We start from the raw sequence: 57,671 nt of genomic DNA, 5'->3' as shown, positions 1-57,671 counted from the left end.
GTTACGCTGCCCGCGAAGGCGGAAAAAGCACTCCAATGGGTACCAAATTGATAGGCCATCACTATGCCTGAGACCACGCCCATGCCAAAGTTTATGGCAAAAATCTTCGACCAAAATTGATAGAGTTGTTGGTAAACCTCATTCGCTGTTTTCAGCCATAAGCCTTCTAATACTGCTAGATAGGTGGCGAGGCCTATAGTGATGGCAGGGAAAATAATGTGAAAAGAGATGGTAAAAGCAAATTGGATCCTAGCGAGTACTGTGGCATCAAAATCAAACATAATTTCCTCGAGCGATAGGCATTTCTCGTTACAAAGGCATTGATCTAGTCGCGTGCACTGAGCCCTAAATTGGCTCGACGGTGAAAGCTTGTGTGCTATTAGACCATGGGATATGCTAGCTATAACAGACACAGAATATCTTGGCTTGGCTATAACAGATGACGAAGTACGAGCAGTTAGCGCAGGAATTAAAGACACGAATAGCCCAAGGTGTCTGGCAGGCGGGGGACAAGTTGCCGTCGCTGCGTCAAACTGTGGCCGATTCGGGCTTGAGTCTGATGACAGTACTCAATGCCTATCAGTTATTGGAAAGCCAAGGCGTGATCTCGGCGCAGGCTAAGTCTGGCTATTTAGTGGCGCCAAAGCCGGAATTAATCGCGCGGCAGGGAGAAGCCTTTCGTTATCCCGAGCGACAAAAGCCGATTTATCTTTCCGATAGCGTGGATATTAATGAGTTTGTATTCAATGTTCTGCAGGCTTCAAAGCAGGCGGATATAGTGCCCTTTGGCTCAGGATTTCCCGATCCTAGTTTATTCCCGCAACAAGCACTGGCGCGATCTTTGGTTAAGGTGACTCGGCACATGTCACCTTCTTTTGCCGCCGATAATTTACCGCCAGGCAATGCGGGATTGCGTAAGGCTATCTCCCAACGTTATGCCAAATTGGGCATGAGCATTTCGCCCGACGAAATCATCATTACCTCGGGTGCCATGGAGGCGCTCAACTTGAGCTTAGCGACGCTGACTCAAGCGGGTGATTGGGTTGTCATTGAATCACCGACCTTTTATGGCGCGATGCAAGCCATTGAACGGCTTAAACTCAGGGCGATTGCGGTCGCGACCGATCCACAACAGGGGATTGATCTCGAGGCGCTGGCAGAAGTGTTAAATACCTATCCAGTGAAAGCCTGCTGGTTGATGAGCCAACATCAAAATCCCTTAGGTTGCAGCTTATCGGATGCTAAAAAACAGGCGCTTTATCAGCTACTAAATGAGCATAAAGTCAGTTTGATTGAGGATGATGTTTATCAAGAACTCTATGTCGACTCCAGCGCGCCAAGGCCAGTAAAAGCCTTCGATACCGAAGGACGGGTGTTGCACTGCGGCTCATTTTCTAAGTCTTTGATTGCTGGTTATCGTGTCGGCTGGGTGGCGGCGGGATGCCATGCACCGCAGTTACAACGTTTACAAGTCATGTCGACGTTATCGACCAGTGCGCCGATGCAGCTCGCCATCGCCGATTTTATTCAGTCGGCGCAATATGAACGGCATTTGAAACAGTTACGTAAAAAGTTAGCCAGCCGTAAATTGGCCATGTATCAATTATTGTGCGCGCATCTGCCCGAATCTGTGGGGGTCAACTTTGCGCAGGGCGGCTATTTTCTCTGGTTAGCGCTGCCAGCACATATGGATGCTACACAAATTTATTATCAGGCGATTGAGCGTGGGATCAGTATTGCACCCGGAAATCTCTTTAGTAATCAGGTCGAATTCCGCCATTTTATGCGTTTGAATACCTCATACGAGTGCTCTCCAGAGATAGTCTCAGCGGTCGTGGTGCTGGCCGAACTTATCCGCAACAATTTGCGCCGAAGTTAAAGGCTGTGGTTAAAAAGTTTTAGACTTCTAGATGTCTATCTGTTAGCTTGTTGAACATGCACAAATCTTGTGCAATTCTCAATGTCGATTGAATACTGGGCTGCTACGGATAAGGAAGGGAAAATGAAATTAGAGTCACTGGCATTACACCACGGTTATGAGTCAGAAGCGACCACGAAGGCGGCCGCAGTACCTATCTATCAAACGACCTCTTATACCTTCGATGATACCCAGCATGGTGCTGATTTATTTGACTTAAAAGTCGCTGGCAATATTTATACTCGGATAATGAATCCTACTACTAGCGTGCTAGAGCAACGTCTGGCGGCCATTGAAGGTGGCATAGGTGCGCTGGCCGTAGCATCGGGTATGGCGGCGATTACCTATGCGATTCAAGCCTTGACTCAAGTTGGCGATAACATCGTCAGCACCAGTCAGCTCTATGGTGGCACTTATAATCTGTTTGCCCATACATTGCCGCGCCAAGGCGTTGAAGTGCGCATGGCGGCCTTCGATGATTTTGAAGGCCTCGATGAGCTGATCGATGACAAAACTAAGGCCTTGTTCTGCGAATCGATTGGTAATCCTGCCGGCAATATTGTCGATTTACAACGTTTAGCCGAGATTGCCCATAAGCATGGCGTGCCTTTAATTGTCGATAATACGGTCGCGACTCCAGTGTTATGTCGCCCCTTTGAGCATGGCGCCGATATCGTTATTCATTCTTTAACTAAATACATTGGTGGCCATGGCACAACGATTGGCGGCGTGATTATCGATTCAGGCAAGTTCGATTGGGTGGCGAATAAGGAAAGATTTGCCTTACTCAATCAAGCTGATCCTTCCTACCACGGCGTGGTTTACACAGAAGCCTTTGGTCCTGCTGCATTTATTGGTCGTTGCCGTGTAGTACCGCTGCGAAATACCGGCGCTGCACTGTCACCGCACAGTGCATTTTTACTGTTGCAAGGCCTTGAAACCTTAAGCCTTAGAATGGAGCGCCATTGCTCGAATGCCTTGGCATTAGCGGAATATCTGGTGTTGCATCCGGCGGTCAGTTGGGTGAACTACGGCGCCTTGCCGAGCAGCCCTTATCAGGATAATTGCCACAAGATCACTGGCGGAAAAGCTTCTGGGATCATCAGCTTTGGGATTAAAGCGGCCACAGCAGAAGAAGGTAAGCTTGCTGGCGGACGTTTTATCGATGCACTGCAGATGATCCTGCGTTTAGTGAACATTGGGGATGCGAAATCCTTGGCCTGCCACCCTGCGAGCACTACGCACAGACAGCTCGATGCCGATGAACTGGCAAGGGCTGGCGTGTCTGAGGATCTTATCCGTATCTCGGTTGGGATTGAGCATATCGACGACATCATTAATGATGTGGCGCAGGCGCTCGATAAGGCACTGGCGAGCAAATAGCTCGTATCGAATAGTCCATATTACATAACCGATACCTCATCGCTTTATTAAATCGTTAACAGTAAAAAGCCGCCATCGATTCAATTTGATGGCGGCTTTTTTAGTGCTTTAAAAACGATGTTAATCTTGCTGTAGTCGATTTCTCGCCTTCTGATAGAAGTAAGAAACAGTCAGCAAAATGACCCCGATCAGCATAAAGGCAATCACCTTTTGCACTAGCTCGAAGGACGCCATATCCAGTAATAGCACTTTAAGCGTCGATAAGGTAAATAGCCCAGCAGCGAGGCGGATCATATCGGCATTTTGTGGTTTTAAGCTGATAAACATCAACACACTGCCATGGATAACCAATAAAATCGCGCTGAGTGGGGCGGCAATCATGTTATCGAAGCTATAACTCCACATGAAGTAACTCAAGGCGAGTAACAGATGCCAACCCCACTTAAGTCCTTGTAAAGGTAAGATGCGTCTATGCAAGCGTATTGCTGCACCGTGCTGCAAGATAAGCCTTGCTAGGAGCGCCAGTGATAAAAACTCGATTAACATAAACGAGGCATTATCACGATTAAGCCCGAGTGTTAGCTCAAAATGCAACATGATGGGCAACAGGGCTAAGCCTAAAGTGAGGCCATAGGCGAGATGATAGCTTTCCTTTATTGCGGCTTGGATTTCGGCTGCGAGGGGGAATTTTGCGCTATATGAGGTTTGGCCTACAGATGCCTGACTTACACCTCTCAGGCTTAAACCTCTTTGGATTAGCAATGCAAAATAACCACTTAAGGCTAATGCTGTCATGGCTATTCCTACTAGCTCAGAATGATTAAAGCCATAAACGATCACGGCCAATACCAGTGCAAAGTAATAAGGGCTCAATTGCCATTGTAGTTGCAGTAAGGGGCGCCAATGCTCGGGTAATTGGCGATAACGAAGCAGTGTGAAGCCCATAAAGAGGGCGCCAACGGCTAGCGCCGCGAGTCCTTGCCAAGCGTGAATAAGGCATAGCGAGGCTGTCATCAGAACCGCTAGCCAAGTGAGGATTTTGGCTTCTATATTCAAACTCTTATGTTTAACAAAGTAGGCTAAACCTAGGCTCATAAAGGTGCTCAGCCAGAGTGCAATAGCGGTATATTCCCAATGGTTGCGGATGACTTTGGGCAGCAGAATAAGCGGCAGCAGCAAATAGCAGAAGATTTGCATCGTATAAGCGGCTTTGGCAAATAAGGCATCTTTATAGTGGCGACGATACCAATAATGGGCCAAGAGTAGGACGATAAATAACTCAAACCGTGCCAGTTTTGCCATAAGCGGCTGGGCGCTAAAGCTAAAACTGCCTGTGAGCGTTATGCCTTCAACAACCTTAAACAGCAGCGGCAATAGTAAGAGCCAAGCAGCAAACTCGCTGATAACGAGTCTGTCCTTTGCGCTCAAATACAGCAGTAATAGGCTGACCAGTGGCAAGATAGCGAGATAGTAATCGCTGCTCAAAAGGTAAGCCGCGAGGATAATTATCGCCACATAAAAACCGCTTAATAGCTCTTTTAACACTCTGTTTAGCTGACTTTCTAGGGTCGAAAGTAACGTATGATGGAGTGTTAATAGCCGAATCACTAAGACTAAGGCGGCGCAACTTAAGGCCAGTGCTAACAGTGGAAAGCCAAAAGCTGACAAGGGAGAAATTGGCGCCCCATCGATAAAGCTTGATGCTAAAAGGCTCATGCCCGTCAGTACACTAGACGCATTGAGCCCTAATCCCATCAGCAGCAATACATAGGCTTCGGCGCGAACGGAAATCAGTTCTTCTTTGGTGCCAATCCACAAGAGTAATAAGGCTTCGAGCAGTAATACTAATCCAAGGAAATCGTGGCTGAGTAAATACAGTGCGGCAAATCCCGCAAAACTTCCTGCAAAGACTAACAATAAGCCGCTGCGGGCTTTTTCTAGATTGCCTGTGCGCTTCCAATAGAGGGCTGCGCAAATCAGTGCGTTGGCCGCAAAGATTTCCCCTGCGAACTCAGTAAATTGCGTCAACTCTAATAACACAAAGGCGAGCAATGCTATCGGTAGGGCGAGTATGCGATGGCTCAGTGCATTATGTTTTTCATCATGATGGGTAAACTGCTTGGTAAATAGTAGGCCTGTGATGCCGTAGAGGTAAAAGAACGCATTAATACTGATAAATGCGAGCAGACTGACGCCGCCAACGTCACTGAGTGGCAATTCAATGAAATGGCTAAAAGCTTCGATGCAGCCTATGTGCAACAGGGCGGTGATTTCCAGTAGCAGCGGCCACTTAAGTTTGCGACTCTGGGCAAGGGCGCCGGCACCAATAAGCAGTAAATAAGGCAGATACAATAGCGGCGCATAGCTTTGGGATAACAGCATCATAGGCGCGGTCGAGCCACCGACTAAGGCGATCACGGCGATCACTTTGGCATCTAAGCGCATCGACAGGCCATAACCTGCCAAAGTGATCAATAACAGTAAGATAAAACTCGCGCTATTGGGAATTAACTCAAAATACGGCCCAATAAAGTACGCGCAGAGATAATTAAGTATGAGTCCGAGTCCGACAATACCTGAGCCAAAATCCGCCATACCCGCGCGTTTTTGGCGAATAAAAATCCCGCCCACTATGATAGCGTTCGCGCTGGCAAACCCGAGTAGCGCTTTGCCAAGTTCTGAAAACCAATGGTTGATTGAATATTGCAGTAAATAACCAAAGCCTAAGGTCAGGGTGATGATCCCTGCGACAGTCATTAAAAAGACAGGTCCTAATCCCTTAGCCTGATAATGATGGTAGAAAGATTTGACTTGCTCGTTGACTGCCGCAAAGGGTGCCATGACGGCCGCGAGTCCTTGGGATAGCAACTCATCAAATTGACTCGCCGCTTGCACGCTTGCCTGCAATTTGACTTCATCACTCAGCTGTTGATTTTGCGCTTGAGAAAGGTGTTCGGTTTTAGCTGTTTGCTCTGTCGAGGTATTTTTCGTTTTTCTTTGCCAAGGGTCTTCTTGCCAAGGTTCATTTGGTATAGGGCCTTGCTGCCATGGGTTGGGTTCTGCTGGGGCTGGCTCTACGGAAGCTGGCTCAAGGGTTGGTGTTTGTGCCGCATAGGTTAATGTAGGCGCGTTATCGGCGGCGGTGAGCACAGATGCAATTGATGAAGCATTCGCTGCCATATTCAGAGTGGTTTCAGCTGCGTCTTCAGTCGCAATTTGCTGACTTAACGTCTCGAGCTTAGTGGAGAATTCTGCTAATTGACGACCGAGCGAAGATTGCTGCGATAAATGCAGCGATTGTAACTGTGCCAGCTCAGCTTTTAGTTGGGCAACGTCATCCTTTAACGGCATATCTCATTCCTAAGTGTTTAAGTGCTTAACTCATAAACCTTTGTCGGCAAGAAGTGTACTTGTATGTGTATTTTTCGGCTAGTTGTTGTTGATTTTTAGGAAATCTCCGACTGCTACTTTTCCAACATGTCATTGCTCAGCATAAAAAGAGCCCTGTATAAAAAAGAGCCAAACATTGCTGGCTCTCATTTAACGTGTCAATTTCGATGAGGTTATTTTTTCTGTGCCTGCAGGATCACAAATTTACCGTTGGAGGCGACTGTGGTGCAGTTCTTAAATAAGCGCTGTAATTTTACATGGTAAGCCAGATGACGGTTGCCGACGATATGTAAGATCCCCCCCTCTTTTAAGCGGCGGCGAGCGTCTAAAAACATCTGCCACGCGATATGATCGGTAATGGCTTCACCTTGATGGAAGGGCGGATTACACAGCACCAGATCCGGTTGAACATCATCGGGCAGATGCGTCATGCAGTCGTCCCAATAGAAGTGGCCTTTATCTGTCGGTAATTGATTACGAGCCCAGTTTGCCTTGGCTGATGCGACCGCCATTTCAGAATCGTCGATAAAGTGAATGTCAGCCTCTGGGAATAACTGGGCGGTGCGTAACCCCAGAACGCCATTGCCACAGCCGAGATCAACAATCGACTTAAAATCCCCTTTGGGCAGATTCTCTAGCATGATGCGTGCGCCAATATCGAGTTTGTTGGCGGCAAACACATTACTTAAATTGCTGATCTCAAGTTGATATTCGGGTACGGCCCAAGTCACTTCTTTGGCTAATAGTCTTGGTTTACCATCACTGACACAGGTGATCACTCGGGTGTTTTTCCACGCTAAACTGGCGCTTGCGGGGCCTAAATGCTTAGCAAAGATGTCGAGTAAGGCGCCATTAATCGATTTGGATTTGGCGGCCACTAATACACGAGTGCCTGCGGGTAACACTTGCGACAAGCGCGTTAGCTGGTGAGCAAAGTAGCTTAAGTTCTTAGGCAACTTCATCAATACTAAGGCTAAGTTTTCTGGCAAGGTATCGCGGCTGGTAAACCATTGCAGATTATCCATTGGCAACTGATTGCGGCCATGGTTTTGTTCGGTGCCTAAAAAGCTGGTTCTGGCATCGGTTTCAACACACAGTGGCCAACTTGGATTCAATTTAGATAAACCGCAGCTTAAAGCGCCGAAACTGTCGTTGATAATGGCGGTTGGCACGGCGGCTTGCTCTGACTCAATAAGGCTTTTGAGTAAGTGTTCATCGGCGGCATCCCAAGCTTGAAGATTAGATTCCTGCTGAGCTGGATACCGTAAGAGTTCGAGTTCAACACCCGCTACTGAAAATTGTGTTGTCATGTGCCACACTGCGCCAATAAATTTAAGGCGCAGATTATCGCAGATTTCATGGCGCAGTGCGACGGCTCACATGGAGGACGTCAATGCAGCAAGGTAAGTTAGGGTTTGATACAGAGGGTGAGGCTCAAATTAAACCGCCCATCACCTTAGTGCGGGGTTATCTTAATGCTGAGCAGCAAGCGGCGCTAATGAAAGAAGCGCTGACCTATCCCTTAAGCCGCCCCGAAATCCAAGTCTTTGGTCAGCTTCACGCGATTCCTCGCCAGCAAGTGTGGTTTGGCGATTTGGGCTGCGACTATTTATATTCAGGACTGTTTATCCGCGCCTTACCTTGGCCTAAATATGCTCACAAGTTGAGGGATAAGTTAGCGCGGGATTATGGCTTGGAGAGCAATGGGGTATTAGTGAATCGCTACGCCGATGGTAAGGATTGTATGGGCGCCCACAGTGATGATGAACCTGAAATTGCTCAGGGGAGTCATATTGCTTCTATTACCTTAGGCGCCACGCGGGATTTTGTGCTTAAGCATAAGCACAGTCAAACCAAGTACAGCATAAGTTTGCACAGTGGCGATCTACTGATCATGCACTGGCCTATGCAAAGTGACTGGTTACACAGTTTGCCTAAACGTTTGAAAGTAAAAGAGCCGCGCTGGAACTACACCTTTAGACAACTTATCGTTAATTTCCATGGTTAATTGCCTCCCGCTAACTGCCTATGGTGAAGCACTGCGAAATATGACTGGATATAAAGTGGTAGGGCATCAACAAATTGAAAGCGTGAATTTGATCTTTTCAATTTGAAGCAGTACTCTGCGGCAACTGGATTTCCCCATTCTGAGACTCGAATATGTCCAATACTCATGTGCAGGGCACTGTGGCTAACACTATTTCGCAGAAATTAACCGAATGCTTTTCGCCGACCCATTTAGAAGTGATTAACGAAAGTAATCGTCACCATGTACCACCGAATTCAGAAACCCACTTTAAAGTTGTGCTGGTGAGCGAGCAGTTTGATGGCTTACGTTTATTAGCCCGTCATCGATTGGTCAACACTCACTTAGCCCATGAGTTAGCCAATGGCGTGCATGCTTTGTCTATTCACACTTTCACTCAAAATGAGTGGGATGCGAATGCACAAGTACCTAATACGCCAAATTGTCGCGGTTAATTAATCGCTCAATAATACTGTTTAGCTTAGATTTCAAGGCCACTCTTCATAGAGTGGCTTTTTGTTTTAGGCCAACTTAAGACCGTTTTTGGATTTGCCGACCTTAGTTTCTAGTTTCCCTACCTTAGTTTCTGTGTTAACAATATGTTTTATTTTAAGAGGTTGGGCGATGTGATTGTCGATACCCATCCTGAGTGTATTTCCATGTCAGTTGGATCCATGCGCTCGTTTGACATCAGGGAGACTATTAAAAATGCGTAAGTTAGGGAGTTTGTTTATCTCAGTGCTGCTGATGGGACTGAGCGGTTGTAACCCCGTCTCCAGTGATGCGCAAAGCGTAGCCGCTTCCCATGCCGCAACTGATGTTCCCCACGCTTTACCTGCTATTGAATGGCGTCTTGCAACCTCTTGGCCGAAAAACTTCCCCGGTTTAGGCATGGCTCCTGAGCGTTTTGCGCATTTAGTCGATGAAATGTCTAACGGTCGGTTAAAGATTAGCGTTTATGGTGCGGGTGAGTTGATGCCCGCTTTTGCCGTATTTGATGGTGTGAGTCAGGGTAAAATTCAAATGGCCCACTCCGCTTCTTTCTACTGGAGAGGAAAAGCGCCCGCAGCGCAGTTTTTTTCATCGATCCCCTTTGGTATGACCGCGCAGGAAATAAATGGCTGGCTTCACTATGGCGGTGGTATGGAGCTGTGGACTGATGTGTATCAACCCTTTGGTATTATTCCCCTCGCGGGAGGCAATACTGGGATGCAAATGGGTGGCTGGTTTAATAAACCCATCAATACTATTGCTGATTTTAAGGGATTGAAGGTCCGCATGCCGGGCTTAGGTGGTGAAGTGTTGAAACGCGTTGGTGCTGTACCTGTAAATATGGCGGGGCGTGAACTTTATGGTGCATTGCAAACGGGGGCGATTGATGCCGCAGAGTGGGTAGGGCCAGTGAATGATCTTGCCTTCGGTTTACATAAAGTGGCTAAGTACTACTATTACCCTGGTTGGCATGAGCCAGGTTCAAATATGGAATTCTTGATTAATACCGCTGCATTCGAGAGTTTACCTGAGGATTTACAGGCCATAGTCAGAGTTGCTGCGAGAGCCATTAACCAAGATATGCTCGATGAATACACGACCCGTAACGTGACCGCCCTTGAAACGTTAGTGAAGGGCGAAGGTGTGGAACTTAAAGCGTTTCCACCGAACGTGTTGTTGGAGCTTGAGAAAATCTCCAAACAAGTGATTGAAGACCAAGCGAATCAAGATCCCTTAATGCGAAAGGTATACGATGCCTATCACACGTATGAGCAAGGTGTGCGCCAGTACCATAAAATATCTGAGGATGCTTACAGTCAACAGCGTCAACACTAAATGATGGTTTTTTACTGCAAACTGTCACATTAGCATCTGATTTATATGAGATGATTTCATCTTAGATTATCTTGTTATCGGCGTAATTCATTTGGTGTTATGCTTGCAAGCCATAAATAGACAGTTACAGTGGCGTTGATGTCGCCCTGAGAATTTGGAGATCCCTATGCCATTACTTGATAGCTTTACCGTCGACCATACTCGGATGAATGCCCCTGCGGTTCGTATCGCTAAGCATATGAGCACGCCAAAGGGCGATGCCATTACGGTATTTGATTTACGTTTTTGCGCACCGAATAAAGAGATCCTCAGTGAGCGTGGTATTCATACTCTAGAGCATTTGTTCGCGGGTTTTATGCGTGACCATTTAAATGGCAGCGATGTTGAGATCATTGATATTTCGCCAATGGGATGTCGTACCGGTTTTTATATGAGTTTGATTGGTGAACCCACAGAGCGCCAAGTGGCCGATGCGTGGTTAGCCGCGATGGAAGATGTGCTTAAAGTGGTTGAGCAGTCTGAAATCCCTGAGCTGAACGAATACCAATGTGGTACGTATGAGATGCATTCATTAGAGCAAGCACAAGATATCGCCCGTAATATTATTGCTGCAGGCGTAAGTGTTAATCGTAATGACGATCTAAAATTAAGCGATGAAATTCTAGGTAACCTGTAATTGTTCGCACTCTTATAGTATGAGAGTGCTTCTTTAGTAAATTCAGTTTCCTGAAGTAAATAAGAGAAAGCGACGAGAGTCGCTTTTTTTTTCAAGTAAACTCAGCTATTTTACAAGTTAACAACAAAAACACCGTACGCTAACAAAGTTTTTGGGAGCTTGGTATGCCTAGTCGTTACTTCACTGTATCACTTTGTGCAATTTCTGTATCTCTTGCCTGTTCTAGCACAACGTTCGCCGATGATCTTCACAGTCAAATGCTTGAATTGAACAAGCTCAATGACACATTTCATTCAACGTCTAATCGTTTAGCGTTAGGTCAATTGACGGCTTTGACGGTTTTGCCTGCGGATCTGAGTGGAAATCCCGCGAGCATCAGCATGCGTAGCGCGACTCAAGGTATTGCGGTATTACAAGATAGAGTGTATTTCTCACCTGCGCCTTATTCTGCACCGCAATTACAACTCTTACCTAATCTGCTGCAACAACAGAGTGTTACTGCCGCCCCGATGGCAAATATGGCTGTCGGTGGGCAAGGTGCGTTTGGGGTGGTGAGTTATCAAACCTTACCTGTTGCTGAGCAGACCGAGAATAGTAAGGCGACTCTCGAGGGCAATACCGATTCAGACTACAGTGTCGATATGAATTGGGGAGTGAAGCAAAAAGAGTATGGCATGATACTCGCGGTTAATTATGCAGATAATAGCGGCGCAGATCACTTGCTCAATGGTCAAGACACAGACCACCAAACGACAGACATCTTATTTAAAATCAACGCCGCGAGTTTACTCGGCGCCAGAAGTCCACAGGTGACTGAGTTTACTTACCAGTTTCTCGATGATGATAGTTATCGCTCTCAGCTTGGGTTAACACAGGCCGATTGGCAACAAGATCCTATGAGTTTGTATTCGGCCACTGCGGCGGATAAACATCAGGGGCGACATCATAAGTACCAACTGTCTCACCAAGTTACCCTCAATGGTGGGCATAAGGTCACCACAGACTTTTACTACCAGTCTTATTCGCAGCAATTAAACCAACTCAATCAATTTGATGGGCAAATGCTCGATGCCCAGAGTCTTGCTGCGTTGGCCGCATTTGAACGTCAGCCGACAGTCGATGGCGTCGAACTGGCTTCTTTACAGCAAGACAATGATTTCAGCTCCTTTGGGGCACAAACTGAATCAGTGAATCAGTATGGTGCCCATCAAATTATCTATAGCGCCCGTTATCATACGGATAAAGCCGAGATGCACCTTGGCGATCAACAGAGTCTATGGCAGCAGAACTTGAGTTTAGTGAGTGATGCACCGAATGCATTATTGGCCTATACCGACGATGCAACAGCATTTACTTCGGCAATCGATTCTTTGTTTAATTGGGACGAATTACAGATAAAGCTCGCGCTTGCCTATGAACAAGTGAGCGTCAATCGCAAGGTCGATTTAGCTTATGTAGGACTGGATGCGGCTGATTTCTCCGACAGCGATTGGATGCCACAACTCGGTGTTTTATATGATGCTGGAGATTGGCGCTTTAGTACGGATATTCGCCGCTCATGGACCGCCGCAAGTGCGGGGAATCTTGAGCAAGAGGCGCAAGTATCATTGCAATATCAAGTCAGTGCCCAATATGCCAGTGAGCGTTTTACTGGAGGCATCAAAACTTATGTCCAAGATTTTGATAATCTTCATGTGAATTGTGATGCGTATACCCAATGCGCCGACAGTCGTTTGTGGGTTCAAGGCAATGTTGTGGATGTACTGACCAAAGGAGTTGAGCTGAATCTTGGCTACCAGTGGGATATCGGTAGTGTACAGTTACCATTAGTCTTAAATTATCAATATTCGAATTCGGAATATCAAACCAATAGCTGTAACGAAATCCAAGGTTGCGTTGTGGCTGGTGATAGAGTGGCTTGGTTACCTGAGCAGCAATTGCATTTTAGTGCTGGAATGAAATATGCCGAATATGAATTGAATGCAAATGTCTTTTATCAATCCGAGCGGGAAATGGGCCAATTTGGCGCTGAATTACAGCCTATCGCAGTACAATGGCGGGTAGATTTAGCGGCGAATTATCATTTTGATCGCCACCATGAGATTTATTTTAGGGTAGAAAATCTCTTAGATGAGACATTAGTTACGACAGCATCAAATAGCGGAATTCGATCGGAAAATGGACGTATTAGCTATTTAGGTTATCAATGGCGCTTTTAAATTGAGTTTTATTTTGTTTGAATTTAAATCAATTGAAACAAATAAGATCGATTTCGGCTGCGTTTAGTGGACGTTTCGACTTTTTGCTAAATTAAATCTTTAATTATTAATGCTATAGTACCCAGTGGCCGTAATATTCTCTCTTTCTGATCAGTCACTAGGTCGGAAGGCGAACGCCGTAGCGCATGATTCTTTTCAATCCGTATTTTAGGTTTGAAATCACCTATAATTTTCGTGGCGATGCCAAGTCAATTGGGGTAAAATGCGCGCGACCAGCGTGATTGCGATCGCATTTCTGTGATAAATCTGCGCTAGCTCAATGCAGTAGGTTTTGTTTAAAACCTAAGTATTTAGCAGGAACGCGGCGCATTGTCTTTCCTTCAAACGTAGTGCTTGTGGATATGATTACAATTAAGAAAGGATTGGAACTGCCTATAGCAGGCGGACCAGAGCAAGTTATCCATAATGGCCCAGCCATTAAACATGTAGCTACTTTGGGTGAAGAGTATATTGGCTTACGTCCAACGATGAAGATCAAAGTGGGCGATAAAGTACAAAAAGGCCAAGTTCTTTTTGAAGATAAGAAGAATTTAGGCGTTAAATATACGGCTTTAGCCAGTGGTACTATATTAGACATTAACCGGGGCGCCCAGCGTGTTCTGCAGTCTGTTGTCATTGAAGTGGAAGGAAACGACAGCGTTGCCTTTGCTAAATATGATGCCACTGCACTCGATACGCTCGACTCGCAGTTAGTCCGTGACAATCTGATTGAATCAGGTTTATGGACTGCTTTGCGTACTCGTCCTTTTAGCAAAGTTCCTGCTGTAGACTCTTCTGCTGCTGGTATTTTTGTAACCGCAATAGATACTCAACCTCTTGCCGCTGATCCCGTTGTGGTGATCCGTGAGCATAAAGAAGATTTTGCTAATGGTCTTAAGGTCTTAGCAAGACTTACTGACGGTAAAGTTTACCTTTGTAAAGCGCCTGGCGCTGATATTCCTGCCGCAAATGCCCAAGTTGAAGAATTTGCCGGTGTGCACCCTGCAGGATTAGTCGGTACTCACATTCACTTCTTATTGTCTGCCTCTGCAAAACGTACCGTTTGGCATATTGGTTACCAAGATGTAATAGCAATTGGTCAGCTATTTACGACGGGTGAACTCAATACCGAACGTGTTATTGCGATCGCAGGCCCTAAAGCGGCTAAGCCAAGACTCGTACGCACTGTTGTGGGCGCGAGCATGACTGAATTAACCGCAGGTGAAGCCTTAGATGGCAATGTTCGTCTGATTTCAGGCTCTGTTCTGAATGGTCGTACAGCCGTTGGCCCACAAGGGTATTTAGGTCGTTACCATGTTCAAGTAAGTCTGTTAGAAGAAGGTACAGAGAAAGAATTTTTAGGCTGGGTATTACCAGGCTCAGACAAATATTCTATCACTCGTGCATTCTTAGGACATCTTGCTCCTTCTCGTCTGTTCAGCATGACGACCAGTACAGGTGGTTCAGACCGCGCTATGGTGCCAATTGGTAACTATGAGCGTGTAATGCCATTGGACATTCTTCCTACTATGTTGTTGCGTGACTTGATTTCAGGTGACTTTGACGGTGCTGCTACTTTAGGCGCGTTAGAGTTAGATGAAGAAGATCTCGCACTGTGTACGTTCGTATGTCCAGGCAAGTATGACTACGGTTCATATCTGCGTGACTGTCTAGATACGATCGAGAGGGAAGGCTAATGAGCTTGAAAGATTTTTTCGAACGTATTGAACCCGACTTTGAAAAAGGCGGTAAATACGAAAAGTTTTATGCCCTATTCGAAGCGGCATACACGATTTTTTATACCCCAGGTAAAGTGAACAAGGGCAAAACTCATGTTCGCGATAACCTCGACCTAAAACGTATGATGATTACGGTTTGGGCTTGTGCTTTCCCAGCGATGTTCGTGGGTATGTACAACGTAGGTTTACAAGCTCAATTAGCTTTAGTGGCTGGTTTTGCTACCCCTGACGTATGGCAAGTGAGCTTGTTCAGCATGTTCGGTACCGAACTGACGGCAAACTCTGGCTGGCCTGCGCTGATGTGGTATGGCGCCTGTTTCTTCCTACCTATCTACGCGGTGACCTTTGCCGTCGGTGGTATCTGGGAAGTGCTGTTCGCCTCTATCCGTGGTCATGAAGTCAACGAAGGTTTCTTCGTTACCTCTATCCTGTTCGCTTTAACGCTGCCAGCAACTATACCATTATGGATGGTGGCGCTGGGTATTACCTTCGGTGTGGTCGTGGCGAAAGAAGTGTTCGGTGGTACAGGGCGTAACTTCTTAAACCCAGCACTAGCGGGTCGTGCCTTCTTGTTCTTCGCTTATCCGTTGAATATGTCAGGTGATACCTCATGGGTTGTGGCTGACGGTTACTCAGGTGCAACTGCACTGAGCCAAGCGGCGTCTGGCACTTTAGATTACGCCATTAACCAAAACTGGTGGGATGCGTTCTTCGGTTTCATTCCAGGTTCAGTGGGTGAAGTGTCTACATTAGCGATTCTGTTAGGTGGTTTGGTCATCATCTACACGCGTATCGCTTCATGGCGCATCGTTGGCGGTGTAATGGTGGGCATGATTGCCATTTCTACGCTGCTTAACGTTGTCGGTAGCGACACTAATCCAATGTTTGCAATGCCTTGGTACTGGCACTTAGTGTTAGGTGGTTTTGCGTTTGGCATGATGTTCATGGCGACAGACCCAGTGTCAGCGTCATTTACTAATCAAGCTAAATGGGCATACGGTATCTTGATCGGTGCAATGGCTGTGTTTATCCGCGTGATTAACCCTGCATTCCCTGAAGGCATGATGTTAGCAATTTTGTTTGCTAACTTGTTCGCGCCATTGTTCGACCACTTCGTGGTTCAGGCAAATATCAAGCGGAGGATTGCCCGTGGCTAGTAATAAAGATTCGTTCGGCAGAACCTTATTTATCGTCGTTGGCCTGTGTCTAATTTGTGCGATATTTGTGTCTACTGCAGCAGTGTTACTGAGACCGACTCAAGCAGAAAATAAACTGCTTGATAAGCAAAAGTACATTCTGGAAGCCGCTGGTCTTATCGATACTAAAGCGGGCAAAGTGACCAAAGCGCAAATTCTGGATACATACGGCAAACACATCGAAGCTAAACTGGTCGATTTGAAAACGGGTGCTTGGGTTGAGGGTGTTGATGCTGACACTTATGATCAACGTAAAGCGTCTCGTGATGTGAAAACCTCATTTGTACCTGAGAATGACATCGCTTCAGTGAAACGTGTTGCTGATAAGGCTGTGGTTTATCTTGTTCGTGACGGCCAAGGTAAATTAACCAGTGTCATTCTGCCAATCCATGGTTATGGCCTATGGTCTACTATGTATGCCTTCCTTGCTATGGATGCTGACCTAAACACAGTGCAAAGCTTAGTCTACTACGAGCACGGCGAAACGCCGGGCTTAGGTGGCGAAGTGCAAAATGCTCAGTGGAAAGCGAAATGGCATGGCAAAAAGTTATTTGATGAGCAAGGTAAACTCGCTATCAGCGTAACGAAAAACCCAACTGTTGCTAGCACTGAGTACGGTGTAGATGCATTATCTGGCGCAACCTTAACGAGTAACGGTGTACAACATTCACTGACATTCTGGTTGGGTAAAGAAGGTTTTGCGAGTTTCATTGAAAAAGCACGCAATGGAGGTCTCAACTAATGTCTGACGCTAAAGAACTGAAACAGGTTCTGACCGGACCTATAGTCAACAACAACCCGATTGCTTTACAAGTACTTGGTGTATGTAGTGCATTAGCGGTAACGAGCAAGCTCGAAACTGCACTGGTAATGGCGTTGGCGTTAACTGCGGTAACTGCGTTCTCGAACCTGTTTATCTCAATGATCCGTAATCATATTCCAAGCAGTGTGCGTATTATCGTACAGATGACCATTATTGCCTCTTTGGTAATCGTGGTTGACCAATTGCTGCAGGCTTATGCTTATCAGATCTCTAAGCAGCTGTCGGTATTCGTCGGTCTGATTATTACGAACTGTATCGTAATGGGTCGTGCCGAAGCCTACGCGATGAAAACACCGCCAATGATGAGCTTTATGGATGGTATCGGTAACGGTTTAGGTTACGGTGCGATTCTGTTAGCTGTTGGCTTCGTACGTGAACTGTTTGGTAACGGTTCTCTGTTCGGTGTTGAAATCCTGCACAAGATCTCTGATGGCGGCTGGTACCAACCAAACGGTCTGCTACTACTGCCTCCGAGTGCGTTCTTCCTGATCGGTGTTTTGATTTGGATTATTCGTACCTATAAGCCAGAGCAAGTTGAAGCAAAAGGGTAAGTGCGATGGAACATTATATTAGCCTGTTAATTCGCTCTGTTTTCATTGAAAACATGGCACTGGCCTTCTTCCTAGGTATGTGTACTTTCTTGGCTGTGTCTAAGAAAGTCACTACCGCCATGGGCCTAGGGATTGCGGTAGTTGTAGTGTTAACTATCTCTGTCCCAGCAAACCAAGTTATCTATCAAGGGCTGCTAGCTCCTGGTGCACTTGCTTGGGCTGGCGCACCTGAAGCTGACTTAAGCTTCTTGAAATTCATTACCTTTATCGGTGTGATTGCGGCTTTGGTTCAAATTCTGGAAATGGCACTGGACAAGTACTTTCCACCTTTGTACAACGCATTAGGTATTTTCTTACCTTTGATCACAGTGAACTGCGCAATTTTCGGTGCGGTATCATTCATGGTTGAGCGTGATTACAAGCTGGGCGAGAGTGTGGTGTTTGGTTTCGGCTCAGGAGTGGGTTGGGCATTAGCTATCGTATTGATGGCCGGTATCCGTGAGAAGCTGAAGTATGCCGACGTGCCTAACGGCCTACGTGGTTTAGGGATTACCTTTATCACCGCTGGTTTGATGGCCTTAGGTTTCATGTCGTTTTCAGGTGTGTCTCTGTAAGAGACACATAACGGCTTCTTGAATTGGACCTTCTAAGGATAAGTTAATGGATATTCTTGGTATTTTTAAATCTACTCCGCTCGAGGTTTACCTCGGTGTGAGTATGTTTACTGCTATCGTCCTCATCTTGGTATTAGTGATTTTATTCGCTAAGTCTAAGTTAGTGGCTAGTGGTGACATCACGATCGGCATTAATGACGATCCTGAAAAAGCGATTACAACCGGTGCGGGCGGTAAGTTGTTAGGCGTTTTGGCTAATAGCGGTATCTTCGTATCGAGTGCGTGTGGTGGCGGTGGCTCATGTGGCCAATGTCGCGTGGTGATTAAGTCTGGCGGCGGCGATATTTTGCCAACGGAACTTGACCACATCAGCAAAGGTGATGCCCGTAAAGGTTGTCGTCTTTCTTGTCAGGTTAACGTTAAGAACGATATGGAAATCGAGCTTGACGAAGAAATCTTCGGTATCAAGAAATGGGAATGTGAAGTTATCTCTAACGATAACAAAGCCACTTTCATTAAAGAACTGAAGCTGCAAATTCCTGATGGCGAGTCTGTACCATTCCGTGCTGGCGGTTATATTCAAATCGAAGCACCAGCTCATCATATTAAATATGCAGATTTTGATGTACCTGCACAATACCGTGGCGACTGGGAACACTTCGGTTTCTTCAATCTTGAATCTAAGGTTGATGAAGAAACTATCCGTGCATACTCAATGGCTAACTACCCAGAAGAGTTCGGCATTATTATGCTGAACGTGCGTATTGCTACGCCTCCACCACGTAACTTGACACTGCCTTGCGGTAAGATGTCATCTTACATTTGGAGCTTAAAAGCTGGCGATAAAGTGACAATTTCTGGCCCATTCGGTGAATTCTTCGCGAAAGATACCGATGCAGAAATGGTGTTTATCGGCGGTGGTGCGGGTATGGCGCCAATGCGTTCACATATCTTCGACCAACTGAAGCGTCTTCAGTCTAAACGTAAGATGAGCTTCTGGTACGGTGCACGTTCTAAGCGTGAAATGTTCTACGTAGAAGATTTCGACGGCCTAGCGGCTGAGAATGATAACTTCGTATGGCATGTGGCACTTTCAGATCCTCAACCAGAGGACAACTGGGATGGTTACACAGGTTTTATTCATAACGTATTGTATGAAAACTATCTGAAAAACCATGATGCTCCAGAAGATTGTGAGTTCTACATGTGTGGACCTCCAATGATGAACGCTGCCGTCATTGGTATGTTGAAAAATCTTGGTGTCGAAGACGAAAACATCCTGTTGGATGACTTCGGCGGCTAATGTTCATTAGTCCTAGATAGAAAAGTTGCAGATGTTGAGGTTAACCTTTCATCTGCAACTTTTGCATTTAAGGGCCCAAATAAGAGTAGTAGGTCACTATGTTTCAGACCTTAAAGATCAATACCTCAGCACTAAAGCATTCATTTAACTGGCTAGTCCTCGTGGGACTGGCCTTTTTTGTTTCAGCCTGTTCAAAGCAAAACGAAGTCATTTCGTTGGCCGGCAGCACTATGGGCACGACTTATCACATTAAAGTCGTCCCGAATGAGCAGATGCCGACGGCGCAGTTACTTCAAGCGGAAATTGATTTAGCCCTTGAGCTGGTCAATGACCAGATGTCGACCTATCGGCCTAATTCAGAATTATCCCGTTTCAACCAATTGCCATTGGAGCAAAGCGTTGAAGTCTCACCGGATACCATAAAAGTGGTGCAAGAGGGAATACGTTTATATCAAGTGACGGATAAGGCACTTGATATTACCTTAGGTCCTTTAGTTAATCTGTGGGGGTTTGGACCTGATAAGCGTCCAACGAAAGTTCCGACACAGGCTGATATTGATGCGGCTAAAGCCAAAACAGGGATTAGTGAACTTTCCATTGAAGGTAACCGTCTAAGTAAGCACAACACCCATTTATATGTAGACTTATCATCAATCGCGAAGGGATTTGGGGTTGATAAGATCGCTTCCATTCTTGATAAATACCACGCGACAGGGTATTTAGTTGAAATCGGTGGCGAACTGAGTATCAAAGGTGCCAAAGGTGATGGAAGCTCTTGGCGTGTTGCTATAGAGCAACCGACCAATGATGGCTCTGAAGCCGTACAGCAGGTTATTGCACCTGGTACTATGGCGATGGCGACCTCTGGTGACTATCGTAATTATTATGAAGAAGACGGCCAACGTTTTACGCATATAATCGATCCGCGTACTGGTTTGCCGATAAATCATAAGTTAGCATCCGTGACTGTATTGCATCAAAATTGTATGACGGCCGACGGTTTTGCGACGGCCATGATGGTTTTGGGCACAGAAGCATCATTGGAGCTTGCCAAGAAGGAACACTTGGCGATAATGCTAATCGAAAAGCAAGGCGACGGATTTAAGGTCTATTACAGCGACGCCTTCAAGCCTTTCCTTATTTAGTTTTTGGAGTAAACCATGACCTCTTTTATCGCGGCATTTGTGATCTTGTTAGTCTTCTTTTTGCTCATGTCGATTGGTTATCTCATCAAGCGCAAAGCCGTTGAAGGAAGTTGTGGCGGTTTAGGTGTTCTAGGGATTGAAAAAGCGTGTGATTGTGATGACCCTTGTGACAAACGTAAACGTCGTATGGCCGCTGAAGAAGCGCGTCGTGAAAAGTTAACGAAAGACCGCATTATCTAAATAGTCTTGATTCGATCATAGCCTCCGATTTAGGGGGCTATTTTTTTGCCTCGTATTTTCTTACACGGGTTAATCATTTGAGATTTATCCTTGGGATTAGAGTGGGATAGCAAGTTAATCTAAGCTGGAATGAGAATGCTTTTCATCATTAAGTGAGTGAAATATAAAGATAATTTGAGTTGGTCGATAAATTGTACTAGGCTAGAAGCTTGATTTAGATCAATCTTTTCACGCTTACCAAGGATAGTAACTTATGAAAGGTCATCCTAAAGTGGTTGGGCAACTGAATCGGGTGCTTACCTGTGAGTTGACCGCCATCAATCAATATTTCCTCCATGCCCGCATGTTTAAACATTGGGGCTTAGAGAAGTTAAACCACGTCGAATACAAAAAATCCATCCAAGATATGAAGCATGCCGATAAGCTCATCGAGCGAGTGCTGTTTTTGGAAGGTCTGCCGAATCTGCAACAACTCGAAAAACTTCGCATTGGTGAACATAGCCAAGAGATGCTCGACTGCGATCTGGCCATGGTGCAAGAGCAGCTTACATTGCTGCGTGATGCGATCAGCTTGTGTGAAGCCGAACAGGACTATGTGAGCCGCGATCTGCTGGAAGATATTCTCGAAGACGAAGAAGAGCACTTAGATTGGCTCGAGTCGCAGCAAGAGCTCATTACGCTAACCGGTATTCAAAATTATCTACAATCGCAAATTAGCGACCAATAGGAGCAAGATATGAAAGGCGATAAAGACGTTATCGATGCGTTAAATCGACTCCTAACGGGAGAACTCTCGGCAATGGATCAGTATTTTGTCCATGCCCATATGTACGAAGATTGGGGCCTGAATGAACTCTATGAGCGTATCGCCCATGAGTCAGATGATGAGAAAGCCCATGCAGCCAAATTAGTGCAGCGCATTTTATTCCTCGAAGGTACACCCAATGTTGCCGCCCGTGAGGCATTGAACATAGGTAAAGATGTAGAAGAGATGCTACGTAATGATCTCGCCTACGAATACAAGGTCGCGGACGATTTGCGCAAAGTGATTGCACTGTGTGAGCAGAAGCAAGATTACCAGACACGTGAAATCCTTGAAGTATTACTCGACGATACAGAGTCTGACCATATGTATTGGCTCGAAAAACAACTTGGGCTTATCGACCGTGTTGGGCTGCAAAACTACCTGCAAACTAAGATGTGAGCCTTAGATTGTTAGGTTGAGTAAATACCTAGGCCACTGAGTGTAATGGCCTAGGAAACTCAGTTATTAAGCATGTCTGTTGTTCCTCACACTTGTCTTGTTCTCTTTTTCAGCGCTAGGCCACATCTTATTGGCCCCAAATCTATCAGGAATACTTGATTACTGTTTTTATATACAGTATTTTGGCGTTGGAGGAATTCAACGTGCGAAAAATTATTCATATCGATATGGACTGCTATTTTGCTGCAGTGGAAATGCGCGACTTTCCTGAGTACCGTGGCAAGCCTTTAGCCGTGGGTGGCAGTAGCGACCGTCGCGGTGTTATCAGTACTTGCAGTTACGAGGCACGTAAATTCGGTGTACGTTCAGCAATGGCAACGGCTTATGCCTTTAAGTTGTGCCCTGAGCTGATTTTAGTACCAGGCCGGATGCAGGTTTACAAAGAAGTGTCGCTACAAATTCGTGAAATATTTTCTCGCTATACCCAATTAATTGAGCCGCTTTCCTTAGATGAAGCTTATTTGGATGTGAGTGAGTGCCAACAATATAAGGGCTCTGCGACCTTGATTGCCCAAGCGATTCGTCGCGATATCTTAGCCGAAACGGGTTTAACCGCATCGGCTGGTATCGCACCAGTAAAATTTTTAGCTAAGGTCGCCTCGGATCTGAACAAGCCAAACGGCCAATATGTCATTACGCCAGAGACGCTTTCTGAGTTTGTTAAGACCTTATCGCTGCGTAAAATTCCCGGTGTTGGTAAAGTCACCGCAGAAAAGCTCTCTTTGCTCGGGCTCAATACCTGTGGTGATGTGCAAGCTTATTCTAAACCTGAGCTCTTAGCGCGATTCGGTAAGTTTGGTGGTGTGTTGATTGAGCGTTCCCAAGGCATAGATGAACGGGGGATTTCTGCCGACAGAGAGCGCAAATCAGTGGGGGTTGAAACCACATTAGCAAAGGATATTTATAGCTTAGAGCAGTGCCAGCAGGTGATGCCGAGTTTGATCCAAGAACTGTCGTTGCGTTTAAGTCGCAGTGCTAAGGAACGCAAAATACATAAACAGGTGGTCAAACTTAAGTTTAACGATTTCAAGCAGACTACAATTGAGCACCGCAGCGATGAAGTCTCGATTGTAATGTTCTATGAGCTACTCGCACAGGCTATGGAAAGGCAAGAAGGCCGCGGCATTCGTCTATTGGGGATTTCAGTTGGCCTTACTGATTCTACTCTTGTCGTCGCCACAAGCTTAAACGGCCAGACTCAGCTGGATTTAGCACTCTAGCCGTTTATTGAGTCGATAAGCCGCAGACTCATGCCTGCATTGGCTCAATAAGCCTCGGGTGGATTCGCCAACATAAAATCAATTAACAGTCTGACCCGTAAGGGCAGGTTGTCCCGATCGCGATACATCAAGTAGGCGGTGCGCGGAATACCTTGCCACTCGGGCAGTATTTGAATGAGTTTGCCACTTCGTATCTGTTCACTCGCCATGCTGATGGGTATGAGTCCAATCCCAAGCCCCGCCACCACGGCCTGACAGGCAATCGCCATATCATCGACGGCTAGTTTGATATTCCCCCTTGGTTCAAACTCGACATTTTGCCCTGTGCTATTGTGCTGTAAACGCCACGTTTTTGTGGGCTTGGCGATGATAACCGGATGCTGATCCAGCTCTTCAATGGATTGCAGCGCATGCCACTGCGTTGCCGATGTGCTGGTGCAAAGTACAAAGCTAATCGTGGTAAGTGGCCTTGCAATCCAATCGGGATCTTTAGGTTCGCCCACTCGAAAGGCGATATCGATGGCGTTTTCACTGACATCGATATTCATGTTCGACAGACTTAAATCGATATCAATATTGGGATAATGCCGTTGGAAGGCGTTGAGTGATTCACCTAGCCAGCGATAGGTTGTATTGATGGGCGCCGAGATCCGCAATTTGCCAACCGCTTGATGTTTATCCGCATGCAACTCACCAGATACCTGGTTTAACTCGATAAATAGCGGGCCGCAGCGTTCGAGATACCGCTGACCTGTGGCGGTAAGGTTGACTCTATGGGCGTCTCTGTGCAGTAAACGCAGACCTAAGGATTGTTCTAACAGATTGATTCGACGGCTTAAGGTTGAAGGTGGAATGCCTAAGTGCTGCGCCGCGAGCTTAAAACTCCCTTGCTGTGCCACCACCCAAAATAAGCGCATATCGTCTAAGGAATAATTAAGTTTCATATTTGGAATTTAAGCTCTCAATCTTGTTGGTTTTAATAATATATGAAACTTATAAACTAAGCTCAATCCCAATTACCTCCCTAGAGGCCGATATGAAATCCCATACACCTTACATGACATTCGTTTGTCTACTGATTTGCGTTTTTAGCTGGGGCAGTGTGTTTCCGATTGCTAAGCGAGTGCTGGAGGAGATGTCAGGAGAGTCCCTCGTCTTCTGGCGTTTTACCATTGCGGCTGTGACTCTAGCGTTATATATCGTTTTTACTCGTCAGGCTTGGCCCAAATTGAGTTTGGTGCAATATATTGTCATAGCGTTAGTGGGTGTGATTGGTGTGGGCGGCTTAAATCTGGCGTTATTTAATGGCCTGCAGCATACCTCTGCTGCCAATGGTGCCTTGATTATGGCGCTCAGCCCGCTGGTGACTTCAATCGTCAATGCGCTATTACAGCGTGAATGGCTCAGCAGACAACAAGTGTTTAGCTTAGTGGGTGGATTGGCGGGCGTACTGCTAGTGATCACCAACGGTAGTGTGCAGCAGTTGCTCAACTTTAGTTTTAACCAAGGTGATGTGATGATTGCCGCCGGCATGTTGGCGTGGAGTGGTTATACCATTTGTTCGCAACGGGTCGGCCATTGGTTGCCTGTGTTGCCCTTTACCTTGCTGAGTATGATAGCTGCCAGTGTGTCTATGTCCGTGGTTGGGCTTGGCCGAGGTGAGTTTCACCCTTGGCTGGAGTTGATGGAACTGTCGGCAACGGCTTTTTCTAGCGTGCTCTACATAGGTTTGTTCGCCACTGTGCTCGGTTATCTGTTTTGGATTAACGGTGTTAAGGCGCTTGGCCCCGCTAAGGCATCGATTTTTTTTAATCTCGTGCCCGTTTTTGCAGCATTAACGGCGTTAGCCATGGGGCAGGCGGTGACGGAAATTCAATTGGTAGGGATGCTGATAGTGATCCTTGCGTTGATGTTACCTATGTTAGTCAACTTACGCGCGGCAAGAGGCTTAGTGGTTAAGCGCTGCTAATCGGTGCTAGCTTTGCTGTTTAAATATAAGGGAGCACCTGAATTCAGATAATCACTGCGACAGGTTTATGCTCCCTTATTCGTTTGAGGGGACCTTTCAAACATCACTGATTTACAAAAGGTAACTTATATAAAAGCTTTCACTCTCAACAAATTACAGTTTAAAGCGGCTGACCAGCGCAGTGAGATTACTCGCCATTGACGAGAGTTGTACGCTTGCTGCGTAGATTTCATCAGTGGTTCGTAGACTCTCCTCCGACTGTTCGGCAATGTGTTGAATATTTTGATGGCTCTCATTGGCCATAGTGGTTTGCGCTTTGGCTGCGAGGGCGATTTGATTGTTCATCTCACTAATTTGGCTCACCATTTCTGCAATATGCGCTAAGGCTTCACCGGCATTACTGGCGGCTTCTACGCTTGAGATAGCCTTTTCATTACCGATATTAATCGCCGCCACAGCGCTTTGAGTGCCATTTTGCACATTGGCGATCATTAATTTAATTTCTTCGGTGGATTGGTGAGTCTTAGAGGCAAGGGATCGCACTTCATCGGCAACCACTGCAAACCCGCGTCCTTGTTCGCCTGCTCGCGCCGCTTCAATTGCGGCGTTAAGGGCTAATAGATTCGTCTGTTCGGCAATGGCTTGAATCACCTCAAGCACGCGGCCGATATGTTGGCCTTCCTGTTCGAGTTTATTGATCTGCATTTCTGCCGTGCCTACATCTCCCGCAAGTTCACGAATCACATTGATGGTTTTTTTCACTCTTGCCTGACCGTCGGCGGTAAATACGTCGGCTTGTTTAGCGGCATCGGCGGCATGACTGGCACTGACTGATACTTCTTGCACTGATGCGGCAATATGATCGCTGGCATCGGCGATTCTGTGGGTTGCAGCTTGTTGATCCATCAAGGTATGTTTTGCTGATGCGCTGGTTTTGGCTAGACCTTCGGCAGCGGTGTTGAGCTCTGATGTAGACTGTTTAAATTGCGAGATAATACCGTGTAAGTTATCGAGAAAATGATTGAATGCCTTGGCGAGATCACCAAGCTCGTCTTTAGAGGTTAAGTGGACTCGTTCGGTCAAATCGCCATCACCATCGGTAATGTCGTGGATTTTTGCGAGTAAAACCGCCAGCGGTTTGCTGATGAGTTTAGGCAGTGCAACGATAAAGAGTATACAGATCAAGAGACTGATGGCTAAGGCAATTAACTGCATCTGTTGTCCATGATTGGCATCATCATCTACTTGGGCTATCGCTGCGGTAGTATTACTATTTAAATCATTGATTAAATGATTAATGTTCTGGTGTAGTTGCTCGAATTGCGTTGCTGCTTGACCGAAACTAAGATCAATCGCCGTCGTTCTACCGTTACGGCCATTTTGGGTGCGTTGATTACTGATTTCTGTGGTTGTCGCTCGCCAAGTATCGAAACTGTGATTCAACTCATTGAGCTTATCTTTAGCGATGGGACTTGTGGTCACATCGGCAAATTTATCAATATGTTCTTTAACCAGAGAGATACTATTAGTGTGCTGCTTTAAAAGGTCGTTGTAAGAGTCTGTGCCCACGTTAACAAACATCAGGCTGCGCTCGGCCACTTGAGCTTGATAAAGCTCTTTATCGGCCTGTAGGAGTTCAGATTGGCTAGGTAAGTATTCAAGCGCGAGTGTATTCGCGCTGTGATTTAAGGCTTTGAGTCCTAAAATGCCAGTTGAAGAGGCGAAGATGACTACGCCGGCGAGTAGCAGACTCGGATAAGTCAGTTTCTGATTAACGGATAGATCTTTATACCATTCCATAGTCACGCCCTCCTTGATTGATGCACTGAAAAGGTGAGAGCCGCAATAACCTCTGTGGTAAGAGGATGCAGCCCATCACTGGCGTTCTCTGGCAATTAGAGTCCAAATTGATCTAGGTTGATCCCAATCGTGATAGCACCAATTGCAGCATCGCCATCCATCACTGGAATAGAAATTTGTACTAGATAGGCTTGGGAGCTCTCGTCAAACTTGACCGGACCTATGTGTTTATCACCTTTGCCATTGGCAAAGGATTTTTGCCATTTATCTTCATCACCCTGCCAATAATCTGAAGTTTTACTGATCATAGCGACGTTCGCGCCTTGATTATCCATGAGGAAAATTTCTTGGTAGTAAGGTTTGCTGGCTTCGAAGGTCGTGAGAAACTTGGCCGCTTCGTTGTTCATCAGGGATGACATAAAGTCATCAATACCTGCGGTGGCAATCCATTTTTCATCTAATGTTTTGATTGAATCTAAGCTTTTGCCTTGGGCATTTTGCGCTTTAACGGCATTCACCAGTACCACTTCTCTGCCTAATGGCATCAGTGAATCGGCTAGGTCGATAACGGCTTTGGGGACTTCTTCGGCGAAACTGAGGTTACTGCTGAGCAGTAGTGCGGCGGCTGACAAGATTTTACCAAATTTCATGATCTCTATTCCTTAAGGTCACAGTATTGAAGGGGAAAGCGGTTATCTCTAAAAGCGCGATAAGCAAAAATACGTTAGGGTCAGACAGAACAACTATAGTAGAAAATTCAAGTTATTCAGTTCTTTCATAAAAGTTTTATCGATGGCATTTTTTCACAAATAGAATCCGCGGTAAAAAATAAGGCCACATCTGACTTGAGCAGATGTGGCCTTGAATTGAGTGAGCTAGGGTAAGGTTAGAGCATTAAGCCTTGACTGGAATGCGCTCGAGTACGGCTAATAATAATGTCCAATATTGGCCGACTGTGGTGATGTTTACCATTTCGTCTGGACCGTGTGGATAGCGAATGGTGGGACCAATCGAGACCATGTCCATGTCTGGATAGGGTTTCTTGAATAGGCCACACTCGAGACCCGCATGGATCACCATGATCACTGGCTCTTTGTGGTAAATGTCTTGATAGGTTTCGCGCACTATCGCCATTACAGGTGAGCTGTTATCTGGCTTCCAGCCTGGGTAAGCACCGCTTAAATCGATATCGGCTCCGGCTAAGTTGGTCAGCGCAGTTAACATGCCTTCGACTTGAGTACGGCCAGAATCGATCAGCGAGCGGATAAGGCACAGGATAGTGACTTCTTCATCGTTAGTGCTGATAACGCCAACGTTGAGCGAGGTTTCAGTCACACCTTCGACTTCATCACTCATGCGGATCACGCCGTTCGGGCACACATGCAGCAAATCGATCAGGGTATTTTGGCTGTTTTCGCTCATCACACGTTTTGGCGTTGGGATAGTGTTTAACACTAAACGCATATCGGGATCGGCAATGGCGAGTTCGGTGCGGATAAGCGCTTCAAACTCAGCGACTTTTTCGTTTAAGGCGCTGACGTTTTCTTCTGGCAACATAAAGCTGATGTTGGCTTCCCGTGGGATCGCATTACGCAGTGAACCGCCGCTAAATTGGGTCAACTCCAACGCTAAATCATCTGCGTTTTCAAAGAGGAAACGCGCCAATAGCTTGTTGGCATTGCCACGACCTAAGTGAATGTTCACCCCAGAGTGACCCCCTTTTAAGCCAGATAAGTGCAGGCTAAAGGCTGAGTAACTTTGCTCAGAGGCTTGCCACACCATAGGCAGGGTGATTTGAGCATCAACGCCACCGGCGCAGCCCATGTAGATTTCACCTTCTTGCTCTGAGTCGGTATTGATCAGAATATCAGCGTCTAACATGCCAGCCTGTAAACCGAAGGCGCCTGTCATGCCCGCTTCTTCATCTATCGTCAGCAGCACTTCTAATGGACCGTGCTTGATATCATCAGAGCCTAAAATGGCTAAAGCCGATGCCATGCCAATACCGTTATCTGAACCTAAGGTTGTACCCTTGGCTTTAACCCAATCGCCATCGACATAAGCTTCGATAGGATCTTTAGTAAAATCATGCACTTTATCGGCATTTTTTTGTGGCACCATATCGATATGAGCTTGAATAACCACTATTTTACGATCTTCCATACCCGGCGTCGCAGGTTTACGGATGATCAAGTTGCCAACGGCATCCTCAACGACGGCAAGTTGTTTGCTTTTAGCCCACGCTTGAATGTGCTGGCTTAAGGCTTGCTCATGCTTAGATGGATGGGGAATCGCGCAAATTTGTTCGAACCATTGCCATAATGGCTGCGGGTATAACTGACTTAAGGCTGTCACTTGAGTGTCCCTCATAAGGTCTTGTGGGTATAGGGCAAATTTGCGGCCATTCTACCACATTCTGTGCAGCCAAATAATCTCAGCGTCACAGGCTTTTGGTGAGCTGGCAGCCAAAGTTTCCAGTTCGATTTTTTCTGGGAGTGTCGGTACCACTTTTAGATTGGTAATTAAGCGATAGAGCGGGAATAATGCAGGCACAATAATGAAAAAGGATGGGTCATGTTTCAAGTTAACTTCGTTGATGTAAAAGCAGAAAATGCCATTTTTGATGGTGAAGGCTGGGATGCGGTTGTGGTGGTGACGCCCGATCTGGATTCTATCGGTTTTGATGAGATAGGTTTATTGGCTCAGCACGGTGCCCACGTGGATAAGCGCGTGGGTAAGAGCCCGACATTACTGTTTGCCCCAGGGCTTGCGGGAGGGCGTTTGATCATTGCCCCTGTCACCCAAGTGAATGACGAGTATGTGGACGTGCGAGTCTATGCCAATGCTGCAAGGGCTGCGATTGCCATTGCAAAAGACGCAGGCGCAAAACGTCCATTGTTATATGTAGTGCCATCGAAGGACTCACGTTTTAGTTTTGCCTCTGAAGTCGCAGCATTAGCCTGCGGTCAAGAACTGTGGCAAACCTTAGAGCTGCGTGAAGCGACTGGCTTAACGCCTGCATTTGAGGCCATAGGGTTATTATCTTCATCAACCCATAACAGCAATTTGCTCAATGCCTTAGAAGCTGGCCGCCTATTAGCGCGGGATTTGTGTGGTACTGAACCTGAGCGCATGTCGGCTAAAGCCTTTGCCGATTATTGTCTGCAATCCTTAGCGGGCAGCGTGATCAAAACCGCAGTGGTAGAAGATAGAGATATTTTAGAGCGTGATTATCCGCTACTCAGCGCCGTGGCGCGTTCTTCTTTTGCCGTCGGTCGTCATCAGCCTCGCGTGGTGAAACTAGAGTATCTGCCGGAGGGTCAAGTGACTCGCACTTTCCTGTTTGCGGGTAAGGGCGTGATTTACGATACCGGCGGCGCCGATCTGAAAGTCGGCGGCGCTATGGCGGGTATGAGTCGTGATAAAGGCGGCGCTTCTGCCGTGGCGGGTTTATTTAAAACTCTGTCAATGCTAAAGCCTAAAGGTATTCGAGTGATTGCCGAGTTAGGTTTAGTGCGTAACAGCATAGGCAGCGAAGCCTTCGTGACCGATGAAATTATTACGAGCCATGCGGGTGTGCGGGTACGAATTGGTAATACGGATGCTGAAGGGCGCTTAGTGCTGGCGGATTTACTGAGCCATTTACGCATCAAAGCCGTGTCGGCAGTGAAGCCTGAGATGTTTTCGGTAGCAACACTCACAGGTCATGTCGTGCGTTGTTATGGCAGCTATCCCGCGGCGGTGGAAAACTCAGTGGCGAGTTCACAGCAATGCGCTGTCACTTTACAACAGCAGGCGACTCAATGGGGCGAACCCTTTGAAGTGTCTACATTACGCCCTGAAGACTTCGCTAAGATCCGCGATGTGTCAGGCGCTGCTGAAATATTATCTTCCAATAATGCGCCATCATCGATTACCGCCCGTGGACATCAATATCCCGCGGCGTTTTTACTGAAAGCGTCGGGGCTATTTGACCATGGTGTAACAGCCCCTATTCCATTGGCTTACATACACTTAGATATCGCAGGCAGTGCAACAGAAGGTGATCCGCTCTACGGCAAACCTACAGCGAGTCCGCTGGTGGGCTTGTATCAATATCTGATCAATCGCTAACGATTTGTGGTAACAAATAGAAATAATTCTGTAATATCTTACTTATTAGATGTTTACAGGACTATTTCTGTTTTTATGTGAAGCAGATCGCCATTAACCCCACTATGATTGTGTAATTTAATTACATTAAAAAGCGTTAATTAAAAAAAATACAAATAAAGGTTGTAATAAAACTACAAATCCATATAATTGCTTTCGTGGATTAGGCACTACGCCTTTCCTCTCTAGTCTATCCAGGATGGATATTTTTCTCCAAGGACCCGAGTGACAAGTCGTCTCAACGGATTTGAGAATCTCTAGTTCCAAGGAACCGAGCCAAGCTTCACTAGAGCACTTAATCACAACTAATTTAGGAGTATTGACTATGTCTTATACAGGCAACAACCATTTTTATTGGCAGAACACTTGGTTCAACACTGATGTTTTGCGTGGCGGTTTATTCGCCATGAGCTTTAAGGCCTAACCCTCCTTAAAGTTTGAGTTTCCATCATCCATCAACCTTTGTATCGCCTTTTTTGGCGTGTTTAGACTCAAGTAGCACATTGATGTTTTTGCATGAATATGCCTGGTTTTTCCCGCTAGCGCGGTAATGTACTTCCCCGAAAGGGACGCTTGAAATATGTCTTTGCCTGCTCATTGAGCAGGCTTTTTTTTGTCTTTTTTTCGCTTAAGCATTTAACGGTTTTGCCTGATGGCAATGAGCGTAAACGGTTCGTTTTAGAAGTGATGCGGTATGGACAACAAATGGATAAGGGGTTCAATATACAAGCTATCGGCCTATCGCTTGTGCACTTGTTACTCAGGGACTGTTTATGGACACTAAGCTGTTTTTTCAAAATGGTAAGTTAACACTGGATATCAACCCCAGTGAGATGCGAATGTCGCATTGGGTTTATGCGCCAGTGTTAATCAATACTGAAACGGCGGAAGTGCTTTTTGATTTATCAGGGAAGGGCTGGGATTTTCGGTCTGCAGAAGAAAATGGTGATGACATCATTTTAAAACTTGCCCGTTATCCTGATGCGAACAACGTATTTAGGCTCGTTCTGAATATATCAAAAGACCGAGCAAGCCTTAACGGTAATATTTTTTCAATTAATGATGTGTGTAAGGTATTAGAGGATATTGCCTAACAAGTGATATATGGATGTCTTAATTTTTATATATAAATCATAGCTTTTAATCTGCAAAGATATATGTGGCAAACCCTACCCAACTTAATAGTAAAAGCGTTATGGCAATCCAAGTCGCGGTGGTGAACTGACGTTGAGATTCGAATAACTCGTCTGAATCCTCTAGTTCATCAGTGTCATTAACTGTGCGAGATTTTGCTCTCAACTGTTGTTTACGTGCTTTATCCCGTTCGCGAGCTTTGGCTTTTTGCAGCTTTTTATATTCAGCTATGCCTTTTTCAATCCCTTGGGCAATGAGTTTAGTTTGCTCTTTGGTTTGGCCCGGCTTTTGGGTGGCTTTGGCTGCGACTAGTGCTTCTTGTTGAGTTTCTGTCGAGATAGTGGGTTTCATCTGGGCTCTGCCTAAATTAATGCGGCTGTGGCTAAAAGGTGATAGCTAAAGTGTAAACGCAGCGATTATACCCACATTAGACCTCAAAAACGTAAGATGAATATCTTCTTTCCATTAAAAAATCAGTGGGTGTCCACCCTGTGGGGCGGGGATATATACGGGCTCGTAGTCCCATACTTCCCTAATGGTATCAACCGACAGTGCATCGGATGGCTTGCCTTCACTGACTATTCGCCCTTGTTTTAACACAATTAATTGATCGCTATAGCGCGCTGCTTGGTTTAAGTCATGCAGTACCACTATTACAGTGTAGCCTTGTTGGTGAGCTAAGTTTTGGGCTAATTCAAGTACTCTGTGCTGCTGGGCAAGATCCAACGCCGATGTTGGTTCATCCAGTAATAGTACGGGTGGAAACGGCGATTGCCTGAGTTGAGTTAAGACTCTGGCGAGTTGGACTCGCTGTTTCTCGCCGCCTGAGAGGGTTGGATAGCTGCGCTTAGCCAGATGGGTTAAGCCCACTTGCGCCAGTTGCTCGGCAACTAACGCATCTCCTTCTATCTTACTGATGGTTAAGGGATATAAGCCCATTGCTACGACTTCTGACACAGTGAAGGGAAAGGTGAGACTGGCGTGTTGCGGCAGTACAGCTAAGGATTTTGCCAGCTCGCTCCTAGGCCAATCCGCCAGTTGGCTATGGCCTAGCCGTATACTTTGCCTTGGTGTGCTGATTTCTTGGCAAAGGGCTTTAAGCAGGGTGGATTTACCCGCACCATTTGGGCCGAGTAGGGCTGTTACTGCACCCGATTGAAACTGTACATTAATATCACTGAGCACGGTTTTTGGACCGATGTTGACATCGAGCTGACAAATGCTGAGCTGGGTGCGATCAAATTGCGCCTTGGCTGAATAAGTTGTCGATTGTGATGGTTGATTTGCAAAGGATGTTGCAGCCATAAAAACTCGCTTAGATTAGCTTACTGCGCTGTTGCAGTAGTAAAAAGATGAAGAAAGGCGCACCGATGAGCGCGGTGACGAGTCCAACGGGTAACTCGGCAGGCGGTAAAAAAGCGCGCGCGCCGATATCGGCCAATGCCAATAGGGCTGCACCTAAAAGTGCGCTGATGGGCAGCAGTTGGCGATGATCTGGGCCTAACATCATGCGCACTAAATGCGGCACGACGAGGCCGATAAAGCCGATAATTCCTGTTGCAGCTACACTTACGCCAACCCCTAAGGCGCAAAGCAAAATAAGCCTAAGTTTGAGCCTATCGACATCTATCCCTAAGTGGCGTGCTTCGGATTCGCCAAGCAGCAAGGCATTAAGTGCCGCCGCATCTTGGTGGAATCGCCAACTCAGTAGCGCTAAGGTCACAAGACACAGACTGACATATAGCCACTGCGCACCTGCAATCGATCCCATTTGCCATAGGGTTAAGTCACGTAGCGCCATGTCGTTGGCAAGATATGTGAGAACACCTATTCCTGCGCCTGCCAGCGCAGCTATGGCAACACCCGACAAAAGTAATAATACGACCGATGTACCTGTTGGGCTGCTGGCGAGTCGGTAGACGATAAGGGTGGTCACTAATCCCGATGCAAACGCACTGATGGGGATCATCAACGGATTCGCGTTGGGTAACAGCACGATACAGATGGCTGCGCCAAGTGCTGCGCCGGATGACACTCCGATAATACCGGGATCCGCTAAGGGATTGCGAAAAAGCCCCTGCATTACCGCGCCGCACTGTGCGAGCGTAGCGCCTACTGCTAACGCCAGTAATGTCCGTGGTAAGCGCACATTGTTGATTACTAGTTGCTCGTGGGGCGCAATATTGCCGATATTTTGCTGGGTAGCCCAATTGAACACTGCATTTAGGGCGTCGACAAAGCTGATGCTAACAGGGCCAGTGCTGACCGAGAGTAAGCCGCTTAGGGCTAACAGTGTGACTAGACTCGGCCAGAGCCAGCGGTTGAGGAACATCTCAAATATCCTTTCTATTTTTATCTGGGGTTAATTAGTGCTAACTGTACTCATCGCTGCGTTTGTGAATGGTTTTGCTTGAGCAATGTGCTGGCGAGCGTATCCGCGGCGCTTATGGCACTGATGCCTAAACCACCGAGAAGGGCTTGCGGTGCTAGTGTTTGAATATGGCCGTTTTCACCTGCTGGGGTATGGGCGAGTAGTGGCATCTCTTTCAACAGTTCTTGAGCAATTTGTGCATTAGTTTGATCTGTGGGTTTATCGCTACGCTTTGACAGCAAAATAATGTCGGGCTGCAAGGACAGAATCCCTTCTTGAGACATGCTTTTGTAGCCATCAAACTCGGCGATATTTTGTGCTCCAGACAGCTCGATAATAGTATCTGCGGCTGTGCCTTTACCGCCAACCCGTGCACCGCGGCCTTCTTGTAACAGCATGAAGAGAATTTTTGGCTGAGAGCCCGCATCGCGCACTTGTTGTTTTTTACCCGCTAAGCTTTGCAGTTGTTGATGTAAATCTTGTTTTAATTTAACCGCATGTTCTTGGCGATTGAGTAAGTGACCTAAGGTATCCACATTGTTCATCAGTTGTGGTTCATCATTTGTTGCGGGTAATTGCACGACTTGGATATTCGCCTGTTTTAATACCTTAAGTGTGGTTTCTGGTCCCATCACATCTGAACCGACAACCAGCGTTGGGGAGAGGGCAATAATGCCTTCGGCGGAGAGCATTCTGTGATAACCAAGCTTAGCCACATGGCTCAAACTTTCAGGCACATAGCTGGTGGAGTCGATGGCGACTAGCTCATTGCCTGCGTCGAGGGCGAGCACGAGCTCTGTGACTCCTGTACCTGCACTCACGAGTCTTATCTCTGGCTCGGCACTCAGTTCAGCGCTAAAAACGCTTGAGGATAGTAAGGTCGTAAGTGCTGACGTGAAAAAAATAATTTTTTTCAATGCTTTATATGTGCGTCTATGTTGATAACGTTGAGCAATGGAACCTTTGTTTACTGGTATTTTAGTTGCTTGAAACAACATGGTTAAACTCCTAATACAACTTGTTCGCCACAGGCTTAGATGCCGTTTTTTGATGTCAGACTTTTGCTTTCTCGTTTAAATGGCTGGTTCGGATACGCTAGTGCTCCATCAAAATTTGGGTCTGACTGATGGACTGCGTCTGTAACAGTGCAAGCAGTTGCATCAAAGGTTCCACTGGCGCGGCTTTGTCGGCGGCAATGACAACCGTCGCCTTCGGCATAGTCTGAAAATGTGCAGTAAATTCAGTGGTAAAAGTGGCTAAGTCATCAAACTCTTTGCCATCAATAGCCCAATAAGGCGCTGTTGCCATGATATTGATGGCAATTGTTTGTTTGTTGTCGATTGCCGTGATAGCTGAGCTTGGGCTTTGTGGCACATCTACCGGCAAACTCAATAATTGGCTATTTGCCGTCAGCAGTAAAAACACCAGCACGATAAAAATAATGTCGATTAACGCGGTTAAATCTAGGCTCGGAAGTTGCTCAGGCGAAGCAATGCCAGCCTGCGATAAGAATGATTTATCTGCACTTATCATGTCTGTGGCTCAATTTGAGAATGGGGCTTGGATGCTAATTTTTGCTCGACGCTGGTTTTACTGACTCGGGTGAATGCTTGGTAATGATTGGCATCAATTGAAATATCTTCGATACCCGCTAACCAGAGATTGAGTTGATTGAGCACATGCCCAGCGCGCAGGCATTGGCCTTGAGTCCAGATCCCAAAAAGATGGGCGGCGGTAATGGCGGGCACGGCGATCATGAGTCCGGCTGCTGTGGTGTTCATCGCAAGGCCCAGTCCAGCACTGAGTTGTGCTGGCGTGACAGGGCCTTGTGATTGCCCGAGTTGGGCAAACATTTCGATGAGTCCCAATACTGTGCCGAGCAAACCGAGTAGTGGACTAATGATGCCAATCACTTGTAAAACCTTGAGTCCGGCTTGCAAGTCGCGTTGTTGCTTATTGAGCCATAGACTGAGTAATTCTTCCCTTAGCACTTTTGGCTGGTGGACTTGTTTGAGTAACAAGGTCGCGCCACGGGCGAGTAAATCTTGCTGTGCGCTGGTTTGCGCTAGCAGGGCGCTAACGTTTTCAGTGGTTGCCGCTGAGCTTGATTGACGCAATGCTTTTACCCAGGCCTGTTTTTTGGGCCAGATTGACAGCAAAGTTTGATGCAAAAACAAGGCGCTACGTTCAAGGCAGATCATCAAAGCTAAAAAAGCACATAACAACAAGGGCCAAGTGAGCACGCCAAGCTGAGTCTGTAGGGTTGAAAAATCAGTTACGGGCATTAAGCCTCTCCAATCGATTGAAAAAGTAGTTTTATATGTAAGTTAGTAAAACAAAAATCAGGCTAGTTGTGCGGTGGCTAATACTCCACGAGCTAACTTCCCACGAGCTAATTTTTCAGTGGCAACATTGGGCCTGTTAGTTGAGCGCGAAGCGAATAGGCACTCTGACCTTATAATGACTCGCTAGCCTTTGCGCTGGCGCCGCAAATTGCCAGTTTTCAACTGCATCTAACGCGGCTTGATCTAACAGACTGAACCCTGAGCTTTTTACTAACGTCAGTGCCAGTTGCTCACCAAGTTCGTTAAACATCACTTCTATGGTTGCGGTGCCTTCTAGCCCTTTTTTACGCGCTATCTTTGGATAAGTCGGTTGCGGTGGTGCTGCAGCGAACAGCGGTTTGGCTAATTCCACTATGTTAGTTTGGGCACTGTCAGTTGTTGCACTGGCTACATTTGGGGTCGCTTTTGCATCAACTTTGGCAGCGTTAGCGATTAAATCCATTTGTGCTGTTTTTGGTTCTGTTTGTTGTTCAACTTGTTCAAGTCGCTTATGTGCTAAAGCACTTGGTTCTAAATCGTTCGTCGCTAAAGGAGCTGTATCCGGAAGATTGTTAGCCGTGGGTTTTGTTGCTGAAGATTTTTTGGCGAGTTGGCTGTCAATTCGTTGATCAGCTTTAGTTTTCGGGATAACCGCCTTATCGACAGATTCTGCTGTTGATACTTTTTGCGCTGTAATGTTTTTTTGCACTGTACTGTTCACAGTGGCTACTTTGGCGTCTGTTTGCTTGATGGGCTCTGCATTCGTGTTGCTTGTAGCGCTAGTCGCGGTAGAAAAATTAAGGGTGACAGTATTCGCGCTGGGAGTGAGTGATGCTTGGTTTACGCTCGATGATTGGGCGCTTGGCTGCATAGTCATAGCGGGTTGTGAGGCGATAACACCCGTCTGGATGGCAACCGTTAACGCGCCAAAGGCAAGATATCGTTTTGGTGTCACAGCAACCTCTTTTTCTAATGAAAGCCATTTTCCTAATTAAGATATCTCAATATAAACAAGATCGCAAATGATAATGATTTGCATTTGATCTATTTTATTATCTCAGGTAGAGTGCCTGCAATAGCTCGAATGAGCGCTTAAAAAAGCAGCTAAACCGACGATTTATCCTACTTTATGGGTACTGATTGCCTTGGGCTCGATCTGGAAGAGGCTCAATCTCGAAAGAGCCAAATCTGGAATGGAACATCTGTAACAGACTAAATCTCGAAAGGATTGGCGTCTGGAAAGAGAGTCTAGGCTCAGTAATAAATTGTACGGAAACAGCTGAATATCACTTGAGGATGAAGAGATGAAAAAAAAGCCGTTAGTGATCGCCATGGCGATAGCACTGAGTGGTACGGCCCTAAGCCTAAGTTTTACGTTAGCGGCAGAGGAAAGTGTTAAGCCCGTTGTTCAACAGGATGCGAATAAAAAACTGGTCACGACTGAATTTGATGAAGTATTGGTGAGTGCAACACGCATCAGTGAAAAAGCCTCCGAAACCAGCCGCAGCGTGGTAGTGGTGGATGAAGAGCAACTTACGGTCGCCCAAGCATCATCAGTTGCCAATGCCCTTAAAAATGAGGCGAATATTACGTTGACCAATGGCCCAAGAGCTTCATCTCAAGGGGTTGAAATCCGTGGTTTAAGTGGCGATCGTGTGTTGCAAACAATTGACGGCGCAAGACAAAATACCAGCTCTGGTCACAGAGGCACCTACTTTATGGACCCAGAGTTGCTCAAATCCATCGAAGTGCTGCGCGGCCCTGCCAGTAGCTTGTGGGGCAGTGGTGCCCTCGGTGGCGTCGTAGCGCAGAATACTAAGTCGGCACAAGATTTTTTAGCACCAGACGAGACCTTTGGTGGTTATTTCAAACAAGGTTATGAGACCAATGGCTCCCGCACTAAAACCAGTGGCGCAATCTATGGTCAACAAGACAACATCGATTGGTTACTCAATGGTGCCTATTACGATTCAAACAATATAAAAACCGGTAATGACGAAACTCTAAACAACAGTGCATCCCAAGGCAGCAGTGGTTTAGCTAAATTCGGTTGGCAAGCCGACGAGGCATCACGGTTAGAGTTATCTGCAAGAGCTAGCAAAAACAATGAATTAGTACCGAGCAATCCTTCTGCTGCTGTGAGTAGTTCAGTGCCTTTGGTGCGCCGCAAGACTGACGATCAAAACCTCACCCTAAACTACAGTCTCAATCCTGCTAATAACCCGTATCTGGATACTAAGATGCAAGTGTATTGGAACAGTACCGACTACGATGAAGACCGTATTACGAAAGGTCAGCAAGACAGTACTGAGTTCCGCACTGTGGGGATTAACCTTAATAACAGTTCGCGTTTAGGCAATACTCTGTTGACCTACGGGGTCGATGGTTTTCGCGATACCATAGAAACGACGCGTGATGATTCGGGCCAAGTGGGCCAGCGTCCAGAGAATATCGATGGCGAAACCACAGTATGGGGCGCTTTTACGCGGGCAGATATTGAGTTGACTAAGACGTTAAATCTTGATGCGGGTCTGCGTTATGACAGCTTTAAAAATGACAGCCATAATCTCAACTTATCCTCAAATGACAATGAGTTATCACCATCGCTTGGCTTGGTGTGGCAGACTCAGCCTTGGTTGACCTTAAGTGCCCGTTACGATCAAGCCTTCCGCGCACCTACGGTAGAGGAAATGTTCTCCAGCGGCACCCATTATTGTATCCCGCCAATCCCCGGATTTTTACCCCAAGGTTTATGTAACACCTTCGCGGTGAATTCGGATCTAAAAGCAGAGACTGCGCGCAATAAAGAAATCAAAGCGGACTTACGTTTCAGTGAGTTAGCGGGTGATGATGAACTGGCGCTAACGTTTAACGTTTTCCGTAACGATGTGGACGATTTTATCGTGCAGCAAGTGTCTAATCCTTGGCGTGGCATTCCTGGATTCGAGCAAACGACCTCATGGAATAACGTTGAAGATGCACGTTTAACAGGTTTTGAAATTAGCGGTCGTTACCGTATTGGCCAAACTCGCTTAGCGATGAATTACGGCCAAACCCATGGCGAAGATCGTCAAACGGGCGATGATATAGAAGATATACCCGCCAATAAGTTCAATGTCGATTTATCCCAAGGCATTATGGAAGGCGACATGAAACTCGGCACTCGCGTCACTTATGTGGCGACTCAGTCGAATACGCCTGACGGCTTTAAAGTGGCGAAATACGACGATTACACCCTATGGGATGTGTATGTAGCGTGGGAGCCGACTATGGGCGCGATGGCGGGTGTGAGAGTGGATTTCGCAATCGAAAATATCGGTGATGAGAAGTATCAACAAGCGTGGCAAACCTTGTATCAACCGGGTCGTAATATGAAGTTATCGGCGCGCTATATGTTCTAAGCCACTCAATAGTCACTACCGCTGGAGACAGTAAAATGAAGATGACACTCGATACCGAGCTCAATGTCGCGCCAGATTTAAACTCTGAGCAACGTCAGCTAAGTGAGCAACAGGCGCAATTGCGACAACGATTTGAACAACAAGCTGATTTAATGCCAGCGCAGCTCGCCAGTGAATTAGGCATTGCCGAGCTCGAAGTGGTTGCAGCGCTGCCGCCCGAACAAGTGGTGTTTGTTCCGTTAACTCAGCTCGATACATTACTGCAAGCCTTACCCAAATGGGGAAAGTTAACCACTATTGTGATGTTATCTGGCAGCGTATTTGAATTTAAAGGAGATTTCCCCGAGGGAAAATACGCCCACGGTTATTACAACCTCTACAGCAAGGGGGACGGTTTGCATGGTCATCTCAAATTAGATGCCATGAGTGGTATCGCTTTGATCAGCAGACCTTTTAGAGGCAGCGAGAGCCATTCGATTAACTTTTTCGGCAGTGAAGGTGAGGTGGTGTTCAAAGTGTATTTAGGCCGTGATAAACAAAGAGCACTGTTTCCTGAGCAAGTTCGCCAATTTAAAGCGCTCGCGACAGCCTTTGCCTCGGTGCAATCACACCTCTGAATTGCAGCATTAACAAAAGTATTAAGGAAAACAGTAAATGAAGCCTGAAATTACCGAACAAGAACAGCGTTTAAGAGACAAACTCTTACCCGAAATCGAAGCCTTTAAACAGCAGCGCGAGACCTTACAACTAGCCACCATTGGTACAGATGGCCAGCCGAATGCGAGCTATGCGCCCTTCGCACTGGCAGATGATGGTTTTTATATTTTGGTGAGTGACTTAGCCCGTCACGGTCATAATTTAAAGCACTCATCTAAGGTCTCTGTGATGTTAGTTGAAGACGAAACTGCGGCCAAATCGGTTTTTGCCCGCAAGCGTTTAACCTTCGATGCGATTGCCGAGGCAGTGCCCCGCGATACGCCCGCCTTCAGCAAAGGTGTTGGTGTGTTATCGGCACGTTTTGGCGAAATGTCCGATAACCTTGCGGCGTTAACCGATTTTAACTTATATAAGCTCGCGCCCCATCAAGGTCTTTACGTGAAAGGTTTTGGCCAAGCATTTAGCCTGAGCGGCGCAGAGTTGTTAGATGTGGATTGGAAGCGCGATGGCCACCACGGCACGCCAAAAACGCCGGAAAACAAGCAAGTCGCTTAAGCCGCGTCAAGCTATTGCAATAAAACAAACCCGCACTCGCTGCGGGTTTGTTTTATGCTTTTCTTTTGAGTAAAACCACACAGCCCTTGAATTCCACTGCAAGAGGTAGCATCTCACTTATATGCTTTAAGTCATGCTGCGCGGTTAACGGCTGCAGATGATCCCATTCATGCTGATGTTATATTTGAATTGCCTTACCTACCTCAAGGATGCCACCCGTGACTGAGCCGACACACGAACTCGCCAAATCATCTGAACCCATTAAAGCGGGGGCTGAGCCATTGCCCGAAAAGTTAATTCCAGTCACGCCCACATCAAGCGCTGATACATCAAAGGCCAAACTGACCTCGGCGCAGCAAAGATCGGTATTGCCTTGGATTATGGGTTTTCTTAAACCCTACAAACTGAAAGTTGTCGCGGCGATTATCTGCTTGATGATAGGGTCGCTCGCTTGGTTATCATTGGGCCAAGGTGTGCGCTTGATGGTCGATGAAGGCTTTGTAAGGGATAATGCGCAGCGGCTGAATGAAATCATACTGTTAGTGCTCGGAATTACCGCCGTCAGTGGCACAGCGGTGTTTTGCCGCTTCTATTTGATGACTTGGCTTGGCGAGCGGGTCAGCGCCGATATTCGTCTAACGGTTTACAATCAACTGCTTAAACTCTCTCCCGCCTTTTACGCTAAGGTACGCACCGGCGAAGTGATCTCCCGTTTTACCGCCGATTCTACTTTGCTACAAACTGTGGTGGGTTCAAGTCTTTCCATGGCGCTGCGCTCTAGCGTAACTGTTCTTGGTGGTTTAGTCATGATGGGTATCACTAGCGTTAAGATGACATTGCTGGTGTTGTTGGCGGTGCCCTTAGTGTTAGGGCCGGTGATCTTTTTTGGTCGCAAAGTACGTGTGTTAGCACGGGAAAGCCAAGATAGGGTTGCTGATCTCGGCGCTTATGTTGATGAAACACTTCATGAAATTCATACGGTACAAGCCTATGGGCATGAAGATAAAGACCGTAGCTTGTTCAATCGCCGCGTCGAAGATGTCATGTCTGCGGCCAGTGGCCGGATCCGTTACCGTGCCTTATTGATCTCAACCGTGATGTTTTTAAGTATCGCCGCAATTGCTATGGTGACTTGGGTCGGTGCCCACGATGTGATGGCGGGTAAGATGACGGGCGGTGAGTTATCTGCCTTTATGTTTTACGCTGTGATGGTTGCGGGCGCAGTGGCGACCATTAGCGAAGTGATAGGCGAGATCCAGCGGGCTTCTGGCGCCGCCGAACGTTTAATCGAACTGGCTGAAACGCAAGTGGATATTCCCGTTGCAACTCATCCTGTGACTTTGCCCGCCAAGGTCAGTGGGGAGTTAATGATTGAAGGACTCAATTTTGCCTATCCAGAGCATGATGTCTTAGTGCTAAAACAGCTCAATATGGCTATTGCCGCGGGTGAACGGGTTGCCTTAGTCGGGCCAAGTGGCGCGGGTAAAAGTACCTTGTTCCAGTTATTGCAACGCTTTTACGTGCCTAGCGCTGGCAGTATTCGACTGGAAGGTATTGATATTGCTAATCTTCTTCCGCAGGAGTTGCGGTCGCAGTTTGCTCTAGTGCCGCAGGACTCGGTAATTTTTGCGACTAGCGTACTTGAAAACGTGCGTTATGGTCGAGTCGATGCCACCGAGCAAGAAGTGATAGATGCCTGTATTGCGGCCCGTGCCCACGAGTTTATTAGCGAGTTTACTGAAGGTTATCAAACCTATTTAGGCGAGCGTGGTGTACGGCTTTCTGGTGGACAAAAACAACGTATTGCCATTGCGCGGGCGATTTTAGCCGACAGACCGATATTGTTACTCGATGAAGCGACCAGCGCTTTAGATGCGGTAAGCGAGCAGAAAGTGAAGCAAGCGCTGGATGTATTGATGGCGGGTAAAACGACTTTGATTATTGCTCACCGTTTATCGACAGTAATCAATGCCGATAGGATTTTTGTGTTTGATAAGGGCGAGATTGTCGCCAGCGGTCGCCACCAAGAGCTGATGCAATCTAATGCGTTATATCGTGAATTTGCCAGTCTGCAATTGTTAACCGAAGAGGCCAATGCCAGCGCCTTGAATGAGACCATGTAGGTAAAATAAAACCCAGTTGCTAGCTGAAACGTTCAGTCTAGCTCACTGGGTCTTTTATTGTGTTTTTGTTTCTTATCTTTGCCTTAAAATGCGGTTTTTAAGCTTTATCTTTTAGCTCGCGGCGCAGAATTTTGCCGACGGTACTTTTAGGTAATTGCGCCATAAATTCAATCACTTTTGGCAATTTATAGGCGGTTAATTGCTCGCGGCAAAAGGTTAGAATGGCCTCTTTTGCCTGTTGATGATCTTGGCTATCATCCTTGAGCACAATAAAGGCTTTAACCGCTTCGCCCGAGTGTTCATCTTTTACTCCCACCACGGCGCATTCGATCACATTAGGGTGGCTCGCTAGGACGTTTTCCACTTCGTTGGGATAGACATTAAAACCTGAGACTATGATCATATCTTTTTTACGATCAACTATTTGGTGGAAACCTTCTGCTGTTGCTATGGCAATATCCCCAGTTTTAAAGAAGCCCTCTTGAGTCATGGCATTAGCGGTTTCCTGCGGATTATTCCAATATCCCCGCATGACTTGTGGGCCGCGTGCGGCTAATTCTCCGGCCGTACCTAAGGGCACTTCAATGTCGTTTTCATCTAAGAGTTTAACCTCAGTGCCAATTACAGGTTTACCAATAGTGCCTAGTTTTTGATAACCAGGTGCATTGAGTGAAATCACTGGCGAAGTTTCAGATAGCCCATAACCTTCACTGATCATGTTGCCTGTCGTCTGTTGCCAAATGTTGGCCGCCGCGGCCGTCAGTGCTGTGCCGCCCGAGATGGTGATTTTTAAATGGCTAAAGTTGAGTGCTTTAAACTCGGGTTGATGGCATAGGGCGACAAACAGAGTATTGAGTCCTGCAAATCCAGTGAAGGGATATTTGGCGAGTGTCTTAATTAAGCCGCTAATATCCCGTGGATTTGGAATTAATACCGAGCAGCCGCCACACTCGAAATACAGCACTAAGTTCACCATAAATGCATAAATATGGTAAATCGGTAGCGGTGCAACGAAGATATCTTCCCCTTCGGTGATCACGCTCGCGATGCGGGATTTTACCTGCGCCGCATTAGCGAGCATATTGCCGTGGGTCAACATGGCACCTTTAGATAATCCAGTGGTGCCGCCCGTATATTGCAACGCCGAGAGGTCGTCGAGATTTGAGATAAATCGGCTAAAGGGGAGTTCTGCGCCTTGTTTTAAAATTTGGCAAAACTCCACATTTTTCAGACCCGTCTTAGGCTGTACGTGCGGATCGATCAAATCTAAAGGGTGGGTTGAAATGACGTATTCTATTTTGGTGTTGTCGATGACTTTGGCTAAGGTCGGTAATAGATCGGATAACACCACGATCGCTTTGGCACCAGAATCATTGAACTGATGGATGAGCTCACGCTCGGTATATAGGGGATTAGTGTTAACTAAGATAAGCCCAGCTCTGATTGCGCCGTAGGCCGCGATGACAAATTGGGTGATATTAGGCAATTGAATGGCGATGCGATCGCCCGGTTTGAGTGTGGTCTTATTCTGTAAATAGGCGGCAAAGTAACGAGAATCGCGTTCTATCTCGTTAAAACTGCTGGTTTTACCGAGACAGGCATAGGCGGGTTTATCACCGTAACGCAGGCTGGTTTTCTCGATCAGATCGACCAGTGATGAGTAGTTTAGTTTGAGTTGAGAGTCTTGATCGTATGCCATGCTGAACTACCTCAAAGATGATGTTTATTAGTTGTTATTATTTTGGAGTTAAACAGGTGTTTAGATTAGAGGGTGTTAGCACTAGAGGTCAATGCTTATCGCGAAAAACATCTTTATGCCAATAACGGTATCTTTATGTAACAAATAGTATTTTTACTCTAAAGCTGAGTGCTTAACTATAGCTTAGTTATCTTAGAAGCTTAGTTATCTAATGAAACACAAAACCTAAATAAGAGTAGAAGGAAAGACAATTTAAAATTTGTAACCGTTATGTTTCTAAGGATTGAGATTGAATCTGCTCAATTTGCTTTGTCTATATGCGCCGTTTAACGGGGGAATTTTCAGCTTTGTAGGTGTTTAAGGTTTGATTCCGATGTATGAGACGTTAAAGATCAGGTTGTCATTTGGGGATGAATTTCTGCCTTTAACCGGCGCTTGAGTTGATTCCTCAAGCGCCGATTGGGTAGTTAATTTGATGATGACCAATGTTACGGTGACTCATACTAAGCGCTAAAAGCTTAGTGCTAAGGACTGAAGAATCCGGTTTCTTGGCTCACTTGTTGTGTTGGTTGTTTAACATCCGTCACCGAGAATTGGATCATTTTGCGCCCCGAGGGGATGGCATCCTTATCGGCTAATACAGTGACGGGATAGTCGACTTGTTCACCCGCTGCCAAGGTAATAATAGGATCGGCAATCAAGCTAAAGGGCATTTCACTGTCGACGGCGAGTTGATACTGCTTAGTATCTTGTGTCTTGTTGCGGATCTTCAGCTGATAGGTATTTTCAACTTTATTATCCGAGGTTTCACGGTACAAGCTTTGACGATCACGGATCACGTTAAGCTGGATCTCGCTGCGGCTATTTAAGTCTAACCCTATGACGATAAACATGATAATGACCGCTGCACCGTAGCCTAAGAAACGCGGCGAGCGCCAATAGGAGTAATTCACTCCCTTAAGATCATTTTCACTCATATAACCGATAAGATTCTGCTTGTAATCGAACTTCAACATAGTTTCATTACAGGCATCGACACAGGCGCCACAGTTAATGCACTCATATTGCAAGCCGTTACGAATATCTATCCCTGTTGGGCACACTTCGACACATAAATTACAGTCAACACAGTCACCTAAAGTATGGTTATCTTGATTGTTCTCTTGTTTACGTTTGCGAGGGCCACGGGCTTCACCGCGCTGTGCATCATAGGTCACGGTTTTAGTGTTGGCATCGAACATCACAGCTTGGAAACGTGAATAGGGGCAGCAATGTAAGCACATTTGCTCGCGCATCCAGCCTGCATTGAGATAAGTACAAATGGCGAAAAACCACACCCAGCTTGTCACCCAGAAGCTGGCATTACCCGTCAAGATGTCCAAATAAAGTTCACGGGCGGGAATAAAATAACCGATAAAACCACAGCCAGTGAGCAGAGCTGTTAGACCCCAAAGTAGGTGTTTTGCACTTCTTTTACCGATTTTACTGCTAGTCCAAGGGGCTTTATCGAGCTGCTTACGTTTATTACTGCTGCCTTCGATGCGCGTTTCTATCCACACATAGATAAAGGTCCACGCCGTTTGTGGGCAAAGGTAACCGCACCAAACACGGCCCCAAAATACGGTAATGAAAAACAGACCGAAGGCGGCAGCGATAAAAATCCATGCCAGCAAGGTAAAGTCCTGTGGCCAGAGCGTGATACCAAAGAAAAAAAACTGTTGTTGGCTGATATCTAACAGTATTGCTTGGCGGCCATCAATAGAGATAAACGGCAGGGCGAAAAACATTACGATCAATAGGCTATTCATCATGGTTCGCAGGCGCTGAAAATCACCTTTTTGCTCACGGAAATGGATATTGCCAGAGGGGAGACGACTTTTTGCTGCGGTTTCAGTAGAGAGATTTTTAACCGGAATGTGTAGCTCTACTGAGGCAGGTTTCGCGCCCACACTCTTATTTACACTTGGAGAATTTGGGGTAACTTCGCTCTTGGGCATAAAGGGTCCTAACGGCTTAAATAAGATTCGCCTCCCTATAGCAAGCGCTAGGCCAAGTTTTAATTAGCTCAACATCATGATATTTATAATTATTTTGTGATTGGAACTAGATGTGGATCACGATATATCACACATTGGCGATATATCGCGTTTTTAGTGTGCTCGTTTTGAATTAGATTTCACTCGATTGACGCTGGATCCCCAATTTTTTCATTCGCGATCTCAGTGTACTTGCGGGCACACCGAGGACATTCGCTGCGCCGAGTGGGCCGGATATGCGCCAGTTTAAGCGCTTAAGGGTTTGTTCTATATGCAGCGCTTCCGCTTCCGCTAAGGTTTGCCCTTGGGTTTGAGCTAAGGGATTATTGCTCGGCATAGCGTGGATCTGCAGAATATCTCCTTGGGATAGAATGGCTTCGCGTTCGAGGATATTTTGCAGTTCGCGCACATTGCCGGGCCAAGTATAAGCCATGAGTTTTTGTAGCCCCTTTTGGCTCACTCCACGGATTTTTTTACCTAGCTTACGATTCAAGTTGTGCAGAATATGGCTGACGAGTTCGGGAATATCTTCGATTCTTGCGCGCAGTGGTGGTACTTGAATAGGGAATACATTCAAACGGTAATAGAGATCCATCCTAAATAATCCCTGTTCGACTCGCTTGAGTAAATCGTGGTGACTGGCGGCGACTAAGCGAATATCCACTTGAATGGTTTCGCTGCCACCGAGACGTTCAAAGGATTGTTCTTGGATGACTCGCAGTAGCTTTGATTGGGCTTCTAAACTGAGTTCAGCGACTTCGTCGAGGAACAGTGTGCCTTGATGAGCAAGTTCGAAGCGACCTTTACGGCGGCTTGTGGCACCAGTAAATGCCCCCTTCTCGTGACCAAAGAGTTCACTTTCTAGTAAAGATGCCGAAAACGCGGCACAGTTGACACTGATCATGGGTTTATCTTTGCGGCGACTGAGCTGATGTAAGTTACGGGCAACGAGTTCTTTTCCTGTGCCATTTTCACCACAAATGAGCACAGTACTGTCGGTATTGGCCACCATGTGCAATTGCTGGATCATATGGCGGATCACTGTACTGGCACCCGAAATATCCACATCACCCGTTTTGTCTGCCAACTCTGCCTGTAGATAATGATTTTCAGAGGCGAGTCGCTCCGAGAGTGCTTGTACTTGGGCTAGGGCTTGGCGTAATGACTGCTCTGTTTGTTTTTGAATACTAATGTCACGAAATATCGCGACTACGCCAATCAGTTGATTGTCACGGTAAACAGGGGTGGAACTGTAATGAACGGGGAAGCTACTGCCATCTTTACGCCAAAATACATCGTGGGTGATTTCTCGGGTGATCCCATCCTTTAAGGTGTTGTAAATCGGACAATCCTCTTGGGGATAATGACTGCCATCTGCATGGCTGTGATGGTGGCAGTTATGGATGTTTTTACCGAGTAGCTCTTCATTCTTCCAACCCGTCATGCGTTCGGCTGCCGGATTGATAAACACCGCATTACCGCTTAAATCAAATCCATAAATACCTTCGCCGACAGCGTTGAGCAGTAACTGGTTTTCCGGTAAGAAATGCTTATCTATCGATTTTTCATTATTGACTGAAATCTTATTGGTCATCTGTCTTACTCTGGTTTTGGCGGTATTTTCTGAGTATACCTTAAGTACTGTGACGCGATATATCGTGTTTTTGATTATGCCCTTTAAGCATTTTTTCTTTGGTGATTTTTCTGCTCACACTTTTTGCCGTTCGAGTACATTTTACTTGGTGCCATACTCTAAAAAATATTTTCATCTAAGAAATTGATATAAAAGATAAATGACTAATATTCATTCAAAAGTCTGATTTAACATTGGATATTGTTTAATTTATGTTATAAAAATGTTTTTGCAATGTGATTTTGTGTTGGCCGTGGTAGCAAGGTTTAGGGACGAGAATCGCACAAAGCAGGTCAGGTATTCTAAAAATAATAAGCAGTTGGGATGAATATGATGACCTCAAAGAAGCTGAAGTTTGGATTAAGTGCAGTGAGTTTGGCGATTACTCTAGCCTTGTCTGGTAGTTTAATCAGTCCGCAGGCAATAGCAGAAGAAGATGAGACGGCTGTTAAAAATGAGAACGTTGAAAAAATTGCAGTTGTAGGGTCCCGTGCTGCGCCACGCTCGATCGGCGATTCTCCCGTTCCTATTGATATTATTAGTAGTGACGACCTTAAAAAGAATGGTTCGACTGACATGATTGATATGTTAGTGACTTCGGTGCCATCGTTTAACTCACGCGCTCAACCTATTAGTGATGCAGCAACCTTAGTTCGTCCCGTTAATTTACGGGGTTTGCCATCAGACAGTACGCTAGTGCTAGTCAACGGTAAGCGTCGTCACCGTGCATCTGTGATTGCGTTCCAAGGTGGTGGTATTAACGATGGCGCTCAAGGTCCTGATATCTCAGTTATTCCTGGTTCTGCATTAAAGCAAGTTGAAGTGTTGCGCGACGGCGCTGCGGCGCAGTATGGATCGGATGCGATTGCCGGAGTCATGAACTTTGTTTTAAAAGATAATTCCGAGGGTGGTTCCATCACTGTGACCCAAGGAGAATATTACGAGGGTGATGGTGCTACAACTACGGTCGAAGGTGATGTTGGTTTACCTGTGACTGAAAATGGCTTCGTCAATTTAAGCTTCCAGTATAAAAATGCTGACTCCACTAGCCGTAGTGTGCAGCGTCCTGATGCGGCTAACTTAGCCGAGCAGGGTAATACCGCGATTAATGACCCCGCTCAAGTGTGGGGTAATCCTGAGATTAATGATGACTATTCAGTGTTCATCAACTCAGGCTTAGACATTAATGCCAATATGCATGCCTATGCCTTTGGTAATCTGTCTTCCCGTGATGCCGTGGGGGGCTTCTATTATCGTTACCCACAAAATCGTAGCAACGTGTATTCCAATGATGGTGGCCAGAATTTACTTGTGGGCGCTGTAAATGGTGATCCATCAACATGTGGACTCGTACCTATCCCTAAAAATGCTGATGGAAGTGACGGCAACGTACTCGACACAGATGCATACAAGGCGATGGTTGCCGACCCAAATTGCTTTGCTATGAACCAGATATTTCCAGGTGGCTATACGCCACAGTTCACCGGCACCATTGAAGATATGTCCTTCTTCGCAGGTGTAAAAGGCGATATCGGTGAATGGAATTATGATTTTAGTGCTGGTACGGGGGCGAACAAAGCCAGTTTTGGTCTTAAAAATTCGTTGAATCCATCACTGGGATTAGATACCCCGACGGATTTCGATACGGGAGCTTATGAGCAAGTTGAAACTACCGTTAACCTCGATTTCTCGCGCTTCATAACCTTAGGAGGCATTGAAGACATTAGTTTTGCTTCTGGTTTTGAATGGCGAAATGAGTCGTTTGAGATTTCTCAAGGTGATGAAGCCTCGTGGATTGCTGGCCCTTATGCTAGTCAAGGTTTCAACATTGGTGCGCATGGTTTTAAAGGCTTTGGCCCAGAGTCTGCGGGTAAAAACTCACGTCATAACATAGGTATTTATACTGATTTAGAAGCTTATTTAAGTGATGACTGGTTACTCGGTTTAGCACTGCGCTACGAAGACTTTTCAACCTTTGGTGATACGTTAAATTACAAATTGACGTTGCAGTATTCTGCAACGGATGAATTGTCGTTCCGCGCCTCACACAGCACCGGCTTTCGTGCACCAACGGTTGGCCAAGAAAACGTCGTCAACACGCAGACATCGATTATCGAAGGTGAACTGATCCAGACCTTTATTGCCCCCCCAACCGATCCGCTTGCGGCATTTTACGGTGGTGAAGTGTTAAAGCCTGAAGAGTCGATTAGTTATGCGATTGGAGCTGTATATGAGTATGAAAGCTTCTTCTTAACGGTCGATTATTACAACATTGGCGTAGAGGGCCGTATTGCACAGTCGAGTAAGATTGATGTTGAGGCTACAGATTATGATGCTTTACGTGCCGCTGGGGTTGAGTTCCCTGAGTTGATCCAAGGTGTGAGCTATTACACCAATGACTTTGATACTACGACTCAAGGCATCGATATCGTCGCTTCTTATGATGCGGAAATCCTGTCGGGTAATGCTAAATTCAGTCTTGCCTATGGTTGGACCGATACCAGCGTTGATAAATACGATCCCGAAACCACTGATGAAGGTAAAGTTCGTCGGTTAGAAGATGGTATTCCTGCACATCGTGCCACCTTAACTTGGGCGCAGTCATGGGATCAATTAAGCATATCATTACGTGGTAACTACTTCGGTGAGTACTATGCCACTCATGCTGACGATACCTCTGATTGGGGCTCTGAAATGGCTGATGCTGCGGTGACCGTCGATCTTGAAATGAGCTATCAATTACTTGATGGCTTAACGCTGGCGGTAGGGGCTAATAATCTATTTGATCAAGAAGCGCAAAAGCTGAAAGAAGGGACCTTGGGTGAACTCGGTGGCGTTTATTATGAAAGTGGGCCATTCGATTACAACGGCGGTTTCTACTATGGTCGAGTGAATTACCGTTTTTAATGAGTAAGCCAATTTATAGAAGCGATTTCTAACCCACCTTTCAAGAAATTTGGCTTTTATAAATAGAAGTGAAGTAAGCAAAAAGGCTGCAATGCAGCCTTTTTTATTCGTATTTGACTCGTCCTAAATATAGTTTAGTGCTTAGTTACGATTCGTTTGCGCGGCAACTAAACCATTTAACACATCACTCATACTGAGTTTTGACGGCAAGAGAATTCCATTGGGGGCGCTTGGACCATAAATTTTATTGTAGGGCGTGCCGGGCACTCCTTCGTGGCGCATATAGGTTTCAATCGTTTTATTCGCCTCACTCCAGTTTCCTTGCATCAGAATGATATTGTCGGCCATCAAGGCATTTACAATTTGCTCCCTGTGGGTGACTTCCGCTTTATTCGTTTGGCAGATGGTGCACCAATCAGAGGTAATATCGACAAAGACGGTATAGCCTTGGGCAACCAGAGGCGCGATTTTCTCTGGGGCTAAGGTGTGCCATTGTAGTTTTTGATAGGCTTGGTAATCCTCGCTTTTGTGCACAAATCCAATAATAGCACTGAGTCCTAAGGCGAAAAATCCCAGCACAAAAATCACCGTCAGCGATATGGTTTTACCTTTTTGTCTTTGCCAAAGCAGTAATAAGATCGCACCTATTAATAGGCAAAGAATAAAAATACTGATCAGCGTTATAGTGTTCATAAAATGTCCTGATTGAGAATCGCCTTTGTGGTGATTGCGATGAAGGCTTAGGTATTAAGGTTTGGCTATAAAGACTTAGGTTAACGCTAATCTTAGCGGTTAACGGCTTAAATCAGTGTGAATTTATGGGATTATCGCGTTTTGGGTTCTCTTAAATGACTGTTCATTTATTGAAAATGGATTTATTAGCGTTAACGCCTTGATGACGCGATGTTAGAATAGCAAGCAAGTTTAAGGCCCAGCAGTGGGCTTTTTTATTCGGCGAAAGGTGTCATCAATGAGTTGGAGTACTTGGTTAGGTTTATTGGCTATTTGTTGTTTGGGGGCTATGTCGCCGGGCCCAAGTTTGACTATGGTAGTACGTCATACTTTAGGTGGTGGGCGGGGAAAGGGTATCGTTTGTGCTTGGGCACACTCGATAGGGATTGGGATCTATGCGCTGGTGACGTTACTGGGCTTAGCCGTAGTCCTTAAAAAGGCGCCCTTAGTCTTTAATGGCATTGCGATTCTCGGTGCCTTATACCTTGCTTGGATGGGAGTTCAAGCGCTGCGTTCTAATGGCGGTATGCAAGCTAAATTGGCTGCAGGGGAGGCGACAGATACCTTAACTGCAGCCCGTGATGGTATCGCTATTTCTTTATTCAATCCTAAGATAATGCTATTTTTTCTTGCGTTATTCAGCCAATTTGTGATGGTCGCCGACAGCATGACGGCTAAAGCATTAATTGTTTTTACACCGTTAGTGGTCGATGGTCTTTGGTACACCTTGATAGCCTTATTGCTATCCCACTCGAGTGTGTTGCCTAAGTTGAGAGAAAAAGCGGGGTTAATTGATAAGTTATCCGGCGTAGTATTGATATTGCTGGCGATCCGTGTGGTGTACACGCTTTAGTGATCTATCTAAAATTTTTGGTTTTAAATAACAAACACGCCATCAATCGATGGCGTGTTTGTTTATGGCTATGCATTTAAATCAAGGCGTGATTAGCCTTTAAACATTTGCACAGAATTATCAGCTTCTTCTGCCACACTTTCTTGGATAATGGGTGGGTTGGCAATGTGGTCGTCTAAGTTGTCACTCAGCATTTCTTTGAATTCACTGCTAAACCATTCTAATGCGCTCTCTTTTTCTGCACCGAGATCCGCTGATTTAATCGCGGCTTCGAAGGCATTAAAACGTGCTGCGGCAAAACGGAGTGCTGTGCCAACTTTACCTACATCTGCTTCTTGTTGGCTTAGCTGATTGGCTAAGGCAATAAACTGATCGGCAAGTTCGTAAATGGTGGTGCTGCTCGTGTCGGTCATGGCGTTCACTCTAAAAAAGTAACAGATTAAAGTTCGATTCTAACTTAATTGGTGTAAGAAGGAATCGTCAGGCATTAACTATTGGGATCTGTGTCGGTAATGACGACTCCTGTATGGGAGTCATAATTAATCGACAGTTTATCGTTTGTTCGATACAAATAAGTGCACTGGCCAGGATCGGTATAACTGGCTTTATAGTCGGTTTCAGTCGCATCAATATTCAAGCGCGAGACACTCGGCTGGGCATTTTGAAATAATACTTCCCATACCGATATACAGTCTTCGACATTATCGAGTGCCGGAGAGGCCTCATTGCCATGGATATAGTGTTGTGCTGGCCAACCGAAGGCGTTGAAATCTATTTGTTCGGATTGTGCCGTACCAAATACGGGTAAATCCTCTTTTGGACCTGAGCCCACTTTTACAGCCCATACGGAACGTGCCAGATTGATGGCTGATTTAAAGCCTCCGCCTGCCGCTTTAACGGTTGCAATTTGCGCATCTTGTTGCACATTGATAAATTTTGGCAGGGCCACTACGGCTAAAATACCGAGCACTATGATGACCACCACAAGTTCAATTAAGGTGAAACCCGTTTGATGTCTTTGAATTGATTTATCAGAATGTTGGATCATCATTACGTATCAGAGTGTGCGAGAATGGGCGCACTATATCACTTAATTTCGAATGTTTTAAATTGAAAGTCTTAACGTGAGACCTAGCAGGTTTAGTGGTATTACTTAGCGGCAGGTAAGGTCTGCAAACTTGCCATACTACTACAGGACTTTTAAGCTAATCCGATTATAGAATTGAGGAAGTAAAATAGTGACTCAGGCGACATGGCAAACATTTATCGATGAGCAAAGAGCTTTGCCTTATTTTCAGCAACTAAGCGCATTTGTTGACAATGAACGCAGGGCTGGGAAAGTGATTTATCCACCCGAAGTTGATGTTTTCAATGCTTTTAGTATGACGCCCCTTGAACAAGTCAGAGTGGTTTTGATTGGCCAAGATCCCTATCACGGCCCAGATCAAGCCCATGGTTTATGTTTTTCGGTTAAATGCGGGATAAAACCACCGCCATCTTTAGCCAATATGTACAAAGAATTAGCGACGGATATTGAAGGTTTTGTTGTGCCATCCCATGGCGATTTATCCGCATGGGCGGAGCAGGGGATATTGATGCTCAATACGGTGCTGACCGTTGAGCAAGGCAAGGCGCATTCCCATGCCAAAGCCGGGTGGGAAGTCTTTACGACTGCGGTGCTGGAATTATTAAATCGGCAGACTCAGCCGATTATTTTCGTGCTTTGGGGTAGTCATGCCATTAAAAAGGGTCAAGTCGTTAACGCACCGCAACATCAAGTGCTCACAGGACCACATCCTTCACCTTTATCGGCTTATCGCGGTTTTTTTGGTTGTGGGCATTTCTCTCAAGTGAATCAATTATTGCTTGAGCGAGGCGAAACGCCGATCCTTTGGCAGGTTTGATTTTAGGATTGCGGTTAAAGCAATAAAAAAGGTCTTACTGAGTAAGACCTTATTTTTGGGGCGAAATTACATTAGTTAGCAATCAGTGGTTTCTGTCGACCGAAATCTTAGCTAGCGTTACTAAGGCTTGCTTATAGTCGCTATCGGGTAAAGCAGATAATGCCGCGATGGCTTTCTCTGATTCTTCAATTGCTTTTTGTTGGGTGTAGTTTAACGCGCCGCAATGGTGCAGTGCTGCTACGATTTTATCTATGGCCTGAGTACCATCACCTTGCTCAATTGCTTGACGTATGAGCTGTTTCTCTTCGTCTGTGCCATGGGCAATGGCATAGATGAGTGGCAGCGTCGGTTTACCTTCGGCAAGGTCATCGCCAATATTCTTTCCTAGCTCGTCACTGTCGGCGGTATAGTCGAGTAAGTCGTCGGTAAGCTGAAAGGCGGTGCCGAGATACTTACCATAGTTGCCTAAGGCGGTTTCTTGCTCAGGCGTTGCACCTGCTAGCACGCCCGCGAGTAGCGTAGCGGCTTCAAATAACTTGGCAGTTTTGCAATAAATGACCCGCATATAGCTTTCTTCAGTGGTGTCTGGGTCATTACAATTCATCAGCTGTAAGACTTCACCCTCGGCCAACACGTTAGTCGTATCAGCTAACACTCTGAGCACTTTCATGTTGTCAAGTTCGGTCATCATCTGGAATGAGCGGGTATAAAGGAAATCCCCGACTAGCACACTGGCACTATTGCCAAACAGTGCATTGGCGGTTTCTCGTCCGCGGCGTAACGTCGATTCATCAACTACATCATCGTGGAGCAATGAGGCTGTATGGATAAACTCAATAATCGCCGCTAGCTTAAGATGTGCTTCGCCTTCGTAGCTCACCGCACGTGCGGCTAAAACCGACAGCAGAGGACGAAGACGTTTACCACCACCATTAATAATGTAAAAACCTAATTGATTAATTAGGGCGACATCTGATTCAAGCTGTTTATATATCAGCTGATTGACTGCTTGCATATCAGTGTCAGCCAGTTGACGAATAGCGTTTAAATCCATAATAGACTCTGGTTGTGGGGTCATTACGTACCCGGCCCCTGTTTAGGCTCACGTGTTATAATGAAATGAATTTTACCTAAAATTCTGACATATGACAGCACTAGCTCAACTAATGTGAGAGTTAATCCGGTCTTTTTTTATTCTTTCCTAATTAGGGCTTGCCAGAGTTAGATTCTTCGCGTAAACTCCGCGCCCATTGTCAATAAAGTTTTTGTAGCACCCTGCCTCATCCAAGAATGAGCCCGCGTGTTAGGAATTGGAGTAAAATAGCTATGTACGCTGTTTTTCAAAGTGGTGGTAAACAACACCGTGTAGCTGAAGGCCACACAGTACGTTTAGAGAAGTTAGAAGTTGCAACTGGCGAAACTATCGAGTTCGATCAAGTTCTTTTGATCGCTGATGGAGAAACAGTGCATGTTGGTGCTCCTTTAGTAGCTGGCGGTAAAGTCGTTGCTGAAGTTGTAAGTCACGGTCGTGGCGATAAAGTTACTATCGTTAAGTTCCGTCGTCGTAAGCACCACGACAAGAAAATGGGCCACCGTCAGTGGTTCACTGAAGTTAAAATTACTGCTATCAACGCATAATAGGAGTCTAACTCATGGCACATAAAAAAGCTGGCGGTTCTACTCGTAACGGCCGCGATTCAGAAAGTAAACGTCTAGGTGTTAAGCGCTTTGGCGGTGAATCAGTTCTAGCTGGTAACATTATTGTTCGTCAACGTGGTACTAAATTCCACGCTGGTGTAAACGTAGGTATTGGTCGTGACCATACTCTGTTTGCTCTGACTGACGGTA

51 protein-coding genes (2 of these 51 cut by a window edge) are annotated in these 57,671 nt (G+C 46.1%); 30 read left to right on the top strand and 21 right to left on the bottom strand.

Features of this window, described 5'->3' with window-relative positions; all coding sequences use genetic code 11:
• A protein-coding gene (locus tag L5M18_RS02440; RefSeq protein ID WP_263195857.1) for a cytochrome ubiquinol oxidase subunit I crosses the window boundary here: on the bottom strand, nucleotides 1–281 show its start. 1,054 nt of this gene lie to the left of the window's left edge; 281 of the gene's 1,335 nt are visible here — the first part of the coding sequence; the start codon lies at nucleotides 279–281; the stop codon falls past the left edge of the window.
• A 158-nt stretch (nucleotides 282–439) separates the two neighbouring features.
• On the opposite strand from L5M18_RS02440, the gene L5M18_RS02435 reads away from it, so the two are divergent.
• Both L5M18_RS02435 and L5M18_RS02430 read left to right on the top strand, forming a co-directional pair.
• Nucleotides 440–1,879 (top strand): PLP-dependent aminotransferase family protein, encoded by a 1,440-nt coding sequence (locus L5M18_RS02435; RefSeq protein WP_263195856.1) that lies wholly within the window; start codon nucleotides 440–442, stop codon nucleotides 1,877–1,879.
• A gap of 123 nt (nucleotides 1,880–2,002) precedes the next feature.
• A complete protein-coding gene (locus L5M18_RS02430; RefSeq protein WP_131523875.1) occupies nucleotides 2,003–3,301 on the top strand; it encodes an O-acetylhomoserine aminocarboxypropyltransferase/cysteine synthase family protein in 1,299 nt (432 codons plus the stop codon).
• Nucleotides 3,302–3,421: 120 nt separating this feature from the next.
• On the opposite strand, the gene L5M18_RS02425 is transcribed toward L5M18_RS02430, so the two are convergent.
• On the bottom strand, nucleotides 3,422–6,652 hold the full coding sequence (locus tag L5M18_RS02425; protein ID WP_263195855.1) for a DUF2339 domain-containing protein: 3,231 nt from the start codon (nucleotides 6,650–6,652) through the stop codon (nucleotides 3,422–3,424).
• A gap of 212 nt (nucleotides 6,653–6,864) precedes the next feature.
• The gene (locus L5M18_RS02420; protein WP_263195854.1) at nucleotides 6,865–8,001 is read right to left on the bottom strand and encodes a methyltransferase; all 1,137 of its coding nucleotides are present in this window, start codon (nucleotides 7,999–8,001) and stop codon (nucleotides 6,865–6,867) included.
• Between the two features lie 83 nt (nucleotides 8,002–8,084).
• Between L5M18_RS02420 and L5M18_RS02415 the strand changes: the two genes are divergently transcribed.
• The 16 genes from L5M18_RS02415 (at nucleotide 8,085) to dinB (ending at nucleotide 23,573) form a co-directional block, all read left to right on the top strand.
• Nucleotides 8,085–8,699 carry an alpha-ketoglutarate-dependent dioxygenase AlkB family protein gene (locus L5M18_RS02415; RefSeq protein ID WP_263195853.1) on the top strand — a complete coding sequence of 205 codons (615 nt, stop codon included), beginning with the start codon at nucleotides 8,085–8,087 and terminating at the stop codon, nucleotides 8,697–8,699.
• Nucleotides 8,700–8,851: 152 nt separating this feature from the next.
• Nucleotides 8,852–9,172 carry a BolA family protein gene (locus L5M18_RS02410; RefSeq protein ID WP_028761572.1) on the top strand — a complete coding sequence of 107 codons (321 nt, stop codon included), beginning with the start codon at nucleotides 8,852–8,854 and terminating at the stop codon, nucleotides 9,170–9,172.
• Nucleotides 9,173–9,425: 253 nt separating this feature from the next.
• Nucleotides 9,426–10,544 carry a TRAP transporter substrate-binding protein gene (locus tag L5M18_RS02405; RefSeq protein ID WP_263195852.1) on the top strand — a complete coding sequence of 373 codons (1,119 nt, stop codon included), beginning with the start codon at nucleotides 9,426–9,428 and terminating at the stop codon, nucleotides 10,542–10,544.
• Between the two features lie 166 nt (nucleotides 10,545–10,710).
• On the top strand, nucleotides 10,711–11,220 hold the full coding sequence (gene luxS / locus L5M18_RS02400) for an S-ribosylhomocysteine lyase (RefSeq protein WP_028761570.1): 510 nt from the start codon (nucleotides 10,711–10,713) through the stop codon (nucleotides 11,218–11,220).
• A 164-nt stretch (nucleotides 11,221–11,384) separates the two neighbouring features.
• Complete coding sequence (locus tag L5M18_RS02395; protein WP_263195851.1) at nucleotides 11,385–13,439, top strand: TonB-dependent receptor domain-containing protein; 2,055 nt, start codon at nucleotides 11,385–11,387, stop codon at nucleotides 13,437–13,439.
• Nucleotides 13,440–13,840: 401 nt separating this feature from the next.
• Nucleotides 13,841–15,175 (top strand): Na(+)-translocating NADH-quinone reductase subunit A, encoded by a 1,335-nt coding sequence (locus L5M18_RS02390; protein WP_028761568.1) that lies wholly within the window; start codon nucleotides 13,841–13,843, stop codon nucleotides 15,173–15,175.
• Nucleotides 15,175–16,374 carry an NADH:ubiquinone reductase (Na(+)-transporting) subunit B gene (locus L5M18_RS02385; protein ID WP_105250021.1) on the top strand — a complete coding sequence of 400 codons (1,200 nt, stop codon included), beginning with the start codon at nucleotides 15,175–15,177 and terminating at the stop codon, nucleotides 16,372–16,374. The genes L5M18_RS02390 and L5M18_RS02385 overlap by 1 nt, the downstream gene beginning before the upstream one ends.
• Nucleotides 16,367–17,155, top strand: a complete 789-nt coding sequence (locus L5M18_RS02380) for a Na(+)-translocating NADH-quinone reductase subunit C (protein ID WP_028761566.1) — start codon at nucleotides 16,367–16,369, stop codon at nucleotides 17,153–17,155. The genes L5M18_RS02385 and L5M18_RS02380 overlap by 8 nt, the downstream gene beginning before the upstream one ends.
• Complete coding sequence (locus L5M18_RS02375) at nucleotides 17,155–17,787, top strand: NADH:ubiquinone reductase (Na(+)-transporting) subunit D (RefSeq protein WP_006080467.1); 633 nt, start codon at nucleotides 17,155–17,157, stop codon at nucleotides 17,785–17,787. Before L5M18_RS02380 ends, L5M18_RS02375 begins: the two co-directional genes overlap by 1 nt.
• A gap of 5 nt (nucleotides 17,788–17,792) precedes the next feature.
• Nucleotides 17,793–18,401, top strand: coding sequence for an NADH:ubiquinone reductase (Na(+)-transporting) subunit E (gene nqrE, locus L5M18_RS02370; RefSeq protein WP_006080469.1), 609 nt, complete (start codon nucleotides 17,793–17,795; stop codon nucleotides 18,399–18,401).
• Between the two features lie 46 nt (nucleotides 18,402–18,447).
• The gene (gene nqrF, locus L5M18_RS02365; RefSeq protein ID WP_028761565.1) at nucleotides 18,448–19,704 is read left to right on the top strand and encodes an NADH:ubiquinone reductase (Na(+)-transporting) subunit F; all 1,257 of its coding nucleotides are present in this window, start codon (nucleotides 18,448–18,450) and stop codon (nucleotides 19,702–19,704) included.
• 98 nt (nucleotides 19,705–19,802) lie between these two features.
• Nucleotides 19,803–20,849, top strand: a complete 1,047-nt coding sequence (locus L5M18_RS02360; protein ID WP_131523870.1) for an FAD:protein FMN transferase — start codon at nucleotides 19,803–19,805, stop codon at nucleotides 20,847–20,849.
• Nucleotides 20,850–20,864: 15 nt separating this feature from the next.
• Nucleotides 20,865–21,089 carry a (Na+)-NQR maturation NqrM gene (gene nqrM / locus L5M18_RS02355; RefSeq protein ID WP_105250019.1) on the top strand — a complete coding sequence of 75 codons (225 nt, stop codon included), beginning with the start codon at nucleotides 20,865–20,867 and terminating at the stop codon, nucleotides 21,087–21,089.
• Between the two features lie 253 nt (nucleotides 21,090–21,342).
• Nucleotides 21,343–21,816: a bacterioferritin gene (gene bfr, locus L5M18_RS02350; protein ID WP_006080475.1), complete on the top strand. Its 474-nt coding sequence runs from the start codon at nucleotides 21,343–21,345 to the stop codon at nucleotides 21,814–21,816.
• A gap of 9 nt (nucleotides 21,817–21,825) precedes the next feature.
• Nucleotides 21,826–22,293 carry a bacterioferritin gene (gene bfr / locus L5M18_RS02345; protein ID WP_011918791.1) on the top strand — a complete coding sequence of 156 codons (468 nt, stop codon included), beginning with the start codon at nucleotides 21,826–21,828 and terminating at the stop codon, nucleotides 22,291–22,293.
• Nucleotides 22,294–22,496: 203 nt separating this feature from the next.
• Complete coding sequence (gene dinB / locus L5M18_RS02340) at nucleotides 22,497–23,573, top strand: DNA polymerase IV (protein ID WP_173246435.1); 1,077 nt, start codon at nucleotides 22,497–22,499, stop codon at nucleotides 23,571–23,573.
• A gap of 44 nt (nucleotides 23,574–23,617) precedes the next feature.
• On the opposite strand, the gene L5M18_RS02335 is transcribed toward dinB, so the two are convergent.
• The gene (locus L5M18_RS02335; protein WP_028761561.1) at nucleotides 23,618–24,517 is read right to left on the bottom strand and encodes a LysR family transcriptional regulator; all 900 of its coding nucleotides are present in this window, start codon (nucleotides 24,515–24,517) and stop codon (nucleotides 23,618–23,620) included.
• 92 nt (nucleotides 24,518–24,609) lie between these two features.
• On the opposite strand from L5M18_RS02335, the gene L5M18_RS02330 reads away from it, so the two are divergent.
• Nucleotides 24,610–25,542: a DMT family transporter gene (locus tag L5M18_RS02330; RefSeq protein ID WP_212600395.1), complete on the top strand. Its 933-nt coding sequence runs from the start codon at nucleotides 24,610–24,612 to the stop codon at nucleotides 25,540–25,542.
• 153 nt (nucleotides 25,543–25,695) lie between these two features.
• Here the strand turns inward: L5M18_RS02330 and L5M18_RS02325 are convergent, their stop codons facing one another.
• The 3 genes from L5M18_RS02325 to L5M18_RS02315 all read right to left on the bottom strand — a co-directional run bounded on the left by L5M18_RS02325 (nucleotide 25,696) and on the right by L5M18_RS02315 (nucleotide 29,697).
• Nucleotides 25,696–27,342, bottom strand: coding sequence for a methyl-accepting chemotaxis protein (locus L5M18_RS02325; protein WP_198572971.1), 1,647 nt, complete (start codon nucleotides 27,340–27,342; stop codon nucleotides 25,696–25,698).
• 95 nt (nucleotides 27,343–27,437) lie between these two features.
• On the bottom strand, nucleotides 27,438–27,992 hold the full coding sequence (locus L5M18_RS02320) for a cache domain-containing protein (RefSeq protein ID WP_028761558.1): 555 nt from the start codon (nucleotides 27,990–27,992) through the stop codon (nucleotides 27,438–27,440).
• A gap of 244 nt (nucleotides 27,993–28,236) precedes the next feature.
• Nucleotides 28,237–29,697 carry an aminoacyl-histidine dipeptidase gene (locus tag L5M18_RS02315; protein ID WP_028761557.1) on the bottom strand — a complete coding sequence of 487 codons (1,461 nt, stop codon included), beginning with the start codon at nucleotides 29,695–29,697 and terminating at the stop codon, nucleotides 28,237–28,239.
• Nucleotides 29,698–29,916: 219 nt separating this feature from the next.
• Between L5M18_RS02315 and L5M18_RS02310 the strand changes: the two genes are divergently transcribed.
• Nucleotides 29,917–31,455, top strand: a complete 1,539-nt coding sequence (locus L5M18_RS02310; RefSeq protein ID WP_219250306.1) for a leucyl aminopeptidase family protein — start codon at nucleotides 29,917–29,919, stop codon at nucleotides 31,453–31,455.
• 812 nt (nucleotides 31,456–32,267) lie between these two features.
• Nucleotides 32,268–32,588 carry a hypothetical protein gene (locus L5M18_RS02305; RefSeq protein ID WP_105252983.1) on the top strand — a complete coding sequence of 107 codons (321 nt, stop codon included), beginning with the start codon at nucleotides 32,268–32,270 and terminating at the stop codon, nucleotides 32,586–32,588.
• 46 nt (nucleotides 32,589–32,634) lie between these two features.
• On the opposite strand, the gene L5M18_RS02300 is transcribed toward L5M18_RS02305, so the two are convergent.
• The 7 genes from L5M18_RS02300 to L5M18_RS02270 all read right to left on the bottom strand — a co-directional run bounded on the left by L5M18_RS02300 (nucleotide 32,635) and on the right by L5M18_RS02270 (nucleotide 38,278).
• Nucleotides 32,635–32,979, bottom strand: coding sequence for a DUF2956 domain-containing protein (locus L5M18_RS02300; protein WP_113939881.1), 345 nt, complete (start codon nucleotides 32,977–32,979; stop codon nucleotides 32,635–32,637).
• Nucleotides 32,980–33,093: 114 nt separating this feature from the next.
• Entirely contained in the window at nucleotides 33,094–33,933 is an 840-nt protein-coding gene (locus tag L5M18_RS02295; protein ID WP_263141638.1) for a heme ABC transporter ATP-binding protein, read from the bottom strand.
• A gap of 10 nt (nucleotides 33,934–33,943) precedes the next feature.
• The gene (locus L5M18_RS02290; RefSeq protein WP_028761552.1) at nucleotides 33,944–34,960 is read right to left on the bottom strand and encodes a FecCD family ABC transporter permease; all 1,017 of its coding nucleotides are present in this window, start codon (nucleotides 34,958–34,960) and stop codon (nucleotides 33,944–33,946) included.
• Nucleotides 34,961–35,010: 50 nt separating this feature from the next.
• Nucleotides 35,011–35,997 (bottom strand): hemin ABC transporter substrate-binding protein, encoded by a 987-nt coding sequence (locus L5M18_RS02285; RefSeq protein WP_263195850.1) that lies wholly within the window; start codon nucleotides 35,995–35,997, stop codon nucleotides 35,011–35,013.
• 97 nt (nucleotides 35,998–36,094) lie between these two features.
• A complete protein-coding gene (locus L5M18_RS02280; protein ID WP_168824988.1) occupies nucleotides 36,095–36,532 on the bottom strand; it encodes an ExbD/TolR family protein in 438 nt (145 codons plus the stop codon).
• On the bottom strand, nucleotides 36,529–37,284 hold the full coding sequence (locus tag L5M18_RS02275) for a MotA/TolQ/ExbB proton channel family protein (protein WP_263195849.1): 756 nt from the start codon (nucleotides 37,282–37,284) through the stop codon (nucleotides 36,529–36,531). The genes L5M18_RS02280 and L5M18_RS02275 overlap by 4 nt, the downstream gene beginning before the upstream one ends.
• Before the next feature lie 136 nt (nucleotides 37,285–37,420).
• Entirely contained in the window at nucleotides 37,421–38,278 is an 858-nt protein-coding gene (locus L5M18_RS02270) for an energy transducer TonB (RefSeq protein ID WP_263195848.1), read from the bottom strand.
• A gap of 349 nt (nucleotides 38,279–38,627) precedes the next feature.
• Between L5M18_RS02270 and L5M18_RS02265 the strand changes: the two genes are divergently transcribed.
• The 4 genes from L5M18_RS02265 (at nucleotide 38,628) to L5M18_RS02250 (ending at nucleotide 44,059) form a co-directional block, all read left to right on the top strand.
• Complete coding sequence (locus L5M18_RS02265) at nucleotides 38,628–40,724, top strand: TonB-dependent hemoglobin/transferrin/lactoferrin family receptor (RefSeq protein WP_263195847.1); 2,097 nt, start codon at nucleotides 38,628–38,630, stop codon at nucleotides 40,722–40,724.
• Nucleotides 40,725–40,759: 35 nt separating this feature from the next.
• Nucleotides 40,760–41,341, top strand: a complete 582-nt coding sequence (gene hutX, locus L5M18_RS02260) for a heme utilization cystosolic carrier protein HutX (protein WP_375539963.1) — start codon at nucleotides 40,760–40,762, stop codon at nucleotides 41,339–41,341.
• Between the two features lie 37 nt (nucleotides 41,342–41,378).
• On the top strand, nucleotides 41,379–41,936 hold the full coding sequence (gene hutZ / locus L5M18_RS02255; RefSeq protein WP_028761546.1) for a heme utilization protein HutZ: 558 nt from the start codon (nucleotides 41,379–41,381) through the stop codon (nucleotides 41,934–41,936).
• 218 nt (nucleotides 41,937–42,154) lie between these two features.
• Entirely contained in the window at nucleotides 42,155–44,059 is a 1,905-nt protein-coding gene (locus tag L5M18_RS02250; RefSeq protein WP_263195846.1) for an ABC transporter transmembrane domain-containing protein, read from the top strand.
• Nucleotides 44,060–44,156: 97 nt separating this feature from the next.
• On the opposite strand, the gene L5M18_RS02245 is transcribed toward L5M18_RS02250, so the two are convergent.
• The 3 genes from L5M18_RS02245 to L5M18_RS02235 all read right to left on the bottom strand — a co-directional run bounded on the left by L5M18_RS02245 (nucleotide 44,157) and on the right by L5M18_RS02235 (nucleotide 49,388).
• Complete coding sequence (locus L5M18_RS02245; RefSeq protein ID WP_263195845.1) at nucleotides 44,157–45,758, bottom strand: AMP-binding protein; 1,602 nt, start codon at nucleotides 45,756–45,758, stop codon at nucleotides 44,157–44,159.
• Nucleotides 45,759–46,282: 524 nt separating this feature from the next.
• Nucleotides 46,283–47,755 carry a cytochrome c oxidase accessory protein CcoG gene (ccoG, locus tag L5M18_RS02240; RefSeq protein WP_263195843.1) on the bottom strand — a complete coding sequence of 491 codons (1,473 nt, stop codon included), beginning with the start codon at nucleotides 47,753–47,755 and terminating at the stop codon, nucleotides 46,283–46,285.
• 172 nt (nucleotides 47,756–47,927) lie between these two features.
• Nucleotides 47,928–49,388, bottom strand: a complete 1,461-nt coding sequence (locus tag L5M18_RS02235; protein ID WP_105250005.1) for a sigma-54 interaction domain-containing protein — start codon at nucleotides 49,386–49,388, stop codon at nucleotides 47,928–47,930.
• Nucleotides 49,389–49,757: 369 nt separating this feature from the next.
• Between L5M18_RS02235 and L5M18_RS02230 the strand changes: the two genes are divergently transcribed.
• Nucleotides 49,758–52,334 carry a TonB-dependent receptor plug domain-containing protein gene (locus L5M18_RS02230; protein WP_263195890.1) on the top strand — a complete coding sequence of 859 codons (2,577 nt, stop codon included), beginning with the start codon at nucleotides 49,758–49,760 and terminating at the stop codon, nucleotides 52,332–52,334.
• Between the two features lie 141 nt (nucleotides 52,335–52,475).
• Here L5M18_RS02230 and L5M18_RS02225 read toward each other — a convergent pair whose 3' ends face one another.
• Nucleotides 52,476–53,027 carry a thioredoxin family protein gene (locus tag L5M18_RS02225; protein WP_263195842.1) on the bottom strand — a complete coding sequence of 184 codons (552 nt, stop codon included), beginning with the start codon at nucleotides 53,025–53,027 and terminating at the stop codon, nucleotides 52,476–52,478.
• 277 nt (nucleotides 53,028–53,304) lie between these two features.
• On the opposite strand from L5M18_RS02225, the gene L5M18_RS02220 reads away from it, so the two are divergent.
• Nucleotides 53,305–53,919, top strand: coding sequence for a LysE family translocator (locus L5M18_RS02220; protein ID WP_105250002.1), 615 nt, complete (start codon nucleotides 53,305–53,307; stop codon nucleotides 53,917–53,919).
• A gap of 92 nt (nucleotides 53,920–54,011) precedes the next feature.
• On the opposite strand, the gene L5M18_RS02215 is transcribed toward L5M18_RS02220, so the two are convergent.
• Entirely contained in the window at nucleotides 54,012–54,332 is a 321-nt protein-coding gene (locus L5M18_RS02215; RefSeq protein ID WP_105250001.1) for a DUF3144 domain-containing protein, read from the bottom strand.
• A 74-nt stretch (nucleotides 54,333–54,406) separates the two neighbouring features.
• Nucleotides 54,407–54,970, bottom strand: coding sequence for a Tfp pilus assembly protein FimT/FimU (locus L5M18_RS02210; RefSeq protein WP_028761538.1), 564 nt, complete (start codon nucleotides 54,968–54,970; stop codon nucleotides 54,407–54,409).
• Between the two features lie 187 nt (nucleotides 54,971–55,157).
• Between L5M18_RS02210 and ung the strand changes: the two genes are divergently transcribed.
• Nucleotides 55,158–55,823 carry a uracil-DNA glycosylase gene (gene ung, locus L5M18_RS02205; protein WP_263195841.1) on the top strand — a complete coding sequence of 222 codons (666 nt, stop codon included), beginning with the start codon at nucleotides 55,158–55,160 and terminating at the stop codon, nucleotides 55,821–55,823.
• Between the two features lie 82 nt (nucleotides 55,824–55,905).
• Here the strand turns inward: ung and ispB are convergent, their stop codons facing one another.
• Complete coding sequence (gene ispB, locus L5M18_RS02200) at nucleotides 55,906–56,877, bottom strand: octaprenyl diphosphate synthase (protein ID WP_049821790.1); 972 nt, start codon at nucleotides 56,875–56,877, stop codon at nucleotides 55,906–55,908.
• A 272-nt stretch (nucleotides 56,878–57,149) separates the two neighbouring features.
• On the opposite strand from ispB, the gene rplU reads away from it, so the two are divergent.
• Both rplU and rpmA read left to right on the top strand, forming a co-directional pair.
• Nucleotides 57,150–57,461 (top strand): 50S ribosomal protein L21, encoded by a 312-nt coding sequence (gene rplU / locus L5M18_RS02195; protein WP_006080526.1) that lies wholly within the window; start codon nucleotides 57,150–57,152, stop codon nucleotides 57,459–57,461.
• 14 nt (nucleotides 57,462–57,475) lie between these two features.
• A protein-coding gene (gene rpmA, locus L5M18_RS02190; RefSeq protein WP_006080527.1) for a 50S ribosomal protein L27 crosses the window boundary here: on the top strand, nucleotides 57,476–57,671 show its 5' portion. Its footprint extends 59 nt past the window's final position; only the first 196 of its 255 coding nucleotides appear in the window; its start codon is at nucleotides 57,476–57,478; its stop codon lies beyond the right edge, outside the window.

Origin of the sequence: Shewanella sp. SM20, from assembly GCF_025654545.1 — a bacterium.
Taxonomy (GTDB): domain Bacteria; phylum Pseudomonadota; class Gammaproteobacteria; order Enterobacterales; family Shewanellaceae; genus Shewanella; species Shewanella oncorhynchi.
The sequence above is the reverse complement of the archived record's forward strand: the minus strand, read 5'-3'. Positions and strand labels throughout refer to the sequence as shown.

Excerpts from the sequence above, each read along its gene's own strand:
- L5M18_RS02375 (WP_006080467.1), top strand. The coding sequence starts at position 17,155 with ATGTCTGACGCTAAAGAACTGAAACAGGTTCTGACCGGACCTATAGTC.
- L5M18_RS02265 (WP_263195847.1), top strand. The coding sequence starts at position 38,628 with ATGAAAAAAAAGCCGTTAGTGATCGCCATGGCGATAGCACTGAGTGGT.
- L5M18_RS02415 (WP_263195853.1), top strand. The coding sequence starts at position 8,085 with ATGCAGCAAGGTAAGTTAGGGTTTGATACAGAGGGTGAGGCTCAAATT.
- L5M18_RS02275 (WP_263195849.1), bottom strand. The coding sequence starts at position 37,284 with ATGCCCGTAACTGATTTTTCAACCCTACAGACTCAGCTTGGCGTGCTC.
- luxS (WP_028761570.1), top strand. The coding sequence starts at position 10,711 with ATGCCATTACTTGATAGCTTTACCGTCGACCATACTCGGATGAATGCC.
- L5M18_RS02335 (WP_028761561.1), bottom strand. The coding sequence starts at position 24,517 with ATGAAACTTAATTATTCCTTAGACGATATGCGCTTATTTTGGGTGGTG.
- L5M18_RS02405 (WP_263195852.1), top strand. The coding sequence starts at position 9,426 with ATGCGTAAGTTAGGGAGTTTGTTTATCTCAGTGCTGCTGATGGGACTG.
- nqrE (WP_006080469.1), top strand. The coding sequence starts at position 17,793 with ATGGAACATTATATTAGCCTGTTAATTCGCTCTGTTTTCATTGAAAAC.
- hutX (WP_375539963.1), top strand. The coding sequence starts at position 40,760 with ATGAAGATGACACTCGATACCGAGCTCAATGTCGCGCCAGATTTAAAC.
- L5M18_RS02410 (WP_028761572.1), top strand. The coding sequence starts at position 8,852 with ATGTCCAATACTCATGTGCAGGGCACTGTGGCTAACACTATTTCGCAG.
- L5M18_RS02390 (WP_028761568.1), top strand. The coding sequence starts at position 13,841 with ATGATTACAATTAAGAAAGGATTGGAACTGCCTATAGCAGGCGGACCA.
- rplU (WP_006080526.1), top strand. The coding sequence starts at position 57,150 with ATGTACGCTGTTTTTCAAAGTGGTGGTAAACAACACCGTGTAGCTGAA.
- L5M18_RS02395 (WP_263195851.1), top strand. The coding sequence starts at position 11,385 with ATGCCTAGTCGTTACTTCACTGTATCACTTTGTGCAATTTCTGTATCT.
- L5M18_RS02430 (WP_131523875.1), top strand. The coding sequence starts at position 2,003 with ATGAAATTAGAGTCACTGGCATTACACCACGGTTATGAGTCAGAAGCG.
- L5M18_RS02435 (WP_263195856.1), top strand. The coding sequence starts at position 440 with ATGACGAAGTACGAGCAGTTAGCGCAGGAATTAAAGACACGAATAGCC.
- ccoG (WP_263195843.1), bottom strand. The coding sequence starts at position 47,755 with ATGCCCAAGAGCGAAGTTACCCCAAATTCTCCAAGTGTAAATAAGAGT.
- L5M18_RS02320 (WP_028761558.1), bottom strand. The coding sequence starts at position 27,992 with ATGAAATTTGGTAAAATCTTGTCAGCCGCCGCACTACTGCTCAGCAGT.
- hutZ (WP_028761546.1), top strand. The coding sequence starts at position 41,379 with ATGAAGCCTGAAATTACCGAACAAGAACAGCGTTTAAGAGACAAACTC.
- L5M18_RS02325 (WP_198572971.1), bottom strand. The coding sequence starts at position 27,342 with ATGGAATGGTATAAAGATCTATCCGTTAATCAGAAACTGACTTATCCG.
- L5M18_RS02385 (WP_105250021.1), top strand. The coding sequence starts at position 15,175 with ATGAGCTTGAAAGATTTTTTCGAACGTATTGAACCCGACTTTGAAAAA.
- L5M18_RS02210 (WP_028761538.1), bottom strand. The coding sequence starts at position 54,970 with ATGATGATCCAACATTCTGATAAATCAATTCAAAGACATCAAACGGGT.
- L5M18_RS02230 (WP_263195890.1), top strand. The coding sequence starts at position 49,758 with ATGATGACCTCAAAGAAGCTGAAGTTTGGATTAAGTGCAGTGAGTTTG.
- L5M18_RS02215 (WP_105250001.1), bottom strand. The coding sequence starts at position 54,332 with ATGACCGACACGAGCAGCACCACCATTTACGAACTTGCCGATCAGTTT.
- L5M18_RS02225 (WP_263195842.1), bottom strand. The coding sequence starts at position 53,027 with ATGAACACTATAACGCTGATCAGTATTTTTATTCTTTGCCTATTAATA.
- L5M18_RS02295 (WP_263141638.1), bottom strand. The coding sequence starts at position 33,933 with ATGGCTGCAACATCCTTTGCAAATCAACCATCACAATCGACAACTTAT.
- L5M18_RS02420 (WP_263195854.1), bottom strand. The coding sequence starts at position 8,001 with ATGACAACACAATTTTCAGTAGCGGGTGTTGAACTCGAACTCTTACGG.
- L5M18_RS02425 (WP_263195855.1), bottom strand. The coding sequence starts at position 6,652 with ATGCCGTTAAAGGATGACGTTGCCCAACTAAAAGCTGAGCTGGCACAG.
- nqrM (WP_105250019.1), top strand. The coding sequence starts at position 20,865 with ATGACCTCTTTTATCGCGGCATTTGTGATCTTGTTAGTCTTCTTTTTG.
- nqrF (WP_028761565.1), top strand. The coding sequence starts at position 18,448 with ATGGATATTCTTGGTATTTTTAAATCTACTCCGCTCGAGGTTTACCTC.
- L5M18_RS02360 (WP_131523870.1), top strand. The coding sequence starts at position 19,803 with ATGTTTCAGACCTTAAAGATCAATACCTCAGCACTAAAGCATTCATTT.
- L5M18_RS02220 (WP_105250002.1), top strand. The coding sequence starts at position 53,305 with ATGAGTTGGAGTACTTGGTTAGGTTTATTGGCTATTTGTTGTTTGGGG.
- L5M18_RS02305 (WP_105252983.1), top strand. The coding sequence starts at position 32,268 with ATGGACACTAAGCTGTTTTTTCAAAATGGTAAGTTAACACTGGATATC.
- L5M18_RS02245 (WP_263195845.1), bottom strand. The coding sequence starts at position 45,758 with ATGGCATACGATCAAGACTCTCAACTCAAACTAAACTACTCATCACTG.
- L5M18_RS02290 (WP_028761552.1), bottom strand. The coding sequence starts at position 34,960 with ATGTTCCTCAACCGCTGGCTCTGGCCGAGTCTAGTCACACTGTTAGCC.
- L5M18_RS02285 (WP_263195850.1), bottom strand. The coding sequence starts at position 35,997 with ATGTTGTTTCAAGCAACTAAAATACCAGTAAACAAAGGTTCCATTGCT.
- ispB (WP_049821790.1), bottom strand. The coding sequence starts at position 56,877 with ATGGATTTAAACGCTATTCGTCAACTGGCTGACACTGATATGCAAGCA.
- bfr (WP_006080475.1), top strand. The coding sequence starts at position 21,343 with ATGAAAGGTCATCCTAAAGTGGTTGGGCAACTGAATCGGGTGCTTACC.
- L5M18_RS02235 (WP_105250005.1), bottom strand. The coding sequence starts at position 49,388 with ATGACCAATAAGATTTCAGTCAATAATGAAAAATCGATAGATAAGCAT.
- L5M18_RS02330 (WP_212600395.1), top strand. The coding sequence starts at position 24,610 with ATGAAATCCCATACACCTTACATGACATTCGTTTGTCTACTGATTTGC.
- L5M18_RS02300 (WP_113939881.1), bottom strand. The coding sequence starts at position 32,979 with ATGAAACCCACTATCTCGACAGAAACTCAACAAGAAGCACTAGTCGCA.
- L5M18_RS02310 (WP_219250306.1), top strand. The coding sequence starts at position 29,917 with ATGTTTCAAGTTAACTTCGTTGATGTAAAAGCAGAAAATGCCATTTTT.
- bfr (WP_011918791.1), top strand. The coding sequence starts at position 21,826 with ATGAAAGGCGATAAAGACGTTATCGATGCGTTAAATCGACTCCTAACG.
- L5M18_RS02280 (WP_168824988.1), bottom strand. The coding sequence starts at position 36,532 with ATGATAAGTGCAGATAAATCATTCTTATCGCAGGCTGGCATTGCTTCG.